This window comes from Limnochorda sp. (assembly GCF_047459355.1).
Lineage (GTDB): Bacteria > Bacillota > Limnochordia > Limnochordales > Limnochordaceae > Limnochorda.
In genome coordinates this window covers 1-56,783 of record NZ_VSCV01000004.1, presented here as the reverse complement: position 1 = coordinate 56,783, position 56,783 = coordinate 1, and the positions used below count along the sequence as shown (strand labels likewise).

59 protein-coding genes and 2 tRNA genes (1 of these 61 running past the window's edge) are annotated in these 56,783 nt (G+C 69.9%); 49 read left to right on the top strand and 12 right to left on the bottom strand.

What is annotated here, in order from left to right; all coding sequences use genetic code 11:
- The 10 genes from FWJ67_RS03040 to FWJ67_RS02995 all read right to left on the bottom strand — a co-directional run.
- On the bottom strand, nt 1–791 hold the 5' portion of the coding sequence (locus tag FWJ67_RS03040) for a complex I subunit 4 family protein (protein WP_304173064.1). 700 nt of this gene lie to the left of the window's left edge; the window shows 791 of its 1,491 coding nt (coding positions 1–791); its start codon is at nt 789–791; its stop codon lies off the left edge, out of view.
- Between the two features lie 6 nt (nt 792–797).
- Nucleotides 798–2,723 (bottom strand): NADH-quinone oxidoreductase subunit L, encoded by a 1,926-nt coding sequence (nuoL, locus tag FWJ67_RS03035; protein ID WP_304173067.1) that lies wholly within the window; start codon nt 2,721–2,723, stop codon nt 798–800.
- A gap of 9 nt (nt 2,724–2,732) precedes the next feature.
- A complete protein-coding gene (gene nuoK / locus FWJ67_RS03030) occupies nt 2,733–3,044 on the bottom strand; it encodes an NADH-quinone oxidoreductase subunit NuoK (protein ID WP_414481889.1) in 312 nt (103 codons plus the stop codon).
- Nucleotides 3,041–3,628: an NADH-quinone oxidoreductase subunit J gene (locus FWJ67_RS03025; RefSeq protein WP_304173071.1), complete on the bottom strand. Its 588-nt coding sequence runs from the start codon at nt 3,626–3,628 to the stop codon at nt 3,041–3,043. Before FWJ67_RS03025 ends, nuoK begins: the two co-directional genes overlap by 4 nt.
- Nucleotides 3,625–4,206 carry a NuoI/complex I 23 kDa subunit family protein gene (locus FWJ67_RS03020; RefSeq protein WP_304173073.1) on the bottom strand — a complete coding sequence of 194 codons (582 nt, stop codon included), beginning with the start codon at nt 4,204–4,206 and terminating at the stop codon, nt 3,625–3,627. Before FWJ67_RS03020 ends, FWJ67_RS03025 begins: the two co-directional genes overlap by 4 nt.
- Before the next feature lie 57 nt (nt 4,207–4,263).
- A complete protein-coding gene (gene nuoH, locus FWJ67_RS03015; protein ID WP_414482572.1) occupies nt 4,264–5,205 on the bottom strand; it encodes an NADH-quinone oxidoreductase subunit NuoH in 942 nt (313 codons plus the stop codon).
- Nucleotides 5,206–5,342: 137 nt separating this feature from the next.
- Nucleotides 5,343–6,500 carry an NADH-quinone oxidoreductase subunit D gene (locus FWJ67_RS03010; RefSeq protein ID WP_304173077.1) on the bottom strand — a complete coding sequence of 386 codons (1,158 nt, stop codon included), beginning with the start codon at nt 6,498–6,500 and terminating at the stop codon, nt 5,343–5,345.
- A gap of 38 nt (nt 6,501–6,538) precedes the next feature.
- Nucleotides 6,539–7,183, bottom strand: a complete 645-nt coding sequence (locus tag FWJ67_RS03005) for an NADH-quinone oxidoreductase subunit C (RefSeq protein ID WP_304173079.1) — start codon at nt 7,181–7,183, stop codon at nt 6,539–6,541.
- A gap of 68 nt (nt 7,184–7,251) precedes the next feature.
- Nucleotides 7,252–7,764, bottom strand: a complete 513-nt coding sequence (locus FWJ67_RS03000) for an NADH-quinone oxidoreductase subunit B (RefSeq protein ID WP_304173081.1) — start codon at nt 7,762–7,764, stop codon at nt 7,252–7,254.
- Nucleotides 7,755–8,111 carry an NADH-quinone oxidoreductase subunit A gene (locus FWJ67_RS02995; RefSeq protein ID WP_304173083.1) on the bottom strand — a complete coding sequence of 119 codons (357 nt, stop codon included), beginning with the start codon at nt 8,109–8,111 and terminating at the stop codon, nt 7,755–7,757. Before FWJ67_RS02995 ends, FWJ67_RS03000 begins: the two co-directional genes overlap by 10 nt.
- 416 nt (nt 8,112–8,527) lie before the next feature.
- On the opposite strand from FWJ67_RS02995, the gene FWJ67_RS02990 reads away from it, so the two are divergent.
- The 3 genes from FWJ67_RS02990 to FWJ67_RS02980 are packed head-to-tail and all read left to right on the top strand — an operon-like array spanning nt 8,528 to nt 11,342.
- The gene (locus FWJ67_RS02990; protein ID WP_304173085.1) at nt 8,528–9,082 is read left to right on the top strand and encodes a hypothetical protein; all 555 of its coding nucleotides are present in this window, start codon (nt 8,528–8,530) and stop codon (nt 9,080–9,082) included.
- Nucleotides 9,079–10,581, top strand: coding sequence for an AAA family ATPase (locus FWJ67_RS02985; protein ID WP_414481835.1), 1,503 nt, complete (start codon nt 9,079–9,081; stop codon nt 10,579–10,581). Before FWJ67_RS02990 ends, FWJ67_RS02985 begins: the two co-directional genes overlap by 4 nt.
- Nucleotides 10,578–11,342, top strand: coding sequence for a class I SAM-dependent DNA methyltransferase (locus FWJ67_RS02980; protein ID WP_414481834.1), 765 nt, complete (start codon nt 10,578–10,580; stop codon nt 11,340–11,342). The genes FWJ67_RS02985 and FWJ67_RS02980 overlap by 4 nt, the downstream gene beginning before the upstream one ends.
- Before the next feature lie 75 nt (nt 11,343–11,417).
- Here the strand turns inward: FWJ67_RS02980 and FWJ67_RS02975 are convergent, their stop codons facing one another.
- Nucleotides 11,418–11,942, bottom strand: coding sequence for a stage V sporulation T C-terminal domain-containing protein (locus FWJ67_RS02975; RefSeq protein ID WP_414481833.1), 525 nt, complete (start codon nt 11,940–11,942; stop codon nt 11,418–11,420).
- A gap of 130 nt (nt 11,943–12,072) precedes the next feature.
- On the opposite strand from FWJ67_RS02975, the gene FWJ67_RS02970 reads away from it, so the two are divergent.
- The 40 genes from FWJ67_RS02970 (at nt 12,073) to FWJ67_RS02775 (ending at nt 50,179) form a co-directional block, all read left to right on the top strand.
- On the top strand, nt 12,073–13,353 hold the full coding sequence (locus tag FWJ67_RS02970; RefSeq protein WP_304173092.1) for a competence/damage-inducible protein A: 1,281 nt from the start codon (nt 12,073–12,075) through the stop codon (nt 13,351–13,353).
- A complete protein-coding gene (gene thpR, locus FWJ67_RS02965) occupies nt 13,325–13,957 on the top strand; it encodes an RNA 2',3'-cyclic phosphodiesterase (protein WP_304173094.1) in 633 nt (210 codons plus the stop codon). The genes FWJ67_RS02970 and thpR overlap by 29 nt, the downstream gene beginning before the upstream one ends.
- A 27-nt stretch (nt 13,958–13,984) precedes the next feature.
- A complete protein-coding gene (gene recA / locus FWJ67_RS02960; protein WP_304173096.1) occupies nt 13,985–15,028 on the top strand; it encodes a recombinase RecA in 1,044 nt (347 codons plus the stop codon).
- 27 nt (nt 15,029–15,055) lie between these two features.
- Nucleotides 15,056–15,733 (top strand): regulatory protein RecX, encoded by a 678-nt coding sequence (locus FWJ67_RS02955; protein ID WP_304173098.1) that lies wholly within the window; start codon nt 15,056–15,058, stop codon nt 15,731–15,733.
- A 243-nt stretch (nt 15,734–15,976) separates the two neighbouring features.
- Nucleotides 15,977–16,237, top strand: coding sequence for a stage V sporulation protein S (locus FWJ67_RS02950; protein WP_304173100.1), 261 nt, complete (start codon nt 15,977–15,979; stop codon nt 16,235–16,237).
- 8 nt (nt 16,238–16,245) lie between these two features.
- Nucleotides 16,246–17,274 (top strand): dipeptidase, encoded by a 1,029-nt coding sequence (locus FWJ67_RS02945; protein WP_304173102.1) that lies wholly within the window; start codon nt 16,246–16,248, stop codon nt 17,272–17,274.
- Nucleotides 17,275–17,349: 75 nt separating this feature from the next.
- Nucleotides 17,350–17,562 carry a dodecin family protein gene (locus FWJ67_RS02940; RefSeq protein WP_304173104.1) on the top strand — a complete coding sequence of 71 codons (213 nt, stop codon included), beginning with the start codon at nt 17,350–17,352 and terminating at the stop codon, nt 17,560–17,562.
- Between the two features lie 20 nt (nt 17,563–17,582).
- Nucleotides 17,583–18,029: a SpoVA/SpoVAEb family sporulation membrane protein gene (locus tag FWJ67_RS02935; protein ID WP_304173106.1), complete on the top strand. Its 447-nt coding sequence runs from the start codon at nt 17,583–17,585 to the stop codon at nt 18,027–18,029.
- 4 nt (nt 18,030–18,033) lie between these two features.
- The gene (locus FWJ67_RS02930; protein WP_304173107.1) at nt 18,034–19,074 is read left to right on the top strand and encodes a stage V sporulation protein AD; all 1,041 of its coding nucleotides are present in this window, start codon (nt 18,034–18,036) and stop codon (nt 19,072–19,074) included.
- Nucleotides 19,071–19,421, top strand: a complete 351-nt coding sequence (locus tag FWJ67_RS02925) for a SpoVA/SpoVAEb family sporulation membrane protein (RefSeq protein WP_304173109.1) — start codon at nt 19,071–19,073, stop codon at nt 19,419–19,421. The genes FWJ67_RS02930 and FWJ67_RS02925 overlap by 4 nt, the downstream gene beginning before the upstream one ends.
- A 65-nt stretch (nt 19,422–19,486) precedes the next feature.
- Complete coding sequence (locus FWJ67_RS02920; RefSeq protein ID WP_369686562.1) at nt 19,487–19,819, top strand: phage holin family protein; 333 nt, start codon at nt 19,487–19,489, stop codon at nt 19,817–19,819.
- Nucleotides 19,820–19,830: 11 nt separating this feature from the next.
- Nucleotides 19,831–21,303: a spore germination protein gene (locus FWJ67_RS02915; protein ID WP_414482097.1), complete on the top strand. Its 1,473-nt coding sequence runs from the start codon at nt 19,831–19,833 to the stop codon at nt 21,301–21,303.
- Nucleotides 21,304–21,381: 78 nt separating this feature from the next.
- The gene (gene lysA / locus FWJ67_RS02910; protein ID WP_304173115.1) at nt 21,382–22,737 is read left to right on the top strand and encodes a diaminopimelate decarboxylase; all 1,356 of its coding nucleotides are present in this window, start codon (nt 21,382–21,384) and stop codon (nt 22,735–22,737) included.
- The gene (locus FWJ67_RS02905; RefSeq protein WP_414482099.1) at nt 22,734–23,498 is read left to right on the top strand and encodes a segregation and condensation protein A; all 765 of its coding nucleotides are present in this window, start codon (nt 22,734–22,736) and stop codon (nt 23,496–23,498) included. Before lysA ends, FWJ67_RS02905 begins: the two co-directional genes overlap by 4 nt.
- Complete coding sequence (gene scpB, locus FWJ67_RS02900; protein WP_414482100.1) at nt 23,495–24,124, top strand: SMC-Scp complex subunit ScpB; 630 nt, start codon at nt 23,495–23,497, stop codon at nt 24,122–24,124. Before FWJ67_RS02905 ends, scpB begins: the two co-directional genes overlap by 4 nt.
- 295 nt (nt 24,125–24,419) lie before the next feature.
- On the top strand, nt 24,420–24,806 hold the full coding sequence (locus tag FWJ67_RS02895; protein ID WP_414482117.1) for a DUF2953 domain-containing protein: 387 nt from the start codon (nt 24,420–24,422) through the stop codon (nt 24,804–24,806).
- Nucleotides 24,697–25,176: a GerW family sporulation protein gene (gene ytfJ / locus FWJ67_RS02890; protein WP_304173121.1), complete on the top strand. Its 480-nt coding sequence runs from the start codon at nt 24,697–24,699 to the stop codon at nt 25,174–25,176. Before FWJ67_RS02895 ends, ytfJ begins: the two co-directional genes overlap by 110 nt.
- Nucleotides 25,177–25,268: 92 nt before the next feature.
- Nucleotides 25,269–26,123, top strand: coding sequence for a pseudouridine synthase (locus tag FWJ67_RS02885; protein WP_414482566.1), 855 nt, complete (start codon nt 25,269–25,271; stop codon nt 26,121–26,123).
- 113 nt (nt 26,124–26,236) lie between these two features.
- On the top strand, nt 26,237–27,754 hold the full coding sequence (hisC, locus tag FWJ67_RS02880) for a histidinol-phosphate transaminase (protein WP_414482102.1): 1,518 nt from the start codon (nt 26,237–26,239) through the stop codon (nt 27,752–27,754).
- Nucleotides 27,751–28,815: a 3-deoxy-7-phosphoheptulonate synthase gene (gene aroF, locus FWJ67_RS02875; RefSeq protein WP_304173127.1), complete on the top strand. Its 1,065-nt coding sequence runs from the start codon at nt 27,751–27,753 to the stop codon at nt 28,813–28,815. Before hisC ends, aroF begins: the two co-directional genes overlap by 4 nt.
- 4 nt (nt 28,816–28,819) lie before the next feature.
- On the top strand, nt 28,820–29,911 hold the full coding sequence (locus FWJ67_RS02870; protein ID WP_304173130.1) for a prephenate dehydrogenase: 1,092 nt from the start codon (nt 28,820–28,822) through the stop codon (nt 29,909–29,911).
- A gap of 80 nt (nt 29,912–29,991) precedes the next feature.
- Nucleotides 29,992–30,750, top strand: a complete 759-nt coding sequence (gene cmk, locus FWJ67_RS02865; RefSeq protein ID WP_304173132.1) for a (d)CMP kinase — start codon at nt 29,992–29,994, stop codon at nt 30,748–30,750.
- Complete coding sequence (locus tag FWJ67_RS02860; RefSeq protein WP_414482103.1) at nt 30,674–31,279, top strand: lysophospholipid acyltransferase family protein; 606 nt, start codon at nt 30,674–30,676, stop codon at nt 31,277–31,279. The genes cmk and FWJ67_RS02860 overlap by 77 nt, the downstream gene beginning before the upstream one ends.
- Nucleotides 31,280–31,538: 259 nt before the next feature.
- Entirely contained in the window at nt 31,539–33,062 is a 1,524-nt protein-coding gene (gene rpsA / locus FWJ67_RS02855) for a 30S ribosomal protein S1 (RefSeq protein WP_414482565.1), read from the top strand.
- 186 nt (nt 33,063–33,248) lie between these two features.
- Complete coding sequence (locus FWJ67_RS02850; protein WP_304173138.1) at nt 33,249–33,992, top strand: DUF1614 domain-containing protein; 744 nt, start codon at nt 33,249–33,251, stop codon at nt 33,990–33,992.
- Nucleotides 33,989–35,194, top strand: coding sequence for a stage II sporulation protein P (spoIIP, locus tag FWJ67_RS02845; RefSeq protein WP_414482105.1), 1,206 nt, complete (start codon nt 33,989–33,991; stop codon nt 35,192–35,194). Before FWJ67_RS02850 ends, spoIIP begins: the two co-directional genes overlap by 4 nt.
- A gap of 3 nt (nt 35,195–35,197) precedes the next feature.
- Nucleotides 35,198–36,136 (top strand): YIEGIA domain-containing protein, encoded by a 939-nt coding sequence (locus FWJ67_RS02840; protein WP_414482106.1) that lies wholly within the window; start codon nt 35,198–35,200, stop codon nt 36,134–36,136.
- On the top strand, nt 36,133–36,330 hold the full coding sequence (locus FWJ67_RS02835) for a capping complex subunit for YIEGIA (protein ID WP_304173143.1): 198 nt from the start codon (nt 36,133–36,135) through the stop codon (nt 36,328–36,330). Before FWJ67_RS02840 ends, FWJ67_RS02835 begins: the two co-directional genes overlap by 4 nt.
- A complete protein-coding gene (locus FWJ67_RS02830; RefSeq protein WP_304173145.1) occupies nt 36,317–36,874 on the top strand; it encodes a DUF3189 family protein in 558 nt (185 codons plus the stop codon). Before FWJ67_RS02835 ends, FWJ67_RS02830 begins: the two co-directional genes overlap by 14 nt.
- A gap of 14 nt (nt 36,875–36,888) precedes the next feature.
- Nucleotides 36,889–38,265: a ribosome biogenesis GTPase Der gene (gene der, locus FWJ67_RS02825; protein ID WP_304173147.1), complete on the top strand. Its 1,377-nt coding sequence runs from the start codon at nt 36,889–36,891 to the stop codon at nt 38,263–38,265.
- Nucleotides 38,266–38,283: 18 nt separating this feature from the next.
- Nucleotides 38,284–39,324 carry an NAD(P)H-dependent glycerol-3-phosphate dehydrogenase gene (locus FWJ67_RS02820; RefSeq protein WP_414482107.1) on the top strand — a complete coding sequence of 347 codons (1,041 nt, stop codon included), beginning with the start codon at nt 38,284–38,286 and terminating at the stop codon, nt 39,322–39,324.
- A 170-nt stretch (nt 39,325–39,494) separates the two neighbouring features.
- Nucleotides 39,495–40,973: a stage IV sporulation protein A gene (spoIVA, locus tag FWJ67_RS02815; protein WP_414482108.1), complete on the top strand. Its 1,479-nt coding sequence runs from the start codon at nt 39,495–39,497 to the stop codon at nt 40,971–40,973.
- Nucleotides 40,974–41,056: 83 nt separating this feature from the next.
- Nucleotides 41,057–41,335 (top strand): HU family DNA-binding protein, encoded by a 279-nt coding sequence (locus tag FWJ67_RS02810; RefSeq protein ID WP_304173153.1) that lies wholly within the window; start codon nt 41,057–41,059, stop codon nt 41,333–41,335.
- 87 nt (nt 41,336–41,422) lie between these two features.
- A complete protein-coding gene (locus FWJ67_RS02805) occupies nt 41,423–42,712 on the top strand; it encodes a homoserine dehydrogenase (protein WP_304173155.1) in 1,290 nt (429 codons plus the stop codon).
- Complete coding sequence (gene thrC / locus FWJ67_RS02800) at nt 42,705–43,781, top strand: threonine synthase (protein ID WP_304173157.1); 1,077 nt, start codon at nt 42,705–42,707, stop codon at nt 43,779–43,781. Before FWJ67_RS02805 ends, thrC begins: the two co-directional genes overlap by 8 nt.
- Nucleotides 43,778–44,704: a homoserine kinase gene (gene thrB / locus FWJ67_RS02795; protein WP_414482109.1), complete on the top strand. Its 927-nt coding sequence runs from the start codon at nt 43,778–43,780 to the stop codon at nt 44,702–44,704. Before thrC ends, thrB begins: the two co-directional genes overlap by 4 nt.
- A gap of 7 nt (nt 44,705–44,711) precedes the next feature.
- A complete protein-coding gene (locus FWJ67_RS02790) occupies nt 44,712–45,971 on the top strand; it encodes an aspartate kinase (protein WP_414482110.1) in 1,260 nt (419 codons plus the stop codon).
- Between the two features lie 120 nt (nt 45,972–46,091).
- Nucleotides 46,092–46,676, top strand: coding sequence for a hypothetical protein (locus FWJ67_RS02785; RefSeq protein WP_304173163.1), 585 nt, complete (start codon nt 46,092–46,094; stop codon nt 46,674–46,676).
- Nucleotides 46,677–46,678: 2 nt separating this feature from the next.
- The gene (locus tag FWJ67_RS02780; protein WP_414482111.1) at nt 46,679–47,626 is read left to right on the top strand and encodes a quinate 5-dehydrogenase; all 948 of its coding nucleotides are present in this window, start codon (nt 46,679–46,681) and stop codon (nt 47,624–47,626) included.
- Nucleotides 47,627–47,656: 30 nt separating this feature from the next.
- Nucleotides 47,657–50,179, top strand: a complete 2,523-nt coding sequence (locus tag FWJ67_RS02775) for an aminotransferase class III-fold pyridoxal phosphate-dependent enzyme (protein ID WP_414482112.1) — start codon at nt 47,657–47,659, stop codon at nt 50,177–50,179.
- A gap of 214 nt (nt 50,180–50,393) precedes the next feature.
- Here FWJ67_RS02775 and FWJ67_RS02770 read toward each other — a convergent pair.
- A tRNA-Pro gene (locus FWJ67_RS02770) sits at nt 50,394–50,471 on the bottom strand.
- A 119-nt stretch (nt 50,472–50,590) separates the two neighbouring features.
- Here FWJ67_RS02770 and FWJ67_RS02765 point away from each other — a divergent pair.
- The 6 genes from FWJ67_RS02765 to FWJ67_RS02740 all read left to right on the top strand — a co-directional run bounded on the left by FWJ67_RS02765 (nt 50,591) and on the right by FWJ67_RS02740 (nt 56,455).
- Nucleotides 50,591–52,009: an aspartate aminotransferase family protein gene (locus tag FWJ67_RS02765; RefSeq protein ID WP_414482113.1), complete on the top strand. Its 1,419-nt coding sequence runs from the start codon at nt 50,591–50,593 to the stop codon at nt 52,007–52,009.
- Between the two features lie 124 nt (nt 52,010–52,133).
- Nucleotides 52,134–52,421, top strand: coding sequence for an acylphosphatase (locus FWJ67_RS02760; protein WP_304173171.1), 288 nt, complete (start codon nt 52,134–52,136; stop codon nt 52,419–52,421).
- Between the two features lie 69 nt (nt 52,422–52,490).
- Nucleotides 52,491–53,279 carry a uracil-DNA glycosylase gene (locus tag FWJ67_RS02755; protein ID WP_414482114.1) on the top strand — a complete coding sequence of 263 codons (789 nt, stop codon included), beginning with the start codon at nt 52,491–52,493 and terminating at the stop codon, nt 53,277–53,279.
- A 188-nt stretch (nt 53,280–53,467) separates the two neighbouring features.
- The gene (fusA, locus tag FWJ67_RS02750; RefSeq protein WP_414482115.1) at nt 53,468–55,522 is read left to right on the top strand and encodes an elongation factor G; all 2,055 of its coding nucleotides are present in this window, start codon (nt 53,468–53,470) and stop codon (nt 55,520–55,522) included.
- 190 nt (nt 55,523–55,712) lie between these two features.
- Nucleotides 55,713–56,105, top strand: a complete 393-nt coding sequence (locus FWJ67_RS02745) for a TIGR04086 family membrane protein (protein WP_414482564.1) — start codon at nt 55,713–55,715, stop codon at nt 56,103–56,105.
- Nucleotides 56,106–56,379: 274 nt separating this feature from the next.
- Nucleotides 56,380–56,455 (top strand) — tRNA-Trp (locus FWJ67_RS02740).
- Nucleotides 56,456–56,783: the final 328 nt, after the last annotated feature.

The window sequence follows — 56,783 nt, the reverse complement described above, 5'->3', positions numbered from 1 at the left end:
GTGGGGACGGCGATGCGGAAGAAGCCGTAGGTTCCCATCTTCAGGAGCACACCGGCCAGGACCATGGAGCCGCCGGTGGGCGCCTCCACGTGGGCGTCAGGCAGCCAGGTGTGGAAGGGGAAGATGGGCACCTTGACCGCGAAGCCGAAGAAGAGGGCCAGGAAGACCCAGACCTGGAAGGTGGGGTCGAACCGGCCGAGCCTGCCGTGCTCCGCGATGGCCAGCATGTCGAAGGTTCCCAGGCCGCTCGCGAAGTAGAGGGCCAGGATCCCGACCAGCATCACCACGCTGCCCGCCAGGGTGTAGATGAAGAACTTGATGGAGGCGTACTGGCGCCGGGGCCCACCCCAGATGCCGATCAGGAAGTACATGGGGACCAGGACCACTTCCCAGAAGATGTAGAAGAGGAAGTAGTCCAGCGCCACGAAGACCCCCAGCATCCCCGTCTCCAGGAGGAGGAAGAGGGCGAAGAACTCCTTCACCCGGTGGGTGATGGAGAAGGAGGCCAGGATGGCCAGGGGCGTCACCAGCGCGGTCACCACGAGCATGGGGAAGCTGATCCCGTCGGTGCCAAGGTAGTAGCTCACCCCGATGCTCGGGATCCACTCATACCGCTCCACAAACTGCATCCCCGCCCCAGGCTCGAACTGGAAGGCCATGAGCAGGACGATGAGGAGCGGGATCAGGGAGAAGGCCAGCGCGGTCCGGCGGATCTGCTGCTCCTTCTCCTTGTTCATGAAGAGGATGACCAAGGCCCCCACCAGGGGCGTGAAGACTAGGGCCGTCAGCATCGCCGCTTATCCCCCTATGACAAAGATCGCCAGCCCCAGGACCACGGTCACAGCCATGGCCAGGATGTAGGACTGAACAAGACCACTCTGCAGGCGCCGGAACGCCTGGGAGCCAACGGAGACCCCATCGGCCACGCCGTTGACGGCGCCGTCCACCACCTCGCGGTCAAAGAGCCCGGTGGCGTCGGCAAACCAGCGGGTGATGGCCGCCACCCCGTTGACGATCCCGTCCACCACGACCCGGTCGAGCCAGCCCACCACGTAGGCGAGCCCGATGCTCCCCTTGACGAAGAGGTAGTCGTAGGCGTCGTCGATGTAGTACCGGTTCTTGAGCAGGGTGTAGACCGGGCGGAGCCCGCTGATGATCCGCTGCCGGGAGATCCAGCCGCCCGCGTAGATGGCGAGCGCCACCAGGACCCCCAGGACCCACGCCGCGGTCACGCCCCAGGTGACCACGCTGGTCATCTCCAGGTGATGGACCTCACCGAAGTGGACCAGCTGGGCAAAGGGGGCGCCCAAGGGCGGAGCCCCCAGGAAGCCGACGGTGGCTGCCAGGACCGCCAGGATCACCAAGGGGACCGTCATTACCCGGGGCGACTCCTGGACCTGGGCGTACCGCTCAGCATCGCGCGGCGCGCCAAAGAAGGTGAGCCAGGTGGCCCGGGTGATGTAGAAGGCCGTCATGGCCGCCGCCACCACCCCGATCCAGAAGAGGGTGGGGTTGGCGTAGTAGGCCGTCAGCAGGATCTCATCCTTGCTCCAGAAGCCGGCCAGGGGCGGAATGCCCGCCAAAGCCGCCGAGCCGATGATCCAGGTCCAGCCGGTGATGGGCATCTTCCGGATCAGCCCACCCATCTGGTGCATATCCTGGGTGCCGGTGGCATGGATGACCGAGCCCGACCCCAGGAAGAGAAGGGCCTTGAAGAAGGCGTGGGTGATCAGGTGGAAGAGCCCCGCGGTGTACCCACCCAGGCCCAGGCCCAGCATCATGTAGCCCAGCTGGCTGACCGTCGAGTAGGCCAGCACCTTCTTGATGTCGGCCTGGACCAGGGCCATGGTCGCGGCAAAGATGGCGGTGATGCCGCCGATCCAGGCGACCACCTGCATCGCCTCAGGCGAGGCGGCAAAGACCGGATAGGCCCGCCCGACCAGGTAGACGCCCGCGGCGACCATGGTGGCCGCGTGGATGAGCGCGCTCACCGGCGTGGGGCCGGCCATGGCGTCGGGCAGCCAGACGTGGAGCGGGAACTGGGCCGACTTGCCCACGGCGCCGGCGAAGAGAAGGATCGCCCCCAGAGCCAGGGCCTGGGCGGAGATGGCGCCCGCCTGGGCCAGCTCGCCCAGCTCGCCGAAGGCGAAGGTGCCCGTCTGGCTGAAGAGGATCATGATGCCGATAAACATGGCCACGTCCCCGGCCCGGGTGGTGAGGAAGGCCTTGTTGGCCGCCCGGACGTTGGCCGGATCCTCAAACCAGTGGCCGATGAGGAGGTAGGACGAGAGCCCCACCAGCTCCCAGAAGATGTAGAGGAGGAGCAGGTTGTCGGCCAGGACCAGGCCCAGCATGGCGAAGGTGAACAGGGAGAGGACCGCATAGTACCGCTTGTAGCGGCGGTCGCCATGCATGTAGCCGAGCGAGTAGACCTGCACCATCAGGCTGACCAAGGTGACGACCACCAGCATCACCGCGGTGAGACCGTCCACCTGGTAGCCGATCGTGATGGCCGTGGACCCGTGCACGGCCCAGGTGAACGAGGCTGCCGCGCTGCCGCCCCGGATCACGTCCCAGAGGACCCCCAGGCTCAGCAGGAACGCGATCCCCACGGCCCCGATCCCGACCCGGTCGTAGCGGGTGGAGGCGCGGTGGCTCGGCAAGCCGATGTAAAGCCAGCTCGCCAGGGGCAGGAGCGGGATGAGCCACGCCAGACCAGCCATCTTCGTCACCTACCACTTGAGAAGGTTGATCTTGTCGATATCCACGTCGTCCCGCCGGTGGGCGATCACCAGGATGATCGCCAGCGCTACGGCGACCTCCGCCGCCGCCACCGTCATGACGAAGATGGCGAAGAGCTGGCCGCCGGGACGGTCGGGTTCCAAATACCGAGCGAAGCCGACCAGGTTCAGGTTGACCGAGTTGAGCATCAGCTCAATGGCCATGAGGATCCGGACCGCGTTCCGCTGGGTGAGGACCCCGTACAGGCCCAGGGAGAAGAGCAGGGCCGCCAAGCCCAAGACATAGGGCAGGGGAACCATCAGCGACCCTCCTTCCGCTCGGCGGCCGGGGCGGCCTGGCCGGTGCTCCCGGCGGGCGGCTGATCATCCCGGCGGGAGAGGGCCACCGCGCCCAAGACGGCCGCCAGCAAGATCACCGAGGCGATCTCGAAGGGGACCACATACTCGGTGAAGAGGAGCCTCCCAACAGTCGCCAGGTTGGACCCAGAGGCAGGCGGGGCCTCCGCCGGCCAGAGGCTCTGGCGGTAGATGACCAGCATCAAGATGGCGAAGCCCGCGGCCGCCACCAGGGGGACCAGCCCCCGGCGGAAAGAGGCCAAATTCCGCACCACCCTGGCCCACACGCCCCGACCCCCGGCCTTCAGATCCTGGAGGTTGGAGACCATGATCCCGAACACGATCAGCGTGGTGATGGCCCCCACATAGATCAGGATCTGGGCCGCGGCCAGGAACTCAGCGCCCAAGACCAGGTAGATGCCCGCCACGCCCACAAAGCTCAAGCCCAGGAAAAGGGCGGCGTGCATCAGGTTGGCGCTGGCCACCACCAGGTAGCCCGAGACGAGGGTGATGATGCCGAGAACGATGAAGCTGATCAGGTCCAGGCTCACTGGGAGACCGCCGTCCTTTCCGAACCGGGCTGCCCAACGGCCGGGCGGGTGACCACGCTGTCCAGCGGTACCGTCTTGCCGCTGGCCTCGGTCCCGACGTAGGTGGTCTTCACCCCGTAGTTGGTGATGGGCGTGGTCTGCTTCCGCCCCAGCTCAGCCAGCCGCTTGATGTCGTAGACGAAGGTGGTGGGATCGTCCGTCGTCAGCTCGTACACGTCCGACATGGCGATGGCCTCGAAGGGGCAGACCTCCGCGCAGAGGCCGCAGAACATGCACCGGCTGGCATCCAGGTTGAAGCCGTCCAGGATCTTCTTGCCCTTGCCGTCCTCGCCCCGATGCCAGATGATCTCGATGATCTGCGGCGGGCAGATCTTGGCGCAGAGCTCGCAGGCCACGCACTTCAGGTTGCCTTCCTCGTCGGAGAGGAGAACGGGGATACCCCGGGCGCCATCGGGGAGTTCCGGCCGGGTGTAGGGGTAGAACTCGGTGATGGTGGGGCGGACCATCTCCCGGAACGTGACCCCCATCCCCTTCAAGATGCTCCAGACCGCGTCGAAGAAGGTCGCGATCCTCGCCATGCTCTCACACTCCTATCCAGACCCGGCGCCGGGCCGGGTCAAGTTGCCGGTTCCCCGTCAGGTGAGGATGACAAAGACCCCCGTCAGCGCGATGTTGGCCAGGCCCACCGGGATCAGGAACTTCCAGCCCAGCTCCATGAGCTGGTCCACCCGGATCCGGGGGAGGGTCCACCCCACCCACATGATCAGGAAGACGAACAGGTACGTCTTCAGCAGCCACCAGAGGAAGGGGGGGAGGAACGCGGGACCCGACCAGCCGCCCAGGAAGAGGGTGGCCGCCATCCCCGCCATGAAGAGCAGGTTGGCGTACTCCGCCACGAAGAAGACACCCCACCGGAAGCCGCTGTACTCGGTGTTGAAGCCGGCGACCAGCTCCGACTCGGCCTCAGGCAGGTTGAAGGGGGCCCGGTTGATCTCGGCCGTGGCGGCCACGATGAAGACCAGGAAACCCAGGGGTTGGAGGAGGAGGAACCAGGTCCGTTCCTGCTGGGCCTCGACGATCCCCTCCAGGCTGAGGGTGCCGGCCAGCATCCCCACCGCCACCAGGGCCAGGCCCAGGGGGATCTCGTAGCTGATCATCTGGGCCGCCGACCGCATAGCCCCCAGGGTGGACCACTTGTTGTTGGAGGACCATCCGGCCATGATCAGGGCGAGGATGCTGAAGCTGCTCACCGCGCTTACGTAGAGGAGGCCGACGTTCAGATCCCGGGCGATGAGATCAGGCCCGAAGGGCATCACCACCCAGATCATCAAGGCGGGCGCGATCATCACCAGCGGTGCGGTGATGAAGACCCACTTGTCCGCCTGGGAGGGGATGATGTCCTCCTTGATCACCAGCTTCAGGGCGTCAAAGAGGGTCTGGAAGATGCCTTGGGGCCCATGGTGCATCGGCCCCGGCCGGCGCTGGATGCGCCCGGCCACCTTCCGCTCCAGCCAGATCAGGAAGAGGACGTTGAGAAGCAGGAAGGTGAGGACCGCGACCCCCTTGAGGACCGCCATCAAGGCCACCCAGACCCACTCGGGGATGCCCAGGCTGGTCCACCAGGACAGGCCGGCCGCGTACAGGTTGCCTACCCATTGAACCAACGACTGCTCAAGCTGCACGGGTCTCCCTCTTTCCGCCGGATTTGCCCGCCTTAGCGGTCGACCTCGCCGAAGACCGGGTCAAGGCTCCCGATGACGGCCACCAGGTCCGCAATCAGGAGGCCCTTGCTGATCACGGGGATCAGCTGCAAGTGGACGAAGGAAGGCGCCCGCCAGTGGAGGCGGTAGGGCTTGTCGCTCCCGTCGCCGACCAGGTAGCAGCCCACCTCGCCCTTGGGGCCTTCGGTGCGCACATAGGTCTCACCCTCCACCTTCCAGCGGCGGGGGAGGGTGGCCATGACGTCACCCGCCTCGATCCCCTCCAGGGCCTGCTTGATGATCTTGGCGCTCTCCTCCATCTCCAGCATCCGGACCATGTACCGGTCGAAGACATCGCCGTTCTCGCCCACGGGCACGTTGAAGTCGTACTTTTCGATGCCGCAGTAGGGCTCCACCTTGCGCAGGTCCCGGGCCACGCCGGAGCCGCGCAAAACGGGTCCCGCGGCGCCCCAGGCGATGGCATCCTCCGGGGTCAGGACGGCGATGCCCTTGGTCCGCCGAACAAAGAGGCGGTTGCCGGTGATCAGCCGGTGGTACTGGGGCAGCTTGTCGCTGATGAAGTCGTCCACGAAGGCCCGCACCCGGCGGAGCCAGTCGTCGGTGACATCGTTGCGCACGCCGCCGATCCGCACGTAGTGGAAGAGCATGCGGGCCCCGGAGATCTCCTCCAGGAGGTTGATGATGCTCTCCCGCTCCCGCCAGCAGTAGAGGAAGGCGGTGGTGGCGCCCAAATCCATGGCAAAGGTGCCGAAGGCGATGAGGTGGCTGGCGATCCGCTGCAGCTCCATGGTGATGACCCGGAGGTACTGGGCCCGGGGCGGCACCTCAAGCCCCAGCAGCTTCTCGACGGCCAGGGCAAAGGTGAGCTCGTTGTTGATGGCCGCCAGGTAGTCGCAGCGGTCGGTGTAGGGAACGATCTGGGGGTAGGTGAGCTGCTCAGAGTGCTTCTCGAAGCAGCGGTGGAGGTACCCGATGTCCGGGTCGACGTCGACGATCCGCTCGCCGTCGATCCGGGCCTTCAGCCGGAGCACGCCGTGGGTGCTGGGGTGCTGGGGCCCCATGCTGACGTAGAGGTGCGAGCTCGAGCGGTCTTGCTCATCGGGCACCACACGGACATCGGGTGCCTGCGCCGGTGGGCTGGTGGTCGCCACGACCCATTCCCTCCCAAAAAGGTGCTCGCGCAGGAGCGTTACGCCCTGCGCTCCCAATCGGCCTTCACCTGGATCTTCCGGGGCGGCCGCCGGTCGATGTAGTCCTTCCGGAGCGGGTGCCCCACCCAGTCCTCCTTGAGCAGAATCCGCCGCAGGTCGGGGTGGCCCTCAAAGCGGATGCCCAGCAGGTCATAGGCCTCCCGCTCGTGCCAGTTGGCCCCGGGCCAGACACCCGTCAGGGTGGGGCAGACCGGCTCCTCCCGGGGCACCTGAGTGCGCAGGATCAGCCGGAGGTTGCTCGTCAGCGCGTTGAGGTGGACCACCACCTCAAAACCGTCGTCCAGCCGGTCGATCCCCGTCAGGAGGGCCAGGTAGTCGAAACGGAGCTCCGGATCGTCCCGGAGGAAGGTGGCCACCTCGACCCAGCGGCTGGGCTCGGTCCGGATCTCCAACCAATGGTCCCGCCGGCCCCGGACCTCCACACCGGGCAGTCCGGCGCGGATCCGCTCCACCGCCCGGGCCAGCTCTCCAGGCAGGTCCTCCAGGGTGTCGTGGGGGCCGGGGGCCTCCTCCTTCTTCGGAGTCCGGGTCCGCCGGGCCGGCCGCTGCTTCTCGCCGTGCTCCCCTCGGGAGCCCTCCGCCGGTGCCTCCTGCGACTGAAGTTCCTTCTCTTCGTCGGCCACGTCGTCTCCGCCCCTTACCTTGCAAAATCGTTGTCCCGCGCCGGGTGGCGTGGGCTTGAAGGCCCGGCCTAGGCGCGGACGGGAAGGCCCTCGTTCAGGATCTTCTCATGGAGCTGCAGCACGCCGTGGAGCAGGGCCTCGGGCCGGGGAGGGCACCCCGGAACGTACACGTCGACGGGGATGATCTCATGCACCCCGTTGACCACGTTGTAGAGCCCATGATAGGGCCCACCGTTGGTGGCGCAGGCCCCCATGGCGATGACGTACCGCGGCTCGGCCATCTGGTCGTACAGGTTGACGATCCGCTCGGCCAGCTTCTCGTTGACCGTCCCCGAGACGATCATCAGGTCCGACTGGCGCGGCGAAGCACGGAAGATCATGCCGAACCGGTCGAAATCGTACCGGGAGGCCCCGGTGGCCATCATCTCGATGGCGCAGCAGGCGATGCCGAAGGTCATGTACCAGAGGGACGCCTTCCGGCTCCAGTTGAGGACCTTCCGGAGGCTGGTGGTCAGCACCCCAGGATGGCCGGCGGCGTTGATCTCCGGATCGCCGGAGTGGACCACGGGATTCACACCCATCGGAGCACCTTCTTTCGCCAGGCGTAGACCAGGCCTACCACCAAGAGGCCCAAGAAGATCAGCATCTCCACCAGCCCGAAGAGCCCCAGCTGCTCCAGAACCACGGCCCACGGGTACAGGAAGATGATCTCGACATCAAAGACCAAGAAGACGAGGGCGAAGATGTAGTACCGGATGTGGAAGCGGACTTGCCCATCGCCCACGGGGATCTCCCCGCACTCGTAAGGCGCCAGCTTGTTGGCGTAGGGGTTCTTGGGACGCAGGAGGGATCCGATGGCCAGGGTGATGGCGACGAAGGCCACAGCGACCAGGGCGAAGATGCCGACCTCCAGGTAGTTGATCACCATCGTCGTGCGACCGCCTCCCCCGGGGTCGTGACGAAAACGCAAATAAAAGTGAAGATCGTAACGACCCGCCTCATTATAGAACCCGTTCCTAGGGATGTCAACCCGCGCTATGGGCTCAAAAGCCCATTTGATGCGGGTTTCCGTGGAGAAGGCCCCCGGCCCGCGGTCTGCTGGCGAGGACCCCTGCCCTGGGTGTCCTGGCCCGATGGGCCAGGACGATGCTCCTTTAGCGGCAGGTACATTCGACCCAAAGGGAACGTTCTCCTGCCCTGGGCCCTTCCCGGGACCTGGCAGCTCCTGCCGGTCCTGGGCCGCCTCCACCTTTGGGAGCTTCGAAGTCCTCATGATATCATCGTTTTGAGCCAGTCCCCGTCTCGGGCGGCGCCTGTCGTTCCATGCTGCGAGGAGAGGGTCGTGTGAAACTTTTCGGATGGCGAATCGATGTGGTCCTGCTCGCTTTCGGGCTGGGCCTGCTCTTGGCCTTGGGCGGGCAGGCGCTCTACCTCCGCTGGCAGGTGGAGGCCCCCCTCGTCGAGGAGCTGGCCGCCTGGGACGGGGTGGACGAGGTTCACCTGGAGACGGGACCAGGCGGCGCTCGGCGGGTTCGGGTGACCTTGGGTCCGGAGGCCCGCCTCATCGACGTCTACGCTCCCCTGACCCGGGTGGTGGAGGAGCGGCTGGGCGGGGAGGCGGCGGTGGTCCTGGCCGATGGCCGGTCGCCGGAGCTGCAAGCCGCGTGGGATCGCCTAGGCTTCACCGTCCAAGAGGGGGCGGCCACAGGCGAGCTGGAGACCATGCGCCGCCGGGTGGAAGCCTGGGCAGCGAGCCGGGGGCTGGCCAGCCAGCTCTTCGTTGATGATCAGCACATCTATGTGACCTTACGGGATCAGGAGCACTACCTGCACGAGGTGATCCGCCGCCAGGACGGAGCCGGCGGCCTGCCGGGCAGGGGGAAGGGGGAAGGGGGATGAGACGGGAGGTGACGGCCGGCCTGGGCTTGGCCGCGCTGGTCTTTCTCGGGCTGCAGGGCCTCCACCAACTCCTGCCTGTCCTCGTCCTGGCGGCCATCCTGGGGATGGTCTTCCTCATGGCCCAGGGGCGCTTGGCTGGCGGGCGCCCCTTCGCCCTCCAGGCCTCCGGCGGCCAGGGCGGAATGCCCCCCATCGGGTTCGAGGCCATTGGCGGGCAGGAGGTGGCCAAGCGGGAGCTCATGGAAGCCCTCGACTTCCTGCGCCGCAGCGACGAGGCGGCCGCGTTGGGCATCCGGCCGCTCAAGGGGATCCTCCTGGCCGGCCCGCCGGGAACGGGCAAGACCCTCATGGCCCGGGCCGCGGCGAGCTACACCCAGTCGGTCTTCCTGGCCGCCTCGGGCAGCCAGTTCGTCGAGATGTACGCCGGGGTGGGCGCCCAGCGGATCCGCCAGCTCTTCTCCCAGGCCAAGAAGCAGGCCAAGAAGGAGGGGCGGGCCAGCGCCATCATCTTCATTGACGAGCTGGAGGTCCTGGGCGGCAAGCGGGGGCGACACACGAGCCACCTGGAGTACGACCAGACCTTGAACGAACTCCTGGTCCAAATGGACGGCATCACCCCCTCGGAAGAGGTCCAAGTGCTGGTCATCGGGGCGACCAACCGGCCCGACCTCCTGGACCCGGCCCTCTTGCGGCCAGGCCGCTTCGACCGGACCGTCCGGGTGGACCTCCCCGACAAGGAGGGTCGCCGCCACATCCTGGCCATCCACGCCCAGGGGAAGCCCCTGGCCGCGGACGTGGACCTGGATGAGCTGGCCCGGGAGACCTACGGCTTCTCGGGCGCCCATCTGGAGAGCCTCCTCAATGAGGGGGCGATCCTGGCCATGCGCCAGGGGGCCCGGGAGATCAGCGCCCGGCACCTGCGGGAAGCGGTGGACAAGGTGCTCCTGGGGGAGAAGCTGGACCGGCGGCCCCGGGAGACGGAGCGGCGCCGGGTGGCCTATCATGAGATGGGCCATGCGTTGGTGAGCGAGCTGGGCCGGCCGGGGTCGGTGAGCGTGGTCACCCTCTCGCCCCGGGGCCGGGCTCTGGGGTACATGCGCCAGACGCCCGAAGACGATCCTTACCTTTATACGAAGGAGGAGCTGGAGCACCAGATCGACGTCTGCCTGGGCGGCGCGGCGGCCGAGGAGCTGGTCTTCGCCAGCCGGAGCACCGGGGCTGTGGGCGACTTTGAGCAGGCGGTGGACCTCGCGCTCCGGATGATCCTGGCGGGCATGTCCTCTTTGGGCATCGTCAGCCGGGAGCTGGTGCCCGACGAGCTCCTCCACCAGGAAAGCCATCGGATTCTCAAGAGGAGGGAGGCGCGGGTACGGGCCCTTCTGGCGGAGCATCGGGAGGCCCTCGAGGCGGCAGCCCAGGAGCTTCTGCAGGAGGAGAAGCTCTCCGGGGACCGGATCCGCCAGCTGCTCCAGGCGGCCCCGCAGCCCGCGAGCCGATGACAGGTTTAGAGCAAGCGGATGTCTACCGGGAGTTTGCCTCGATCTACGATGAAGCGGGCTTCTCCACCTTCAGCCAGGAGATGGTCCCCTACACCCTGGCCCTTCTGGAGCACCTGGGGTGGACGCCGCCCGCCCGCACGGTCCTGGATCTGGCCTGTGGCACGGGCACGGCCGCCCTGGAGTTCTTCCAGCGGGGTTGGCAGGTGGCGGGTCTGGATCGCTCGGAGGCGATGCTGGCCGTGGCCCGCCAGAAGGCGGCGGCCCAGGGGGTGGAGATCGACTGGCGCCAGGGCGACATGCGCACCTTCACGGTGGCCCAACCCTTCGGCCTGGTCACCTGCTTCTTCGACGCCCTCAACTACCTCTTGGCGCCCGAAGAGCTTGCCCAGACCTTCCGGCAAGTTCATGAGGCGCTCTTGCCGGGGGGCCTCTTCGTTTGTGATGTGAACACCCCCCAGGGTTTGGAGGCGGGAGCGGCCGGGGAGGCGGTGGAGATCTTCCCCCGGCTGGTGACCTTCATGCGGGAGCGGTACGATGCGGAGAACCGGCTGGCCCGGGTGCGGCTCTCCTTCTACGTGGCCGACGCCGGCGGCTACCGGCGCCTGGAGGAGATCCATGTGGAGCGGGGCTACACCTTCGACGAGGTGGGCCAGCTCCTGCACGGGGCGGGCTTCACCGAGGTCCGCCTCTTCGACTGCTTCACCTTTGATCCCCCGGTGGGCACCAGCCACCGGGTGGCTGCCGTGGCCCGACGCGGGTAGGCGGACCGCCAGCTCCCCCCAACCGTGAGCAGGTTGGGCAGGGAGCCGGGAGCGGCACGCGGAGCACCCAAGGACTCAACCCAGTTGTTTGGCCAGAAAGTCAGCGGCCGTCTTGCAGAGCTTCACCTCCAGCTCGCCCATGGGCTGTTCTTTGGAGAGCAGGAAGACGGCGCCCACCACATCCCCCTCGTGGATGATGGGGACCATGACCTGGTGGGCGGCCTCAAAGCCCTCAACGGGGAGCGGCTGGGCGTCCGCGGAGCGGAAGGGCTGCCGCTCCTCCATCCGCTGGATCACCTCGTCGGGCAGGGAGCGGCCCACCAGCTGCCGCTTGGAAGCTCCGGAAACGGCGATGTAGACGTCTCGGTCGGCGATGACCGCCACATGCCCCGTCGATTCGAAGAGCGAGTCGGTGTACTCCTGGGCGAAGTCTTCCAGGTCGGCGATGGGCGAGTACTTCTTCAGGATCACCTCGCCGTCCCGGTCGGTGAAGATCTCCAGGGCGTCCTTCTCGCGGATGCGGAGGGTGCGGCGGATCTCCTTTGGAATGACGATGCGTCCCAGATCGTCGATGCGGCGAACCATTCCCGTGGCCTTCAAGCAGTTTCCACCTCCCGCGCAAAAGTCTTCGCCTGGGCCGAAGCTTTGATGAGTGGGAGTCAAAGGCAACGACCACAGGAGTTGGCCTGGGGAAGGGCGAAAAGCTTGCCGAACCGGAGGCGATGGACGGGTGCGGGCAGAACTGGTGACCATCGGGACGGAACTGCTTCTGGGTCAGATCGTCAACACCAACGCGGCCGCCCTGGCCGCCCGCCTGACCCAGGTGGGGTTGGATTGTTACTATGTGACCACGGTGGGGGACAACTGGACCCGTCTGGCCGAGGTCCTGGCCCAAGCCCTGGGCCGGTCGGACGTGGTCATCACCTCCGGGGGGCTGGGCCCCACCCAGGATGATCTGACCCGGGAGGTGGCGGCCGCGGTCCTCGGCGTGCCCCTGGAGGAGCGGCCCGAGCTTTGGGAGGCGATCCAGGCCTATTTCCGCGCCACCGGCCGGGAGGCCCCCGAGGCCAACCGGAAGCAGGCCTTCCTGCCCCAGGGGGCCGAGCCCATTCCCAACCCGGTGGGGACCGCGCCGGGTTTTTGGGTGGAGCGGAACGGCAAGATCCTCATCGCGGTGCCCGGTGTCCCCCGGGAGATGGAGTGGATGGTGGACCACGTCATCCTCCCCCGGCTGGCCCGGCTGGCGCCCGAACCGCTCCATTCCCGGGTCCTCCGCTTCACGGGTCTGGGCGAGTCGCACCTGGAGCAGGCGTTGGAGGACCTGATCCGCCACCAGGGCCGGGTGACCGTCGCCCCCTACGCCTCGCCAGGCGAGGTGCGGATCCGGCTCAGCGTGCGGGCCGCCACGGAGGCTGAGGCCCAAAGCCTCCTCGCGCCGGTGGAGGAGGCGATCCTGGAGCGGGTGGGCCGGTACTGCTTCAGCCGGGAGAACGAGCCCCTCGAAGTGGTGGTTGGGCGCATGCTCCGGGAGCGCCAGCTCACCCTGGGGGTGGCTGAATCGTGTACGGGCGGCCTCATCGGCCACCGCCTCACCTCCGTGCCGGGCAGCTCCGCCTACTTCTTGGGCAGTCTGGTCACCTACGCCAACTCAGCCAAAGAGCAGATCCTGGGGGTGCCGGCAGCCATCCTGGAGACCCACGGGGCCGTGAGCCGGGAGACCGCCCTGGCCATGGCCCAGGGGGCCCGGGACCGGCTGGGGGCCGCGTGCGGCCTCGCGGTCACGGGCATCGCCGGCCCGGGCGGCGCCACACCCACCAAGCCCGTCGGCCTGGTCTACGTCAGCGCGACGGTGGGGGAGAGGGCGTGGGTGGAAGAGCACCGGTTCCAGGGCGACCGGGGCTCCATCCAGGCCCGGAGCGCTCAAGCCGCCCTCGACCTGCTCCGGCGGGCGCTCCTGGAGGGCGAAGGGTTTCCAGGAAGGGGTGTCGAACGAACCGGTGGCCAGGTCTGACCGTACCGGGCGTCCCTCGCCCGCCAAGGAGAGGGCCCGTCGGCTCTTCATCGCCGTGCCCCTGACGGCCGCCCTGCAGGAGGCGGTGGTCCGGGTGCGGGCGCCCCTCCCCGACGGGCGGGCCATCCGCTGGGTGGCGCCCGAGAACTTGCACATCACCCTCCGCTTCCTGGGGTCGGTGCCGGAAAGGCGTCTCGCGGACGTGGCCGGCGCCCTGGCTGAGGCCTCACGCCTGGTGGGGCCCTTTCTTCTGGAGCTCGGGTCGTGCGGGTATTTCCCGCCCCGGGGCACGCCCCGGGTCCTCTGGGTCGGCGTGGCGGCGGGCGGGGACCAGCTGAGCTCCCTGGCTGCGGCCGTGGAGGAGGCCCTTGCCCGACGGGGGTTCCCCCGGGAGACCAGGGCCTTCCGGCCCCACGTGACCGTCGCCCGCATCCGGGAGGGAGCGTCCCTGCCGGGCGTGGAGCAGTGGCTGGCCGCGTGGGAGGGCGAGTCCTTCGGCCAGATGCCCGTGGAGACGGTCCACCTCATGGAGAGCCAGCTGCGGCCCCAAGGTCCTTTGTACCGAACCTTGAGCCAAGTTCCCCTAGGCGGCGGGGGGTCCTAGGGTCGGGGGAGAAGGGAGGCGACTCCAGTGGACAAGGAGAAGGCGTTGGAGGTGGCGCTCAGCCAGATCGAGCGTCAGTTCGGCAAGGGGTCGATCATGCGGCTGGGGGAGGCGGCGACCAAGCAGGTCCCGGTCATCCCCACGGGCTCCCTCGCCCTCGACATGGCCTTGGGGGTGGGGGGTATTCCCCGGGGGCGGGTGGTGGAGATCTACGGGCCTGAGTCCTCGGGCAAGACCACCCTCACCCTCCACGTGGTGGCCCAGGCCCAGCGTATGGGCGGGATCGCGGCCTTCATCGACGTGGAGCACGCCCAGGACCCGCTCTACGCCCAAGCCCTCGGCGTGGACATCGAGAACCTGCTCATCTCCCAGCCGGACAATGCGGAGCAGGCCTTGGAGATCGCGGAGGCCCTGGTCCGGAGTAACGCGGTGGACGTCATCGTCATCGACTCGGTGGCCGCCTTGGTGCCCAAGGCGGAGATCGAGGGGGAGATGGGTGACTCCCACGTGGGGCTGCAGGCCCGCCTCATGAGCCAAGCCCTCCGGAAGCTGACGGGCGCCATCTCCAAGTCCATGACCACCGTCCTCTTCACCAACCAGATCCGGGAGAAGGTCGGGGTCATGTTCGGGAACCCCGAGACCACCCCGGGCGGCCGGGCCCTTAAGTTCTACGCCTCCATCCGGATGGACATCCGCCGGATCGAGACCCTGAAGAAGGGGGCGGAGGCCATCGGCAACCGGACCCGGGTGAAGGTGGTCAAGAACAAGCTGGCGCCACCCTTCCGCGAGGCTGAGTTCGACATCCTCTACGGGGAGGGCATCTCCCGGGAGGGGGACGTGCTCGACGTGGGGGTGGCCATGGGTCTGGTGGAGAAGACGGGCGCCTGGTACGCGGTGGGCGATGTGCGGCTCGGGCAAGGCAAGGAGAACGCCCGTCAGTACCTGAAGGAGCACCCTGAGCTGACGGACGAGCTGGAACGGAAGATCCGCGAGGCCATGGGCTGGACGGTGGAGCCCTTGGGCGAGGGTGCGGAGGCCGACGCCCCGGCCAAGGATGGGGCCAAGGAGTAAGCTCCGCTCCCGAAGGGCGCGTCTCCCATGAAACCCCAATCCGAGCGGACCATCGCGAGCATGGAGCCCGCCGGCCGGGGGCCTGCGGGCTCCCGGGTTCGGATCGGCTTCGATGACGGCTCCAGCCTGGAGCTGCCCCACGAGCTGGCCATCGGCCTGGGCTGGCATCCGGGCGACCGGGTGAGCGACCGGGAGGTGGAACGGGCCCGGCGCCGGGGGGAAGCGGTGGAGGCCCGGGAACACGCGCTCCGTCTCCTGGAGTACCAGGCCAGGACCCGGAGCGAGCTCCGCCACCGTCTGGAACGGGCCGGTTACCGCCCGCCGGCCGTCCGCTTCGCCCTCCACTGGTGCGCGGCGCGCGGCTTCCTGGATGACCGGCGCTTCGCGGAAGCCTGGCTCGCCTCCCGCTTGACCCGGCCCGAGTACGGCTCCTACCGGCTCCGCCACGAGCTGATCCAGCGGGGCATCAACCCAGCCCTGGCCCAGGAGCTGGTGGAGGCGGCCCTGCCGCCCGAGACGGAGCTGGAGCGGGCGGTGGAGGCCGCCCGCCGGTATTGGCGCCGCAAGGGAAAGGCCGAGACCCTCTCGCCCCAGGAGGCCCTCAAGCTCAGCCGGTACCTGGCCGGGCGGGGCTTTCCCTACGCCACCGTCCGTGAGGCGGTCCGGCAGTTGGGCGGCGAGCTCCTTCCCGAGGAGACCCCCTGAGCGCCGGCCGCGGGGAAAGGGCGGGTGCCCTCTTGACAGGCCGCCTAGCTCGGCTCACCATGGTTGCACACCCCAAGGAGCAGGGGCCTCTCCCGCCTTGCACCGCCATGATCCAGGCCGGGGGACGGTGCCCGCAAAAAAGTCCACCCATCCCCTGAAATGAAAGAGGATTCCGATACCAGGAGCCACAATCATACGGGTATCGGCAGGCTCCAACGGTTCCGGCACGGAGGAGGCGATCCAGTGGAAGTTCTCAAGGTTTCAGCCAAGTCGAACCCCAACTCGGTGGCCGGTGCGCTGGCCGGGGTGATTCGGGAGCGGGGCGGCGCGGAGATGCAGGCGATCGGCGCCGGCGCCCTGAACCAAGCGGTGAAGGCGGTCGCCATCGCCCGGGGCTTCGTCGCCCCCAGCGGGGTGGATCTGGTCTGCATCCCCGCCTTTACCGACATTGAGATCGACGGGCAGGAACGGACCGCCATCAAGCTCATCGTCCAACCGAGGTGACCCGAGATTTGACCGGAACCGGCATGTCGGCCGCGGCGGCGGAAGCCCTCGCGCGCCGGCTCCACGGGGAAGCGTTCATCGTCGATGCCCATACCGACGCGCTCTTGCACGCGCTCCGGGGCCGGGACCTCCTGGCCCGGACAAGCCAAGGCCACGTGGATCTCCCCCGGCTCCTGGAGGCGGGCGTCACCCTCCAGGTCTTCGCCCTCTGGGCCCCCCGGGAGGCTGGTCCTGCCGGATACCTGGCCCACGCGCTCCGCCAGGTGGCCTCGTTCTGGCAGGCGGTGGACCGCTCCGCCGGGAGGCTCCGGCCCATCCGCTCCCGCCAGGAGTTGGACGGGCTGGTACCGGGAGCGGGGGTGGTGGGGGGGCTCCTCTCCATCGAAGGGGGGGAGATCCTCCAGGGCAGCCTGGAGATGGTGGAGATCTTCCACCGGCTGGGCGTTCGGGCCCTGGGCCTCACCTGGAACCACCGGAACGAGCTGGCCGACGGCTGCCTGGACCCGGAGGCGGGGGGCGGGCTGACCCGGTTCGGCCGGGAGGTGGTCCGGGCATGCGAAGCCCGCGGCTGGGTGCTCGACGTCTCCCATCTGTCCGAGCGGGGCTTCTGGGATCTGATGGAAACGGCCCAGGGGCCCGTCATCGCCTCCCACTCCAACGCCCACGCGGTCCATCCCCACCCCCGCAACCTGCGGGACGAGCAGCTGGTGGCCCTGGCCCAAAAGGGCGGGGTGGTGGGACTGAACTTCTACCCCGGCTTCCTCACCCACGAGGCCCGGGGAACCCTTCAGGACCTGGTCCGGCATGCGGTCCACATCGCCCAGGTGATCGGCCCGGAACACCTGGGGCTGGGCTCGGATTTTGACGGCATCAGCCAAACGCCCGAGGACCTGCCCGATGTGACCGCCCTCCCCCGGCTGACGGCCGCCCTCTTGGAAGCCGGCTTCAGCGAGGAAGAGACCCGGGGCATCCTGGGGGGCAACTTCCGCCGGCTCTTCCAATCGGTCCTCCCGGTGGCTGAAGAACCCTCCCTCTGAGGGGACCCGGCCCCGCAGAAGGCCGCCCCCGGCCGCGCAGACTACCCTCGACACTGCATGGTGGAGGGTGAGTGCGTGGCCGTCGTCAAGGTGATCGAACTGGTAGGCGACTCCCCCAACAGCTGGGAGGAGGCGGTGAAGAACGCGTGCCGGGAGGCCGCCAAGACCGTGCGGAACATCACCGGCGTGGAAGTGCTCAACTGGACGGGCAACCTGGGGCCCGACGGTGAGATCCAAGAGTACAAAGCCAACATCCAGATCGCCTTCCGGGTGGAAGGCGACCGGTAACGGCTCGGGGAGGGAGCGGGGTGGGGGATCTCCAGGGGGCCCAGTTCCAGGCGACGGTGGAGGCGGTGCGGCCCAAGCCGGACTACATCGGGAACGCCCTGCGCGCCTTTCTCGTGGGCGGCCTCATCGCCCTCTTGGGCCAGGGGGTCACCGAGTACTTCCTCGCCGCGGGGTACACCACGCCTCAGGCCGGCGCCCGGGCGGCGGTGGTGATGGTCTTCCTCGGGGCCATCCTGACGGGCCTGGGTTGGTACGACCGGATCGCCCAGTTCGGCGGCGCGGGCGCGGCCATCCCTGTCACGGGCTTTGCCAACGCGGTGGTCGCCCCCGCCATGGAGACCCACCCCGAAGGGACGGTGATGGGGACGGGATCCCAGCTCTTCACCGTCGCCGGCCCCGTCATCACCTACGCGGTGGTGGCCGGGGTGCTCTCCGCGCTGGCCCGCTGGCTGGTCCTGGGAGGCTGAGGGGGTGGCCACCCGACTGGGCCGGCGGAGCGTCACCTTCGACCGGGCGCCGGCCATCATCGAGACCGCCAACCTGGCCGGGGCCATGGAGTTCGACGGCCCCTTGGGCGAGTACCTCCAGGTCCGCATCGACGACCCCTACCTGGGGGAGGCCTCCTGGGAGAAGGCGGAGAGCCGGATGCAGGAAGAGGCCCTCCGGGCCGTGCTCCGGCGGGCGGGTCGCCAGGAGACGGAGGTGGACCTCTGCATCACCAGCGACATGCTCAACCAGTGCACCTCCTGCAGCATGGCCCTCCGCCACCTGGACGTGCCCCATCTGGGCATCTTCTCGGCCTGCGCCAGCCTGACCGAGGCTCTCTACCTCGCGGCCACCGCCATTGAGGCGGGCACCGCGGGACTGGTCATGGTCGATGTCTGCAGCCACCACGAGTCGGCGGAGCGGACCTACCGGTTCCCCACCGAGCTGGGGATCCAGCGGCCCCCGACGGCCCAATGGACGGCGACGGGCGCGGTCGCCTTCCTCATCCAGGCAGGCGCGGCGGGGCCACGGATCACCGGGGCCACCGTGGGCCGGGTGATCGACGCGGGCATCACCGACCCCTACGACATGGGGAGCGCCATGGCGCCCGCGGCGGTGGACACCCTGGTCACCCACTTCCGGGAGTTCGGCCGCGCCCCTGACGCGTACGATCTGATCCTCACCGGCGACCTGGCCCGGGTGGGAAGCGCCGTCGCCCGCCAGCTCCTCCGGGAGCAGGGCTACGAGCTGGGCGACCGCTACAGCGACTGCGGGGTGCTCCTCTACGATGCCGAGCGGCAGGACGTCCACTCGGGCGGGAGCGGCATGGCCTGCTCCGCCTTGGTCCTGAGCGGTTTCCTCATGCACCAGCTCCGGACGGGCCGCTACCGGCGGATCCTCCTGGCGGCCACCGGGGCCCTTCACAGCCCCACCACCTACAAGCAGGGGGAGAGCATCCCCGCCATTTGCCACGCGGTCGTCCTCGAGGCGGAGCCCGGCGGCGCAGGGGAGGGGGAGGGGGCGTGAGCTACCTGCTCGCCTTCTTGGTCGGGGGTGGACTGACGGCGCTGGGGCAACTCCTCATCGACGGGACCAAGCTGACCAACGCCCACATGATGGTGGTCTTTGTGGTGAGCGGCGCCGTTCTCACCGGCTTGGGGCTCTACGAACCCCTCCTGGAGGTGGCCGGGGCGGGGGCGGCCATCCCCGTCTCCAACTTCGGCTACGTGGTCACCCAAGGGGTCCTCCAGAAGCTTCAGGCTGAGGGGCTCTTCGGCCTCTTCAGCGGCATCTTCTCCGTGGCCGGCGGTGTCATCGGCGCCGCCATCCTTTTCGGGTACGGCATCGCCCTCCTCTTCAAACCCCGGGGGTAGCATGTATCATCGGCCGTCCAAGGGAGAGACTAGCCTCGTAACGCTATGGGAGGAGTGTGGTGCGCGTGGATTGGGTGGGTGCAGCGGTCCGCTTTGTCGTCTCCGCCTTGGTCTTGATGTTCGTGGCGGCCATCTTGCCGGGCTTTTCGCCCATCAGCTTCGGCACCGCGTTGCTCGCGGCGGCGGTCATCGCCGGGATCGGCTGGGTGATCGAGGCGACCCTGGGCCGGCGGGTCTCGCCCTACAGCCGGGGGATCGTCGGGTTTCTGGTTTCGGCCATCGTCATCTGGGCCTCCCAGTTCCTGGTCCCTGACCTGAACGTTACCTTCCTGGGCGCCCTCCTGGCCGCGTTCGTCATCGGCATCATCGACCTCTTCGTGCCCGTCAACCTGCGCTAGGGGCGAGGCCCATGGCCCGGCAACCGGCCAAGGTGGCCCGCTCCCTCCAGACCAACCTGGAAGAGCTGGGCCGGAGGCTCGGAGTGGAGACCAACTTTGACGTGGTCGTCCGGGAGATCGAGATCGGCGGGCGGAAAGCCGCCCTCGTCTTCGTGGACGGCCTCTGCAAAGACATCCTCACCCGGGTGCTCCAACAACTTCAGGAGATGACGCCCCGAGAGCTGGCCCCGGACCCGCTCCGGGCCATCATGCACCGGGGGCTCAACTACTTCGAGGTGGAGACCACCGACCTTTTGGACCAGGTGGTCGACTCGGTCCTGGCCGGTCCGGCCGCGCTCCTGATCGACGGCGTGACCACCGCCGTCATCATCGACAGCCGGACCTACCCGGCCCGGTCGGTGGATGAGCCCGCCTTGGAACGGGTCACCCGGGGGCCGAAGGATGGCTTCACCGAGACCCTGGTCGTCAACACCGCCCTGATCCGGCGGCGGGTGCGGGACCCCCAGCTCCGCTTCGAGGTGCTCCGGGCGGGGACCCGTTCCCAGACCGACATCGTCGTCGGCTACCTGGCCGACGTGGCCTCCCCCGCCCTGGTCGCAGAGATCAAGCGGCGGGTCCAGGCCATCGAGACGGACAGCGTGGTGAGTGGGGCCCGCACCGTGGAGGAGGCGATCCTGGGCCGGAGCCTCAACCCCCTTCCCCGGGCCCGGTACACCGAGCGGCCCGATGTGGCCGCCGCCCACCTGTGGGAGGGCCACGTCCTGCTCCTGATCGACACCAGCCCCGTCGCCCTCATTCTTCCGGCCAACCTGTGGCACTTCACCCAGCATGCGGAGGAGTACTTTCAAAGCCCCCTGGTGGGGACCTACCTCCGCTGGGTGCGGCTCTTGGGGATCGCCGCCTCTTTGTGGCTGACGCCTCTGTGGCTGGTCCTGGCCCAGTGGCCGGGGCCTCTGCCCGGCTTCCTGGGCACCATCGGCCCCAAAGAGCCGGCCGCCTTGCCCCTGCTGGTCCAGTTTCTGGTCCTGGAGGTGGGGATCGATCTCATCCGCATGGCCCTCATCCACGTGCCTGGCGCCTTGGCCACCTCCCTGGGTATTGTCGGCGCCATCCTCCTGGGCCAGTTGGCGGTGGATGTGGGCCTCTTCGTCCCGGAGACGTTGCTGTACACCGCCCTCACCTTCCTGGGCTTTTTCGCCACGCCGAGCCAGGAGCTCGCCCTCAGCTTCCGCCTCTTCCGGTACGGGCTGCTGGTGGCCGCGGGGCTCCTCGGCTGGCCCGGGCTGGTGGCCGGGACGTTGCTGATGGGGCTCTTCATGGCGGCCACCGAATCCCTGGGGATGCCCTATCTGTGGCCCCTGATCCCCTTCGACTGGGAGGCCCTGCGGGGGCTGCTGGTCCGCACCCCCATCCCCAGCGTGCGGCGGCGGGCCCCTGGCGCGGCCTCGCCCGACCGGCCCCGGCCCGAGCCCTCGCCCGCCTAAGACCTCGCCAGCCCCATCGTTGACCGGCTTGACCCCTCTGGGATACCATGGGCAGAGATGATGACCAGGGGGGCGACCATGCGACTGCGGGGCACCATGCGGGTGAATGAGGCCGGGCGGCTGGAGATCGGCGGCTGCGATACCGTCGAGCTGGCCGAGCGGTTCGGCACGCCACTCTATCTCCTGGACGAGGCGGCCTTCACCGCCCGGGTGGCCGAGCTGGCCGCCGCCTTTCAAGCCGCGTATCCGGGCGAGGTGGCCCTGGTCTACGCGGGCAAAGCCTTTCTCACCGTGGGCTTCGCCCGGCTCCTGGCCTCCCTGGGGTTGTGGCTGGACGTCGCCTCCGGCGGCGAGCTGTACACCGCCAAGGCGGCGGGCTTTCCGCCCGAGCGGCTCCTGGTCCACGGGAACAACAAGTCTGATGAGGAGCTCCGCATGAGCCTGGAGGGGGGCGCGGGGCGGCTGGTGGTGGACAACCTCCCCGAGCTCCGCCGGCTGATCCGCCTCGCTCAAGGCAAGGCAGTCCAGACCCGGCTCCTCCTCCGGATCCGCCCAGGGATCCCCGTCCACACCCACAACCACATGCAGACGGGCCAGGAAGACTCCAAGTTCGGCCTGGGACCCGACGAGATCACCCAGGCGGTGAGCCTCTTGCGGGACGCGCCCCACCTGCGGCTGGTGGGGCTCCACGCCCACCTGGGCTCCCAGCTCCACGACCCCGAGCCCTACCGCCGCCTGGCCGAAGGGATGGTGGCGTGGCTGGAGCGGGTGGGGGAGCTCTACGGCCAGCCCCTGACCGAGCTGGACGTGGGGGGCGGGTGGGCCGTCGCCTACCGGGAGGGGGATCGGGAGCCGCCCATCGGCCTGTGGGCGGAGGCCGTGGGAACGGGCGTTCAGGAGGCGGCCGCCGCCCGGGAGATGCCCTTGCCGAGGCTTCTGGTGGAGCCGGGCCGGATCGCCATCGCCCCCGCCGGCACCACCCTCTACCGGGTGGGGGCGGTGAAGACGATCCCCGGGGTGCGGCGCTACGTGGTGACCGATGGGGGCCTCTACGAGAACGTGCGGGCTGCCCTGTACGGGGCCAACTATGAGGCGGCCGCGGCCAACAAGATGACGGCTCCCCCGGACCGGTCCCTCCCCACCCGGGTGGTGGGGAAGAACTGCGAGTCGGGGGATGTGATCGCCGACAACGTCGCCTTGCCCCCGCTGGAGCCGGGGGATCTGGTGGCGGTGCCCGTGACCGGAGCCTACCATTACTCTATGGCGAGCAACTACAACCGGCTGCCCCGCCCGGCGGTGGTGGTGGTCCACGAGGGGGAGGCGGAGCTCTTGGTGGAGCGGGAGAGCTACGCCGACCTGATCCGCCACGACCGGATCCCCGCCCGGTGGGTCCAGGCCGGCGCCCTGCCAGAGAGCGTGAGCCGCAGGCCGTGAGCAGCGAGCGGGTGGAGCTGCGGGGAAGCGACTACCAGGTCCGCCTCGCGTTGTATGAGGGCTCCCTCCGGGGCCTTCTGGACCTCATGCGCCGGGGCGAGATCGCGCCGGAAGAGGTGCCCCTGGCCCAGATCGGCCGGGAGTACCTGGCCTACCTGCAGGGGCTGGCCGCCCCCGAGCCTGACCGGGAAGGGGAGGCGGTCCTCACCTACGCGCTCCTCATGTGGACCAAGCTCCAGAGCCTCCTTCCGGGCGAGCCGGAGCCCCCGGACGAGGAGCTGGACGAGGAAGAGATCCGGGAGCTTCTGGAGCGCCATCAGAGCCGCTACCGCCAGGTCCAGCAGGCCAGCGAGTGGCTGGCCGCCCGGGCCGAGGCAGCCAAGCGCTCCCTCCCCCGGCCGGCCGGCAGCCCGGCGGAGGTGCCGCCGGAACCGCCGCCCGAGGTGCTCCCCCAGGAGCCCCTGGATCCCCAGCTCTTGATCGAAGGGCTCCGCCGGGTGCTGGCCCGGCTCCCCCGGGAGGTGGAGCCGCCCACCCGGCCCATCGACTGGCCGGCCATCGTCCGCCGGGTCCGGCAACGGCTGGCCGCGGGGCGGCAGGTCCTCTTCGAGGAGCTGGTGGCCGGCGCCAGCCGGCGGGAGGTGATCGCCTCCTTCCTGGCCCTCTTGGAGCTGGTCCGGCTGGGTGAAGCCCGGGTCTGGCAGGAGGAGCTCTTCGGGCCCATCTATGTCACGCCCTGCGAAGTGGTGGTGCGTCCGTGACCCCTGAGAAAGAAGCGATCCTCGAGGCCTTGCTCTTTGCCTCGGCCGAGCCCCTTTCCCTGGCCCGTCTCGCGGAGCTGATGGGCTCGCCCCCGGCGGTGGTCCGGGGCCTCTTGGAGGCCTACGGGAACCGGCTGGCCAGCGATCCCCGGCGGGGGGTCCGCCTGGTGGAGGTGGCCGGCGGCTACCGGCTGGAGACCCGGCCTGACCTGGCCCTCTGGATTCACCAGCTGGACCGGCCCGACCGGGAGCTCCGGCTGAGCCGGGCCGCCCTCGAGTGCCTGGCCATCGTGGCGTACCGCCAGCCCGTCACCCGGGCGGAGATCGAGGCGGTGCGGGGGGTTCAGTCGGAAAGTGTGCTCCGCTGGCTGGAGGAGCATGGGCTGGTGGAGGAGGCGGGCCGGAAGGAGGCGCCTGGGCGGCCCATCCTCTACCGCACCACGGCTCGCTTCCTGGATCTGTTTGGCCTCAAGAGCCTGGACGAACTGCCCCGGCCCGACCTGCCCGAAGAGGAGGGGCAGGGCTCCCGACGGGAGGGGGAGGCCCCGAACCACGACGGGCGCCCCGACGGGCGCCCCGCCCCGGCCCCGTCCGAGGGTGACGGCATCGCCTCGGTGGCAGAGTAAGGCGGGGAAAGGATGGTTCACCAGGCTGGGAGGGGGCTGAGGCGTGAGCTGGGACGGGCTCTGGCCGCTTCTGGCCCTGATCGCTTGGATCACCCTCCTGTTCAGCCCCATCCTCCTGGAGCTGGACGTCCGCTGGCCCGCGCCGGTCGGCGAGCCCAGCGTGGCCGTCCAGTGGCTGGTGGGACCCTTCCGCATCGGCCTCCCATCCCGCTTCTCCGGCTCCGCCGGAGACCAGCCACGGCCCTCGTGGCAGCAGGCCCGCTCGACCGCCCTGGTGGTCCGGGACCTGGACCGGATGGTGGAGTCGGTCCGGAGGCTGGAAGGGCAGGTCGCCGTGGGGACGGGGGATCCGGCCTCCACTGCGTTCTTGAGCGGCGTCGCCTGGGCCGCCTGGGGGGCGCTCCTCGCCTCGGTGCAGAGCCGGATCCGGATCCAGACCCCGCCCCGGGTGGAGATCACGCCCCGGTACGGCCAGGGAGGAGTTGCCGTCCGCCTCCACTGCATACTCCAGACGCGGCTCGTGCACGTTATCGGTGCGATGCCAAACCTGAAGGTCCTTGGAGGCGGGCGTCATGGCCGAAAGCGTGCACCCTATGGACAGCGTCATGCGGCACACCATGGAGAACCTGAAAGAGATGGTGGCGGTCAACACCATCCTGGGCGAGCCGGTGGAGACGCCTGACGGCAGCGTCATCCTGCCCGTCTCCCGGGTCTCCTTCGGCTTCGCGGCCGGCGGGACCGAGTTCCAAGGCGCCCCCACCGGCCGGCGGGAGGAGCGGGAGAGCGCCCCCTTCGGCGGCGGGAGCGGGGCGGGCATGTCCGTCAGCCCCGTGGCCTTCCTGGTGGTGGGGCAGAACGAGGTCCGGCTCCTGCCCGTGGATGCCAACCCGCTCTACGACCGGCTCATCGACCTGGCCCCCAAGGTGCTCCACCAGCTCTTGGGCCTCTGGCAGCCCGAGGGGACGGTGGAGGAGGCGCCGGCCGGAAACGGCTACCCGTCCCAAGCCGACGGCTACCGGGGCCCGGAACGGAGCCAGGCGACCCGGCTCTAAGGCGCCTCCTCCGTCTTTACCCGCCCGGCCCCCGAAGGTATACTCGGGGTGAGTGGAGGCCCCAGGAGCCTCCCAGGGTGGTGGCCATCCCCTTGCCTCGTCGGCGCCCGCCGCGGAACCAGGCGAGCCAGAATCGAGCCCCTTCGTCCCATCGATCCATGCCTTCCCAGGGCCATGGGCGCCGCCCGCCCCAGGAGGGCCCGCCTGCCGGTGCCTCCGCGGCCGGCGGCGAGCGGCTCCAGAAGGTCCTGGCGCGCGCCGGTCTCGGCTCCCGCCGGGCCTGCGAGGAGCTGATCCGGCAGGGCCGGGTCTGGGTGGACGGCCGGCCGGCCAGCCTGGGCCAGCGGGTCGACCCGGCCCGATCCCGGATCGAGGTGGATGGCCAGCCCCTGCGTCCCCCGGAACCCCTGGTCTACCTGATGCTCCACAAACCCCGGGGCGTCGTCTCCACGGTCGCTGATCCCCACGCGACCCAGACCGTCCTTGACCTGGTGCCCCACAGGACCACCCGGCTCTACCCCGTGGGCCGCCTGGACCGGGAGAGCGAGGGCCTGCTCCTCCTCACCAACGATGGGCGCCTGGCGGAGCGGCTCCTCCACCCCCGGTACCAGATCCCCAAAATCTACCGGGTCTGGGTGGCAGGCCGCATCGGTGAGAACGCCCTGGACCAGCTCCGCCGGGGCGTCCCCTTGGAGGATGGCGTGACCGCTCCCGCCCACGTCCGCGTCGTCGATGCGACGGAGGAGGGGAGCCAGCTGGAGGTGGTCCTCCGGGAGGGCCGGAAGCGCCAAATCCGCCGGATGGCCGAGTTCGTGGGCCATCCCGTCACCCGCCTGCTCCGGGTGGGCTTCGGGCCCCTCCGGCTGGGCCCTCTGCCGCCGGGCCAGGTGCGGCCCCTCACCCAAGAAGAGCTGGCCCAACTCCGCCGGACCGCCCGGCTGCCCTGACGGGGGCCCCAGCTTTCCCCTTCAGCCCTTGTAGCCGGTCCGCCTTTGTGCTACAGTCATACCAAATTTGGACGGCCGAAGCCGGTCCCGAGGGCATGGAGGAGGGGGTTCAGGTGCGGCTCCGGGGCATCCGAGGAGCCATTACGGTAGCGGAAAACTCCGAAGAGGCCATTCTTGATGGGAGCGAGCAACTTCTGGCCGAGATCCTCCGGCGCAACCGCGTCCACCCCGAGGACGTGGCCGCCATCTTCTTCACCGCGACCGAGGATCTGACCGCGGCCTTTCCCGCGGCGGCGGCCCGAAGATTGGGGCTGGACGCGGTCCCCACCATCTGCAGCCGGGAGATCCCCGTGCCGGGTTCCTTGCCCCGGTGCATCCGGGTGCTGGTCCAGGTCCACAGCGAGCGCGCCCTGGATCAGATCCAGCATGTCTACCTGGGGGAGGCGGTCTCCCTCCGGCCCGACCGGGCTGGGGTGGAGCCTGAGAGCACCCCGGCCGGTCCGCAACTCCGGCCCGAGGCGGAGCGGATCCGGCCGTACGTCCCCGGGCGCAGCCTGGAGGAGGTCCGCCGGGAGCTGCGCCTGGAGCATGTGGTGAAGCTTGCCTCCAACGAAAACCCCCTGGGCCCGTCGCCCAAGGCCCTCGAAGCCTTGAGCCGGCCCGGCTTTTTGGAGAACCTCCACCGCTACCCCGATGCCTCCTTCCGGGCGCTGCGGGAGGCCCTGGCCCAGAGGCACGGCCTGGCACCCGACCAGGTGGTGGTGGGCAACGGCTCCGATGAGCTCTTGAAACTCTTGGGCGAGGCCTATCTCCGGCCGGGCGATGAGGTGGTGCTGGGCTCGCCCTCCTTCAGCGAGTACAGTTACGTCGCCCGCCTCATGGGCGCCCAGGAGGTGCTCGTCCCCCTGGAGGGCGGGCAGGTGACGGCGGAGGCGGTGCTGGACGCCATCACCCCCCGGACCCGCCTCCTCTTCCTCTGCACCCCCAACAACCCGACGGGAACCGCCCTCGACCCCGAGGAGTTCCGCCGGCTGGTGGACGAAGTGCCGTCCCATGTGGTGGTCGCCCTGGATGAAGCCTATCGTGAGTACGTCCGGCCCGAGCGGCGCATCGACAGCCTTCTGCCCATCCGCCAGGGGAAGCCCTGGATCTCCCTCAGAACCTTCTCCAAGATCTACGGCCTGGCGGGGCTCCGGGTGGGGTACGGTCTGGCGTCGGCCCCGGTGGCGGCGGCCATCATGCGGGTGAAGGAGCCGTTCAACGTCAACCAGGCCGCCCAGGTGGCCGCCCTGGCGGCCCTGGAGGATGAGGAGCACCTCCGCCGGAGCCAGGAGCTGGTCTGGCATGAGCGACGCCGCCTGGAGAAGGCCCTCGCCGCCCGGGGGCTCCGGTGCGAGCCCAGCGAGGCCAACTTCCTCCTGATCTGGCTGGGCCAGCCCGACGGGCCGGTGACCGAGGGCCTCCTCCACCAGGGGGTCATTGTGCGGGGGGGCTCCCAGCTGGGCGCGCCCGGCGCCATCCGGGTGACCGTGGGCCTGCCCCGGGAGAACACCCTCTTCCTGGAGGCCCTGGACCGGGTCCTCCACCGGGAGGCGGTCGGGGCCCGAGTGTCAGGAGGCGATGCCGTGTGATCGTGGTGATGAAGGCCGACGCAGGGGAGGCGGAACTTCAGGCCGTCGTCGCTCGGATCGAGGAGCTGGGGCTCCGGACCCACCTCTCCCAGGGCGAGCACCGGACCTTGGTGGGCGTCATCGGGCAGAAGCCCCAGGGCCTGGCCGAGCGGCTGATGGCCATGGACGGTGTGGAACGGGTGGTGCCCATCCTCCAACCCTACAAGTTGGCCAGCCGAGAGTTCCAGCCCACGCCCAGCCGGGTCCGGGTGGGCCCGGTGGAGTTCGGCCCCGAGGCCATCGTGGTCGCCGCGGGGCCCTGCTCCGTCGAGTCCCCGGAGCAGCTCATGGAGACGGCCCAAGCGGTCCGTCAGGCGGGGGCGGTGCTCCTCCGGGGCGGCGCCTTCAAGCCTCGCACCTCGCCCTACGCCTTCCAAGGCCTGGCCGAGGACGGCCTGAAGCTGCTGGCCCAAGCCCGGGCGGCCACGGGCCTGCCGGTGGTGACCGAGGTGGTGGCCCCGGGCGATGTGGAACTGGTCGCCTCCTACGCCGACATGCTCCAGATCGGCGCCCGCAACATGCAGAACTTCGCCCTCTTGCGGGAGGTGGGCCGGAGCGGCATGCCCGTCCTCCTGAAACGGGGGCTTTCGGCCACCATTGAGGAGTGGTTGATGGCCGCGGAGTACATCATGTCCGAAGGGAACCACCAGGTCGTCCTCTGCGAGCGGGGGATCCGCACCTTCGAGACGGCCACCCGGAACACCCTCGACCTGAGCGCGGTCCCTGTGGTGAAGGAACGCTCCCACCTGCCCATTGTGGTCGATCCCAGCCACGGCACCGGGGCCTGGCACCTGGTCCTGCCCATGGCCCTGGCCGCGGTGGCGGCCGGCGCCGACGGCCTCTTGATCGAAGTCCACCCCAGGCCGGCGGAAGCCCTCTCCGACGGGCCCCAATCCCTCAAACCGGACCGCTTCGCCCAGCTGATGGCCGGCGCCCAGGCGGTGGCCCAGGCCGTTGGCCGGTCCCTGGCCACCCTGCCGGTTCTGGACCGGCAGCCGGCAACAGGAGCCCGGGGAGGCTAAGCCTGTGCGGGTGGGGATCGTGGGGGTGGGGCTCATCGGCGGCTCCCTGGGGCTGGCTCTTCGGCGGTTCGGGGGGGCGGACGCGGTGGTGGGGGTGGTCCCCACCCCCGAGGAAGGCCAGCAGGCCCAAAAGCTGGGCGCGGTGGACGCCTGGTCCGTCACCCCGGAGATCCTGGCAGGCTGCGAGCTGGTGGTCCTGGCCACCCCTGTGGAGGTGATCCTGCCCGCCCTGGAGCGGGCCCTCCCCCACCTGGACCCGGAGGCCACCGTCACCGACGTGGGGAGCATCAAGGCGACCATCTGCCGGGAGGCCCAACGGCTGCTCGCCCCCACGGGGCAGCCGTTCGTGGGTGGCCACCCCATGGCCGGGTCGGAGAAGGGCGGGGTGGAGGAGGCCGATCCCTACCTGTTCCAGCACGCGGTCTACGTCCTCTGCCCGCCGGCGGACCATCCTCGGCGGGCGGAAGGGGTCGCCCGGGTGCGGCAGCTGGTGGCCGCGGTGGGAGCGGAGGCCGTCGAGCTGGATCCGGAGGAGCACGATGGGCTGGTCGCGGCGGTGAGCCACCTGCCCCACCTGGTGGCCGCCGCCCTGGTCCTCTCCCTGGAGAACCGGCCGTCTCCCTGGACCGACCGCCTGGCCGCCGGGGGGTTTCGGGACACCACCCGGATCGCCTCGGGCAACCCCCGCCTCTGGCGGGAGATCCTCTTGGGCAACCGGGCGGCGGTTCTGGAGCAGGTGGCCAGCTTCCGGCGAGCCCTGGCCAGGCTGGCCCAAGCCCTGGAGCAGACCGACGGTGAAGGGTTGGAAGGGCTGCTGGCCGTCGCGGCCCGGCGCCGGGCCCAGGTGACGGCCAACGCGCGGGGGCTCCTCGCCCCCCACCCGGAGGTGATCGTGCGGGTGCCCGACCAGGTGGGGGCCATCCACCGGGTAACGGGGATCCTGGCCGATGCGGGGATCAATCTGGCTGATATCGAGATCCTGCGGGTGCGGGAGGGCGAGGGGGGCAGCCTCCGCCTCGCCCTGGAATCGGAGGCCGATCGGGACCGAGCCTGCCGCCTCCTGGAGGCGGCGGGCTACTGGGCCCGGAGCCGCTGAGGCCCGGGCGGGGGTCGGGACGCCCGCGGCAGGTCTTGGCAGCCCGCCCTCGAATGAAGTGGGACGGGAGGCGTTCCTGTGTGAACCATCGCTTCCGGATAGCCATCGACGGTCCGGCCGGGGCGGGGAAGAGCACCGTCGCCCGCCGCCTGGCCCAGCGGCTCGGCTTCCTCTACATCGACACCGGGGCCATGTACCGGGCCCTCACCCTGAAGGCCTTGGAGGTGGGCGCCCGGTGGGATGATCCCGAGGCCCTCGCCCAGCTGGCGCGGGAGAGCCGGATTGAGCTGGTGCCCGCCCCGGAGACGTCCCGGGGCATCCGGGTCTTTTTGGATGGCCGGGAGGTGACCGAGGCGGTCCGGGCCCCTGAGGTGGGGCGGCATGTCTCCAAGCTCGCGGCCGTTCCCCAGGTGCGGGAGGTCATGGTGGAGCAGCAGCGGGCCCTGGCCGCCCAGGGCGGGGTGGTGATGGATGGTCGGGATGTGGGGAGCGTCATCCTCCCCGATGCGGAGCTGAAGATCTTCCTCACCGCCACCCCCGAGGAGCGGGCCCGGCGCCGGTGGCTCGAGCTGCAGGCGCAAGGGTATGCCGTCACGTGGGACGAGGTGGTCCGCGACGTGACCGAGCGGGACCGGCTCGACGCGACACGGACGACAGCCCCTCTGCGTAAGATGCCGGACGCGATCGAGGTGGAAACGACGGGCAGGGACGTGGAGACGGTAGTGGAAGAGATTCTCCGTCTGGCGAGAGGGGGCGGACGGCATGCTCTACCGGATGCTCAAACCCCTGGTGAAGCGTCTCCTTTGGGCTTTCTTCCGGGTGGACCTGATCGGCGCTGAGCGGATCCCTTCGGAAGGACCCGCCATTCTCGCCGCCAACCACGTCAGCTGGCTGGACGCCATCCTCCTGGCCCTGGTGGCCGACCGGCCCATTCACATGGTGGCCAAGCAGGAACTCTTCCGCATTCCCGTGATCGGCTTCATCCTCCGTCGTGCCTACGTGATGGAAGCCCACCGGGACGGTTCGGACTACGTGCTCCTTCGGCGGGCCCTTCAGCTCCTCCGGGACGGCCACCTGGTGGGCCTGTTTCCCGAGGGGACCCGCAGCCGGACCGGCCAGCTCCAAAAGCCCCGGGGCGGTGTGGCGTTGCTCGCCTTCCACGCCAACGCGCCCGTCATCCCCGTGGCCGTTCGGGGGACGGACCAGGTCTACGAGAAGGGGTGGCTCTGGCGCCCCCGTCCCGTCCGGATGGTGGTGGGCCAACCCCTCACCTTGGGCCAGCGTCGGGGCCGGGTGGGCCGGCAGGAACTGAACGAGGCGAGTGGCCGTATTATGGGTGCCATCTCCTCCCTCTTGGAAGCCATGTGAAGGGGCAGTTGGAGGCGGGTGTCGCCCTTTCGGGAGGAATCGCACGGTTAAGGACGAATACTACCGCGCGCGTGTGCCCATAGGGAAGGTCCCGGAGGGCCGGCCCTGGGCACCGGGACGCCTCGCAGGCCGCGCCCGAGGAGCCCGAACTTTGAGGCGCTTTTGGCTGTGACGAGGGTGGATACGGGAGTTGCTGCGGCAGACGGACCGCCCCCAGGGGTGGCCGTCATTTGTGTCGCGGAGTAGGGGGACGAGTCAGATGGCTGAATCGGACGAGAAGCGCGAGAGGGAGCAGCTGGCCGCTCAGGAAGGGCCGGCCGAAGCTGGGACGGCGCCTGACGGTATGGAGCTGGACGCGGCTCAGGCTGAGGCGGCCGTGGCGGGCGTGGGGGAGCAAAGCACCGGTGATGCCCAGCCCGCGGCCCAGCAGGAGGTGCCCCAGGAGGACCAGGGGGCTGCCGCCGAGACTGAGGCGCGGGAGGCACCAGCGGCCGCGGCCCAGGCTGCTGACGACGCCCGTGAGGAGGCCGCATCCCGGGAGGAGGCCCTCAACGGCACAGCGGTTGCCGAGAACGCCACCCAACCGGAGGGTGAGGCGACGGCGTCGTGGATCGACCATCCCAGCTTTGAGCCCTTGAGTGCGGGGCAGATCGTCCGTGGTCATGTGGCCCAGGTGAACGACGATGAGGTGTTGGTCGATGTGGGCTACAAGACCGAAGGCCGCATCCCCCTGCACGAGCTCAACATCCCGCGGGATAAGAAGCCTTCCGATGTCTTCCAGCCCGGCGACGAGATCGATGTCTTCGTCATCAAAGTGGAGGACGCCGAGGGGACCATCCTGCTCTCCAAGCGGCGGGCCGATTACCGCCTGGTCTGGGAGAAGCTGGAGCGCCATTTCAAGTCCGGCGAACCCTTGGAGGCCAGGGTGACCGAGCGGGTGAAGGGCGGGCTCTTGGTGGATGTAGGGGTCCGGGGCTTCCTGCCCGCCTCCCACGTGGACGTCCGCTATGTGGAGGATCTGGAGAAGTTTGTCGGCCAGACCCTCCGCCTGAAGGTGATCGAGATTGATCGCCAGCGCAACAACGTGGTCCTCTCCCGCCGGGAAGTGGTGGAGAAGGAGCTGGAGGCCATCCGCCAGCAGGCCCTCGAGGCCCTGGAGGCCGGGTCCATCGTCGAGGGCGTGGTCCGGCGGATCACCGACTTCGGCGCCTTCGTCGAGCTGGAGAACCACCTGGAGGGGCTCCTCCATGTCTCGGAGATGGCCTGGAGCCGGGTCCGGCATCCCAAGGACGTGGTCAAGGAAGGCCAGAAGGTGAAGGTAAAGGTCCTCTCCGTCGATGTGGAGCGGGGTCGGATCTCCTTGAGCCTGAAGGCGGCCCAGCCCGATCCGTGGGAGACCATCACCGACCGCTACCAGATCGGCGAGCTGGTGACGGGCGAGGTGACCCGCACCGTCGACTTCGGCGCCTTCGTCAAGCTGGAGGATGGTGTCGAGGGTCTGGTTCACATCTCCCAGCTGGCCCACCGGCACGTGGACGATCCCACAGAGGTGGTCTCACCCGGCGACCAGGTGACGGTCAAGGTGATCAGCCTCGATCCCAAGGCCCGGCGGATCGGCCTCTCCCTCAAGGAGGCCCAGGAGGACGAGGAGCGGCTCCGCACCTCCCAGTTCAACCAGAGCCAGCGGGAGACGCTGAAGCTGGGCGACGTCTTCGGCAACCTCCACGAGCTTCTGGAGGAACAACGGGCAGCAGAGCGGGTGGAGAGCTCGCCGGAGAACTGACCCGGCTCCATCTCCCCCCAAGAGTGAGCGGGCGTGCTGAGGCACGCCCGCTTTTTTTGCCCGCTCCTGGTCCGCGCCCCAGGCATCCCCAGCGGCATAGGCCCGGACGCCCGGGCCAAGCTAACAGGTGCTGGGCTGGCTCCCCCACACGGGGACGGACGGGCCCCTTTGGGAGGCGATGGACCGATGCCGCTGGGCTTGATGGTGCTTCTTGGGGTGGCAGCCCTGATCTTCTTCGGGGCCGCCCACCGGGTGCTGGACCGGCTGTACCTGACGGATTTCCAAGCCCTGCTCCTGGTCGCCCTGGTGGCGGCAGGCAGCTTCATTGACCTTCCCATCCCGGCAGCCCGGGCCCAGCTCACCGTCAACGTCGGGGGGGCGCTCATCCCCTTGGGCCTTGCCATCTACGTCCTGGCCCGGGCCGGCAGCGTGCTGGAACGCTGGCGGGCCCTGATCGCCGCCGCGGTGACGGGGACCACCCTTTGGGCCGTCGGGCGTCTGACGGACTTCGAGCCCGGGTTCGGCGACTGGCTGGATCCCCTCTGGCTGGTGGGGCTGATCGGGGGCGGGGTCGCCTACCTGACGGGCCGCTCCCGGCGGGGGGCCTTCATCGCGGCCACCCTGGGCGTGCTGGCCTTGGACGCCATCCATCTGGCCCAGGCCCTGGGCGCCCCGGGGCCCGCCCGGGTGGCCGTTGGCGGTGCAGGCGCCTTTGACGCGGTGGTGGTCGCGGGCGTGCTGGCCACCGGATTGGCCGAGGTGGTGGGGGAGGGCGTGGAGCGGCTCCAAGGGGGGCCCGATACCGGCCCCGGCCGGCCCCAGGCTCTCTTCACCGAGGGCGGGCCCGTCCGCGACGACACGCCTGGCGGAGCGCCCGGGGGCCAGCGGCGCGGGGGCGATGGGAGCGGGGAAGGGGAGGGAGCCCAGTGAGTGCCGATGGACGGAGGAACCAGTGGGCCTGGCTGCTCCTGCTGAGCCTGGTGCTGGCTGCGCCGGCCTTGTGGGCCGCCACCCGGGGGCCCTTGATCGACCGGGCGGCCCTGCCGCCGCTCCCGGCCGGGGTCCAGGAGGAGCTGGGCGAGCGGATCGACGGCGGGTACTACACCTTAGTCGACACGGCGGGCCAGGAGGTGACCAAGACAGCCTGGATCCTGGCGCCTGGCGACAGCTACATTGACGAGGCGAACCGGCTCTACCGGGTGCTCGCGGTGGAGGGGGATCGGGTCCGGGTGGAGGAGGCGGGGCAGGCCGAGATGCCCGATCCCGCCCAGATCCGGGCCGAGGCCAGCCGCGCCCCTTCGTTCTTGGCCTCCCTGGCCCAGTTCTTGGGCCTGGCCCAGCGGCCCAACCGGGTGATCGGCATCTACCACACCCACAGCGATGAGTCCTACGTCCCCACCAGCGGCACCGAGTCCGAGTGGACGGGGGACATCTACCAGGTGGGGCGGGTCCTGCGGGACGCCCTGGAGGAGGCAGGCTACGAGGTCCACTGGTCGGAGAACAACCACAACCCCCACGACGGCCAGGCCTACCTCCGCTCCCGGCGGACCGCGGCCCAACTCCTCCGGCACCGGCCCGGGACCCTGATCGACATCCACCGGGACGCCATCCCCGACCCAGACATCTACCGCACCGAACACCAGGGCGACTCCCTCGCCCGAGTCCGGCTGGTGGTGGGCCGGCAGAACGCCAACCAGGAAGCCAACCTGGAGTACGCCAAGCGGCTCAAAGCTCTGGCGGACGACGAGTACCCCGGGCTGGTCAAGGGAATCTTCATGGCCCGGGGCAACTACAATCAGGACCTGGGCCCCAACACCATCCTTCTGGAGTTCGGCACCCACACCCTCACCCTGGCTGAGGCGGAGAAGGCGGCCCAGCTCTTCGCCAAGGTGATCCCCGCCGCCGCGGGGCTGGCTCCGGGCACGGGCGGTTCGGCCCAGACCGACCAGGGATCGGCGGGCTGGCGGTGGGTGCTCTGGCTGGTGCTGGCCGTCGCCGGTGGGCTCATCGCTTTCGTCCTGCTGAACAAGGGGGGGCGGATGGGCAAGGCGTTCAGCCGAGCCGGAGCCGGTATGGAGGTTGCCGAGGAGCTGGCCCCCCACCCGGCCGATGACGAGGACGGGAGGCGGTGAGGCGTGGGCCTGCCCCTGCTCATCGGCACCCTCCTGGGGTCCCTGGCACGCTTCTCCGCCCTCCGGGTCGATTACCGCCAGTACCCAAGCTACCCCCAAGGCTACGTCATCCACACGGCCCTGGGGATCCTCGGGGCCTTTCTGGGCACCGCCGGCCCTCTGGCCCTGGCCCTGGGAGACTTCACCGCGGCCTCCTTCCTCGCGGTGGCCGCCTCCCAGTTTCGGGAGATCCGGGATGTGGAGCGCCAAACCCTCCAGGCCCTGGAACAGACCGAGTTGGTCCCCCGGGGAACAGGGTACATCGAGGGGATCGCCCGGGTCTTTGAGGCCCGGAACTACCTGGCCATGGCGGCGGGGCTCCTCTTCAGCCTGGGCTACCTGGCCGGCGAAGCCCTAGCCGCCGGCCCCCTGGCCGCCCTCGGTGAGCGGTGGAGCGGGCTTCTGGTGGGCATCCCCCTCTCCCTCGTCGCCTGGGTGCGGCTGGAGCGGTACACCCGGGGCCCCCGGGTGGCCGACCTGGCCGATGTGGTCCCGGCTCCCATCGAATTCGACGGCCCCATGCTGACCGTGGCCGGAGTGGCGGTGATGAACGTGGGCTGGGGGCCGGCCCGGGAACGGTACCTGAAGGAGGGCCTGGCGGCGGAGATCCGCCCTCGCAGCGCCGCTGCCAAAGCGACCCTGGCCAACCTGGGGCAGCGGCAGGCCATCGCCCACGACGTCATGGCCCTGATCGGCTCCCAGCACGATGTGGACGAGCCCGAGTTTACCCCCCTTATCCGGCGGCGGGCCGACGGAACCCTCGTTCTGGCCATCCTGCCCGCGGAGCGGGATGTGGACGCCTTCCTGGCCGCCATCCGCCAAGTGCCCGTGCTGGAGGGCTCGGTCCGGAAGCCCCTCCAATCCCCGGTGGGCCGGTACCTGAAAGGGGAGCGGCCTGAATGAACCGCTCCCAGAACGGCGTGGACATCGTAGCCGTCATCACCACCAACCCCGACCGGGCCCAGGGGGGCGGGGCGACGGTCCTCATCGCCCGGGACCGGGCGGATATGGAGCAGATCGCCTTCCGCACCGCCAAGCTGGTGAAGGGGATGGTCCACGAGCTGGCGGAGGATCTCTGGATCGTTGCCGTCCACTAGCGGGTGGGTGATCTACAGCTGCTACGGGGGGAACCATACCTCACCCCTGGCCGCCGGCCTCCACCTGGGCCTCATCCCCCGGGGCCGCCCCCTCACCCTGGCCGCGCTCCGGCGGCTGCCCCCCTTTGACCGGCAGACCAACCGGGACCTGGGTCGCCTGGTGCCGTGGGGTCCGGGCCCTTTCGGCCACCAGGTGGCCACGGTGGGCCATGGGGGCCAGCCCGCCCTGGTCCGCACCGCCATCCTCTCGGCCCTGGGGGCAGGGATGCCCGCGCCTCCGGGACCCGTCCTCTGGGTGGACCTCTACGACCTCCTCACACCCCTCTTGCGGGTGGGCGGGCTGCTCTCCCGCCGGCTGGGCTGGGTCGGCCCGGGCCAGGCCTTGATCGTCCGGGCCTTGGAAGGGATCCGGCCGAGGCTGGAGCGGCGGGTGGCCGGGGTGCTGGCGGAGCTGGCCCGCCAGGCGGGATTCGCCCGGGTCCTAAGCCCAGATGGTTCGGCCGGCCAGGTATGGTATACTCGTCCTCAGCCGGATGAGGGGTAGGAGGAGGGAGTACGGTGTCAGGCCTGCCGCGGGTGGTCATCGTGGGACGGCCCAACGTGGGTAAGTCCACCCTGTTCAACCGGATGGTCCGCCGCCGGGTGGCCCTGGTCCACGACGAGCCCGGGGTGACCCGAGATCCGCTGGAGGCGGTGGTGGAGTGGGCGGGGCGGCGGTTCCTCCTGGTGGACACGGGCGGGTACGACCCCCGCAGCCCTGAGCCCGTCGGCCCCCAGGTGGTGGCCAAGGTGCAGGAGATGATGGACCAGGCCGATCTCCTGGTCCTACTGGTTGACGGGAGGCAAGGCCTGACGGCCCTCGATGAGGAAGCGGCCGACCAGGTCCGCCGGCTGGGGAAGCCCATCCTTCTGGGCGTCAACAAGGTGGACGACGCCTCCCACAGGGCGCTCGTCGCCGAGTTCTACGCCCTGGGCCTGGGCGAGCCCATCGCCCTCTCGGCGGAGCACGGGACGGGGGTCTCCCGGCTGATGGACCTGATCGTGGAGGCCCTCCCCCAACAGCCGGCCTCCTCGGACGAGAGCGATCCCATCCGGGTGGCCATCATCGGCCGGCCCAACGTGGGCAAGTCTTCGCTCATCAACCGGCTCCTGGGCTACGAGCGGCTCATCACCAGCCCCCAGGCAGGCACCACCCGGGACGTGATCGACAGCCATCTGGTCCAGGAGGGCCGGGAGTTCGTCCTGCTGGATACCGCGGGCATCCGCCGCCGCAGCCGGATCCTGGCCAGCCCCGATGGGACGTTGGAACGGATCAGCGTCTCCAAAGCCCTCGGGGCGCTCCGGCGGGCCCACGTCGCCTTGCTCCTCATCGACGGGGTGGAGGGCTTTACCGACCAGGACCGCCGCTTGGTCCGCCAGGTGGAGCAGGCAGGCTGCGGCCTGGTCCTGGTGGTGAACAAGTGGGACCTGGTCCAGAAGGAGACCGGTACCCTGGAACGGTACGAGAAGCACCTCCGGGGCCAGTACCCCTTGCTCGAGTGGGTGCCCATGCTCTTCGTCTCCGCGGTGACGGGCCAGCGGGTGCGGCAGGTGCTCACCGCGGCGGCGTACGTCTACGATCAGGCGGGGGCCCGGGTGCCCACCGCGGTGCTGAACGAGACCCTCCGGGCGGCCATCGCCACCCGCCAGCCCCCGGCCCGCAAGGGCCGCCGCCTCAAGATCTTCTATGGGACCCAGGTGGGGACCCGACCGCCCCAGATCGTGCTCTTTGTCAACGACCCCGCGCTGCTCCACGTCTCCTACCAGCGCTTCCTCGAAAACCAGATCCGCATGCGGTTCGGCTTTGCCGGCACGCCTCTGCGCCTCATCCTCCGGGCCCGGCGGGGCGAGGGCAGCTTGGGTGCCGGCTCGGGCCGGTCCCAGGCGGCACCGTAATCCTGGAGGCGTCCCGTCATGGTGTGGCAGACCACCACCGTCGCCGTCCTCGGCGGGGGCAGCTGGGGGACCGCGCTGGCCCAGCACCTGGCCGGCCGGGGGTTGGAACCCCTTCTGTGGGTGCGGCAGCCTGAGCGGGCGGCCGACATCCGTCGGGCCCGGCAGAACAGCCGCTACCTTCCGGGCGTGGCCCTGGCGCCCCAGATCCGCATCACCGCCGATCTGGAGGAAGCCTTCCAGGCCTCCCTCCTCTTCCTGGCCATCCCCACCCAGACCATCCGGGCCTGGGGCCAGGGGGTGAGGGGGCTCCTCCGGCCGGAGCACGTCCTGGTCCACGGCAGCAAGGGCCTGGAGGTGGGAAGCCGCCTCCGGGTGAGCCAGGTGCTGCTGGAGGTCTTGCCCTTGGAGCCTGAGCGCCTCCTCGCCCTCTCGGGACCCAACCACGCGGAGGAGGTGGCCCGGGGGATCCCGTCGGCCACCGTCCTGGCCGGGGGCGACCCTGGCCTCCGGCGGCAGGTGCAGGAGCTCCTCACCGACCAGCGCCTCCGGGTCTACACCAGCGACGACCTGGTGGGGGTGGAGCTGGGCGGCGCCCTCAAAAACGTCATCGCGTTGGGGTGCGGCATCAGCGATGGTCTGGGTTTCGGTGAGAACACCCGGGCCGCGCTCATCACCCGGGGGCTTGCCGAGATGACCCGGCTGGGCTTGCGCCTCGGCGCCCACCCTTTGACCTTCAGCGGCCTCTCAGGCCTGGGCGATTTGGTGGCCACCGCCACCAGCCTCCACTCCCGGAACCTGCGGGCGGGCCGAGCCATCGGCGCCGGCCGGTCCCCGGCGGAAGTCCTCAGGACGAGCCCCATGGTGATCGAAGGGGCCCCCACCGCCCACGCGGCCGTCGAGTTGGGGGAAGCCCTGGGGGTGGAACTCCCCATCGCCACCGCCGTCCACCAGGTCCTGGCGGGGCGGATCACCCCCCGGGAGGCGGTGGCCCAGCTCATGGGCCGCGACCCCCGGGAGGAGCGGGAGATCCTGGGCCTGCCCGCCCCCGGCCCGGCCTGACGGGCCCGGGAAGCCGTCGCCCTTCACCCGTCTTTCTCAAAAGATCCAACGGGAATTCCCACCCGCCCGGTCTAGGAGAGACCCCTTCACCCATAAACTTGTACCGGTGTGCCCGGTGCGGCGGCAGGGGCGCCGGGTGTGGCGCCTTGGGACGCGAAGGAGGGCGACGGATGGATCGCTTCGACATCTTTCAGGATATCTCCCGACGGACCCACGGGAGCGTCTACCTGGGCGTGGTGGGCCCCGTGCGGACGGGCAAGTCCACGTTCATCAAGCGGTTTATGGACCTGATGGTCATGCCGGGGATCACCGATCCCCACGACCGGAACCGCACCCTGGACGCCCTCCCTCAGAGCGGCTCGGGCCGGGCGATCATGACCACCCAGCCCCAGTTCGTCCCCGAGCGGCCCGTGGAGGTGGAGCTGGAGGACGGCCTCCGCTTCCGCATCCGCCTGGTCGACTGCGTGGGGTACGCGGTGGAAGGGGCCCAGGGGTACCTCACGGAGCACGGCCCCCGGATGGTCCGTACCCCCTGGTTCGAGCGGGAGATCACCTTCGAAGAGGCGGCGGAAATCGGGACCCGGAAGGTGATCCAGGACCACTCGACCATCGGCCTGGTGGTGACCACCGATGGCTCGGTGACCGACCTGCCCCGGGAGGCCTACGAACCCGCGGAGGAGCGGGTGATCCGGGAGCTGCAGGAGCTGGGCAAGCCCTTTGTGGTGCTCCTCAACTCGGTCCGGCCCGAGTCGGCGACCTGCCGGCAGCTGGCCCAGCAGCTGACCGAACGGTACGGGGTGCCGGTGGTGCCCACCGACTGCCTCCACCTGACCGAGGCCGAGATCCTGGACCTGATGCGGGCCGTCCTCTACGAGTTCCCCGTGCGGGAGGTGGCCGTCCAGCTCCCGGGCTGGGTGGAGGAGCTGGAGAGCACCCACTGGCTGGCCCAGCAGTTCCGGGAGGCCGTCTGGGCCGCGGTGGAGCCGGTGGAGAAGGTCCGGGACGTGGACCGGGCCGCCCGGACCCTGGCCGCAGCCGAGCCCGTCGCCGATGCCCGGGTCCGCTCGGTGGATCTAGGCGAGGGGCGGGCGCTCATCCGGCTGACGGCCGATGAGTCCCTCTTCTACCAGGTAATGCAGGAGATCACGGGCCTGGAGATCGCCGACGACCGAGCCCTGGTTCGGAACCTGCGGGAACTGGCCCAGGCCAAGCGGGTCTACGACAAGGTGGCCGAGGCCCTGGAGCAGGTCCGCCGGACGGGGTACGGGGTGGTGGCGCCGCTCTTGGAGGAGATCACCTTCGAGGAGCCCGAGATCATCCGCCAGGGTGGCCGCTTCGGCGTCAAGTTGACCGCCTCCGCGCCGTCCATCCACATGGTCCAGGCCAACATCCTCACGGAAGTGACCCCCTTCGTCGGCACCGAGCAGCAGGGGGAGGAGCTGGCCCGCTACTTCACCGAGGAGTTCGAGAAGGAGCCGGCGAGGCTTTGGAACTCCGAGTTCCTGGGTCGCTCCCTGCAGGATCTGATCCGGGACGGCATCGAAAGCAAGCTCCACCGCATCCCCGAACACGCCCAGCACAAGCTGCAGGAGACCTTGACCCGCATCGTCAACGAGGGCTCCGGAGGCTTGATTTGCATCATCCTGTGAGGTGTTGATGCATAGACCCGCAGGCCGGGGGAGACCTTAAGCTCCGCCCCGAGGCCGTTCTCGGGCCCTGAGGAGGAGTGGCTATGACCAAGTCGGATCTGGCGGACCGGGTGGCCCAGCTGACCCGGATCACCAAAGCCGAGGCCCACGCGGCGGTGGACGCCATGCTGGAAGCGATCCAGGAAGCCCTGGCCCAGGGGGAGCGGGTGCAGCTCATCGGCTTCGGAAGCTTCGAGGTCCGGAGCCGGGCGGCCCGGACGGGGCGGAACCCCCGAACGGGCGAGCCCATCACCATCCAGGCTTCGAACCTGCCCGTCTTCCGCCCGGGCCGGGCGCTGAAGGACGCCATCCAGGCGCCGTAAGGGCCCTGGCCGCCTTTCCAACCTCTTCCGGGGTTCCCGCCGCTCTGTTATACTGTCCCCATCGAGTGGCAGAAGGGAGCCCCAAGCATGAGCCAAGCCCTAGGCGTCGCGCTGCTGGGCGCCGGCACCGTGGGGAGCGGGGTGCTCCGCATCCTGGAGCGCCACCGCGAGCGGATTGAGGCCCGCGCCGGCGGCCCGCTGGACGTGCGCTGGATCGCCGTCCGTTCCCTCACCAAGCCCCGGGACCTGCCGACCAACGCCCGCCTGACCGATGATCCTCTGGAAGCCGTCCACGACCCTGGCGTCCACGTGGTGATCGAGGTGATGGGCGGCGAGGAGCCGGCGACCCACCTCATCGAGACGGCCTTGGCGCAGGGGAAGCACGTGGTGACGGCCAACAAGGTGGTCATCGCCCGGTCGGGGCAGCGGCTCCTCGAGGCGTACCCGGACCGCCTCCACTATGAGGCAAGCGTCGCGGGCGGCATCCCCATCATCAAACCCCTGCAGGAGTGCCTCATCGCCAACCGGCTGGACCAGGTGCTGGGGATCGTCAACGGCACCACCAACTACATCCTCTCCCGGATGGACCAGGCGGGGATCTCCTTCGGGGAGGCCCTGGCCGAAGCCCAGGCCGCCGGCTACGCGGAAGCCGATCCCACCTATGACATCAGCGGTCTGGATGCGGCCCACAAGCTGGTCATCCTGGCCATGCTCGCCTTCGAGGCCCCCTTCAGCCTGGCGGACGTCCACGTGGAGGGGATCGGGCAGCTGGAGACCACTGATCTGGCCTACGCCCGGGAGTTTGGCTACACCGTCAAGCTCCTGGCGGTGGCCCGGCGGGAGGAGGCGGTGGAACTCCGGGTCCACCCGGCCCTCCTGCCCCGGGAGCACCCCCTGGCCAAGGTGGATGGGGTGACCAACGCGGTCTTCGTCGAGGGGGATGCCACGGGACCGCTCATGTTCACCGGCGCCGGGGCGGGGAGCCTGCCCACCGCCTCCTCGGTGGTGGCCGATCTGGTGGAGGCCGCCCGGCGCCTGCGATCCCAAGGGCAGGAGCCCAACGGGCCCCTCTTCCGCCAGGGGCGGCCCCGGGTCCGGCCGCCGGAAGAGATGGTCAGCCCCTTCTACCTCCGCTTCCGGGTGGTGGACCGGCCCGGGGTGTTGGCCCAGATCGCCAGCGCCTTCGGCCGGCACCAAGTGAGCATCGAATCGGTCATCCAGCGGGGCAGGGGCCACGAGCCCGTCGACTTGGTCTTCATCACCCACCCGGCCCGGGTCGCCAGCCTCTCCCAAGCCCTGGAGGCGATCCGGGCCCTGCCGGTGGTCCACCAGGTGGCCGCCTGCCTCCGGGTCGAACGGGGGTGGGGGCATGCCTGAGCGGTCCCCGGGTCTCATCGAGCGGTACCGTCCTTACCTCCCCGTCACCCCCTCCACACCGGTAGTCACCCTGGCCGAGGGGTGGACGCCCCTTCTGCCGGCGCCCCGTCTGGCCCGGGCCTTGGAGCTGCCCGTGGAGCTCTACCTGAAGGTGGAGGGGGCCAACCCCACGGGCTCCTTCAAAGACCGGGGGATGACCGTCGCGGTCAGCCTGGCGTTGGAGGCGGGGGCGCGGGCGGTGGTCTGCGCCTCCACCGGGAACACCTCCGCCTCCGCAGCGGCGTACGCGGCCCGGGCGGGGCTCCAGGCCGTCGTCCTCATCCCCCGGGGCGCGGTGGCCCGGGGGAAGCTGGCCCAGGCCGTCCACCTGGGGGCCCGGGTGCTGGAGGTGGAGGGGAACTTCGATGCAGCCCTCCGGCTGGTCCGGGCCCTGGCTGAAAGTGAGCGGCTGCCCATCCGGCTGGTCAACTCGGTCAACCCCCACCGGCTCCAGGGCCAGAAGACGGCCGCCTTCGAGGTGTGCGACCAGCTGGGCGGCCCCCCCGACATGCTGGCCCTGCCCGTGGGCAACGCGGGGAACATCACCGCCTACTGGATGGGCTTCCAAGAGTATGCAAGCCACGGCCTCATCGAGCGGCTGCCCAAGCTCTTGGGCTTTCAGGCGGAAGGGGCCGCGCCGCTGGTGCGGGGGGTGCCCGTCGCCGCCCCTGAGACGGTGGCCACTGCCATCCGCATCGGCCACCCGGCCTCGTGGGAGGGCGCCATCAAGGCCCGGGACCAATCGGGCGGGGTGATCGAGGCGGTGAGCGACGGGGAGATCCTCCAGGCCTACCGGGCCATCGCCGCCCAGGAGGGAGTTTTCTGCGAGCCAGCTTCCGCCATCTCCGTGGCCGGTGTGGCCAAGCTCGCCCGCCAGGGGTACTTCCGGGGGGGCGAGACGGTGGTCTGTGTGCTCACGGGCCACGGCCTGAAAGACCCCGACCAGGCGGTGGCTGGGGTGCCCGAGCCCCAGGTGGTGCCCGATGAGCTGTCGGCGGTGATGGAAGCCCTGGAGGGGATGCTGGCATGACCTCCGGCCGGAGGGTTCTGGTCCAGGCACCGGCGACGGTGGCCAACCTGGGGCCCGGCTTCGACACCCTCGGCCTGGCCCTGGACCTGGCCAACGAGGTGGAGCTGGTCCTCTTGGAGGAGGGGCCGGCCATGGAGGTTCCGCCGGCGCACGTCATCCTGACGGGCGAGGGGGAGGAGGAGCTTCCCCGGGACGGGACGAACCGGGTGGTCCAGGCGGCCAACCGGCTCTGGCAGCGGGTTCGGGGACGCTCGCCCCGCTTGCAGGTCCGCTGCACCAACCGGATCCCGCTCCAAAGCGGCTTGGGGAGCAGTGCCGCCGCGGCGGTGGCCGGCCTGGTGGGGGCCCACCGGCTCTTGGGCGAACCCCTGAACCCCGAGGAGCTCCTCTACCTGGCCTGGGAGTTGGAAGGCCACGGCGACAACGCAGCGCCCGCGCTGGCGGGGGGCCTGACGGTGGTCCTGCCCCAACGGCAGATGGTCCGTCTCGACCCGCCGGACCTGGATGTAGCCGTCGCCTTGCCCCACCAGCGGTGGAGCACCCAGGCCTCCCGGGGGGTGCTGCCCCAGGAGGTCTCCCGGGCCGATGCGGTCTTCAACCTGGCCAGTCTCGCCGGGCTGGTCGCCTGCCTGGCCTCCGGGCAGTGGGCCCACCTCCGGGCCGCCATGGCCGACCGGCTGCACCAGCCCTACCGGCTGCCCCGGATCCCCGGAGCCCAGGAGGCGATGGCCGCCGGGCTGGAGGCGGGGGCATGGGGGACCGCCCTGGCCGGGGCCGGCCCGGCGGTCGTCGCCTTGACCCCGCCCGGCGCGGGGGAGGCGGTGGCCCAGGCCATGGCCCAGGCCTTTGCCGCCGCGGGGCAACCGGCCCAAGCCTTGGCCTGCCGGCCGGCGGCTCAGGGAGCCCTGGGGAGAGAGGGGTGACGCAGGGTTGGAAGGGATTGTGGTGCAAAAGTACGGCGGCAGCTCCGTGGCCGACGCTGAGCGGATCCGCCGGGTGGCCCGGCGGGTGGTGGCCACCCACCAGACCGGGCGGCCGGTGGTGGTGGTCGTCTCGGCCATGGGCGATACCACCGATCACTTGATTGAGCTGGCCCACCAGATCAGCCCCAGCCCGCCCAAGCGGGAGATGGACATGCTGCTCAGCACCGGCGAGCAGGTCTCCATCGCCCTGCTGGCCATGGCCATCCAGGAAGAGGGAGCGGAGGCCATCAGCCTGACGGGCGCCCAGGTGGGGATCCGGACCGACAGCCAGCATATGCGGGCCCGGATCCAAGAGGTGCGCACCGAGCGGATCCTCCATGAGCTGAGCCAGGGCCGGATTGTGATCGTCGCCGGTTTCCAAGGAATTGACGACCTGAACGACATCACCACCTTGGGCCGGGGCGGCTCGGACACCACCGCCGTCGCCTTGGCGGCCGCGCTGAAGGCGGAGCGCTGTGAGATCTACACCGACGTGGACGGTGTGTACACCGCCGATCCCCGGGTGGTGCCGGAGGCCCGGCGGCTGGAGTGGGTGGCGTACGGGGAGATGCTGGAGCTGGCCAGCCTGGGCGCGGTGGTCCTCCAACCCAGGGCCGTGGAGTACGCCGCCCAGCACGGGGTGGTGCTCTGGGTCCGCTCCAGCTTCGTCGAGGGTCCAGGGACAGTGGTGAGGGAGGTATCCCCGATGGAGCATGCGCGCGTGGTGGTGGGGGTGACCCATGACCGAAACGTGGCCAAGGTGGTGGTGGTCGACGTGCCCGACCGGCCGGGGGTGGCCCACCAGCTCTTCAACGCCTTGGCCCAGGAAGAGATCAACGTGGACATGATCGTCCAGACCACCAAGGCCCAGCAGGCCACCGACCTGCTCTTCACCGTCACCCGGGACGACTTGCCCCGGGCCAAGCAGATCGTCGAGGCGGTGGCCCGGGACCTGGGGGCGACCGCGGTCCAGGAGGACCCGTCGGTGGCCAAGGTCTCCATCGTTGGGGCGGGGATGATGAGCCATCCGGGCGTGGCCGCCCGCATGTTCGGGGCCCTGGCCGAGGGCGGCATCAACATCCACGTGATCAGCACCTCGGAGATCAAGATCAGCTGCCTCATCGACGAGGAGCGGGTGGAGGAGGCGGTCCGGCGGGTCCACCAGGCCTTCCGCCTGGACCAGCTGGACAGCGAAGAGGCTCCGGCGCCGCAGGAGGCCACCTCCTAAGCCGCCCGCCTCATACTTCCGGGCCCGGCGGTTCTTCGGCCGCCGGGCCTTTTTTCTTGCCAGACCGCTTGCCTGGGACCGGACGCCCGGAGTAGAATGGGGGGCAAGGAGCACACTTTTGTGCACAACCCGGAGGTGCATCCCGTGACCGACCTGGTCCGCATCGGCGACAAGGTAATCGACCGGGCCCGCCTCCACCGGCTGATCGACCAGGCCCTCGACCTTCGTGCCGGCGGGGCCTCCCAGCAGGAGGTGGCCGACCGCCTGGGCACCGACCGGACCTTTGTCTCCCGCCTGGAGACCCTGGGCGAGCTCCGCCGGGGCCGGCGGATCGGGCTGGTGGGCTTCCCCGTGGCCAACAAAGGGGAGCTGGAGGCCCTGGCCGCCGCGGAGGGGCTCGACTGGGTCCTGCTCATGACCGATGCGGAACGCTGGGCCTACGTCCGGAACCGCTCCGGGATCGACCTGGTCAACGACATCATGGCCCTCATCTCCCAAGCGCAGGAGCTGGACGCGGTGATCGTGCTCGGCTCCGACATGCGGGTTCAGCTCTTGGAGGCCGTGCTGGGGCGGAAGGCGGTGGGTATGGTGATCGGTGCCTCGCCCATCCAGGGCGACCGCCCGGTGGACACCGATCGGCTGCGGGAGCTGATCCGGGCCCTCAAGGCCTCGGAGAACGGGCCAGGGCCGGCGAGGGGGGAGTGACGATGAAGCGGATCGTAAGCGTCAGCCTGGGCTCCTCGGCCCGGAACACCTCGGCCACCGTCCACATCGAGGGCGAGCCGGTGACCATCGAGCGGATCGGCACCGACGGTGACCGCCGCAAGGCCATCGAGCTCATCCAAGAGCTGGACGGGAAGGTGGACGCCTTTGGCATGGGCGGCATTGACCTCTACCTGGTGGCCGGCAACCGCCGCTACGCCATCCGGGAAGCCAAACCCCTCCTGCGGGCGGCCAAGCGCTCGCCCATCGTGGACGGTTCAGGGCTGAAGAACACCCTCGAGCGGCGGGTGGTGGAAGAGCTGGACCGGCGCGGGATTGTGCCGCTCCGCAAGAGGCGAGTGCTCTTGGTCTCGGGGGTGGACCGCTTCGGTATGGCCGAGGCCCTGCACCAAGTGGGCAGCGAGACCATCTATGGCGATGTCATCTTCGCCCTGGGCCTGCCCGTGCCCATCCGTCGCCTGCAGGCCCTTCGGGTGCTGGCCTACACCTTGCTGCCCATCATGACCCAGCTTCCCTTCAAGATGCTCTATCCCACCGGGGAGCAGCAGGATGAGGCCCGTCCCCGCCACGTCCGGTTCTTCCAGTGGGCCGACGTCATCGCCGGCGACTTCCACTTTATCCGCCGGTCCATGCCCGATGACCTGTCAGGCAAGGTGATCCTGACCAACACCGTCACCCCCCAGAACGTGGAGGAGCTCCGGGCCCGGGGCGTGCGGCTGCTGGTGACCACCACGCCCAACATCCAGGGCCGCTCCTTCGGAACCAACGTGATGGAGGCCCTGATCGTCGCCCTGGCGGGGAAGCGTTGGGAGGAGATGACCCCCGAAGACTACCATCACTGGTTGGACCGCCTGGGCTTCACCCCCCGGGTGGAGTACCTGAACGGCACCCCCGAGTCGGAGAGCGGGCAGCCCATCGCCTCGGTCAACTAGTCGCCTCGGTCAACGAGAAGGAGGACCTGCATGGATCGCTTTGGCACGTACGTCAACCCTGTCATTGGCCAGCTCCTCCAGCGCCTGGAGATGGACAAGCGCTTCGTCCGGGGTGAAGGGTGCTTCCTCTGGGACGAAGAGGGCCGGCGCTACGTGGACTTCCTGGCCGCTTACGGCGCCCTGCCCTTCGGCTTCAACCCGCCCGAAGTCTGGGAGGCGATCCGCTCGGTGGAGCGGGCCCAGGCGCCCAGCTTTGCCCAGCCCTCCTCCCTGGACGCGGCGGGCGAGCTGGCCCAGCGGTTGATCGAGCTGGCCCCGCCCGGCTTCCGGACCGTGACCTTCACCAACAGCGGCACCGAGGCCATCCAGGCGGCCATTCGGGCGTGCCGGCTGGCGACGGGCCGTGCCCGGGTGCTCACCTGCCAGGGCGGCTACCACGGCCGGGCCCCCCTGGGGGCACCCCCTGGCTGGAGCCCGGCCGGGTCGGCCCAGGAGACCAATCAGGTGCCCTATGGGGATCTGGAGGCGCTGGAGGCGGCGCTCCGGGCCAACCCCGAGGCCTACGCCTGCTTTGTGGTGGAGCCCATCCAGGGAGAGGGAGGCATCGTCGAGCCGCCGGCGGGCTACCTGGCCGAGGCCCAGCGCCTCTGCCGGGAACATGGGGTCCTCATGGTGGTGGATGAGATCCAGACGGGTCTGGGCCGGACGGGTCGCCTGTTCGCCTGTGAGGAGGCGGGCATCACGCCCGATGTCCTCACCCTGGCCAAGGCCCTGGGTGGGGGTCTCATGCCCATCGGGGCCGTCTTGCTGACAGAGGCGGCCGCCTGCCCCGCCTACTTCGCCACCCAAGCGTCCACCTTCGCCGGGGGCACCTTGGCCTGCCGGGCCGGCCTGGCCACCCTGGACCTCCTCACCCGGAACGATCAGGAGCTGGTCCGGGAGGTGGCCCGGAAAGGGGCCCGCCTGAAGGCGCAGCTGGAGGCGCTCCGGGAGCGCTACCCCCGGGCGCTGGCAGCCGTCCGGGGCCGGGGCTTCATGCTGGGCCTGGAGCTGACCCCCACCCGGGCCAGCCATCCCCAGAGCCTGGTGGGCATCCTGGGCGAGCAGGGGCTTCTCGCCTCCCTGGTGGCCAGCTACCTGTTGAATGTGGAAGGGATCCGGGTGGCCACCACCCTCAATCGGGCCAACGTCCTCCGGGTCGAGCCGCCCCTGACCCTCTCGGAGGAGCTCAGCGATCAGCTGGTGGCCGCCTTGGATCGGGTCCTCAGCCTGGTGGACCGGGGCGATACGGCGGGCCTGGTCGCCCACCTGGCGGGGGTCGAGCTGCCTGAGGGGCCCCGGCCGGTGGTCCAGGCGGTGCCGGCCGCGCCCCGGGTCCAGCCCAGCGGCTCGCCCGAGGAAGGCCGCTTCGCCTTCCTGGTCCACCCGCTCACCCTGATCAACTACCGGGATTACGATCCCAGCTTCGCCGTCTTCGACGAGGAGGCCCTGGGCCGCTTGGCCCGCCGCTGGAGCGACATCATGGAGCCCATGGTAGTAGGGGAGACCCGGATCGAGTCGGCCACAGGGGCGGTCGCCTATGGGGAGTTCGTCGCCGTTCCCCGGACGACCGAGGAGCTCTTGACCATGCCCCGGGAGCAGGCCCAGGCGGAGGTCCGCCGGGCGGTGGAGCTGGCCCGGGACCGGGGGGCCCGGATCGTGGGCCTGGGCGCCTACACCGCGGTGGTCACCATGGGCGGGCTGGGGTTGACCGACCTGGGCGTGGCCATCACCACCGGCAACAGCTACACCGTCATCTCCGCCCAGGAGGCCATCGGGCTGGCGGCCGAACGACTGGGGGTGCCCCTGAACCAGGCCGCGGTGGCGGTGGTGGGGGCGACGGGCTCCATCGGGCGGGCCCTGGCCCTTCTTCTGGCCGCGGAGGCGAAGCAGCTGATTCTCGTGGGCAACCAGGCCCACCCCCAGGCGAGCCTCCGGCGCCTGAAGCGGGTGGCGGAGGCGGCGGTCGAAGCCGGCCACCAGCCCGAGTTCGAGCTGACCGTCGATGTGGACGCGGCCCTCGCCGCCGCCGACGTGGTGGTAACGGCCACCTCCAGCACTCTGGAGCTGGTCCGGCCCGAGAACGTCAAGGCAGGGGCCATCGTCTGCGACATGTCCCGGCCGCCTAACGTGGCCGCCCGGATGCAGGCCGAGCGGCCTGATGTGCTCGTTATCGACGGCGGGGTGGTGGAAGTTCCGGGCCGGCCCTACATGGGCTTCAACTTCGGCTTCGAGCGGGGACTCGCCTATGCGTGCATGTCAGAGACCATGATGCTCGCCCTGGAGCAGCATTACGAGCACACCAGCCTGGGCAGCGAGTTGCCCCTGGCCACCCTGGAGATGATGCGGAACCTGGCCGCGAAGCACGGCTTCCGCCTGGCCTGGCTCCGGAGCTTCGACCGGCCCTTGAGCGAGGCCGACTGGCAGCGGGTCCAGAAAGCCCGGGCCGAAGCCCTGGGCCTTCACCCCCGGGCGGCAGGCGGCGGGGGGCCCCGCCAGGGTGCACGAGGGTAAGCGAGACGGACCCGAGGGACCCAGAGCCCAGGGGCCCACGACGGGGAGGCGGAGCGCCTCTCCGTTGTCGTTCCAAGGCTCAAGCCCCGTGGCGCGGCCCACGCCTCTGGGATGCCACCCCTTCGGGCGCCCGGGCCTGCCTCGGGCCGTCTCGGTCTTTGGTCGAGATCGAGCGAAATAGAAAGAAGGGAGGCCTGCTGAAGCAGGCCTCCCGTGGTCGGGCTGGCCGGATTTGAACCGGCGACCTCCACACCCCCAGTGTGGCGCGCTAACCAAGCTGCGCTACAGCCCGTCGCCTCCCCACTTTACCACTCAAGAGAGCACCCGTCAACCGCCAGTTCGCAGGAGCGGGAATGGAGGTGTCGAAAGGACGGCTCCGAAAGCCCTTTTCCACCCAAAGGGGGCGGAGCCATGGAGCGGATCACCCTTGCCCGCGCGCTGGCCATGGGCCGGGAGGAGGCCCGAGCCCTCGATCGTGACTCCCCCAAGGGCCGCCTCCGGAGCACCCCGCCGGGCAGGGACCGGCTCTTCATCCGGGCCGAGGGCTGCCGCCTCTGGGACGACCAGGGTCAGGTCTACCTCGACTTCGCCGGCCAGGGGGGCACCCTCAGCCTGGGCCACAACCCGGCCCCGGTCCTGGAAGCCGTCCGGCTCGTGGCCGAGCGGCCCAACCTGCTCCAGGTGGGCCTGGATCCGGTGATGTCCGCCCTCATGCAGAACCTCGCCGCCCTCGCGCCGGAGGCGCTGGCCCGCCCCCTCCTGACGGCCAGTGGGCGGGAGGCGATAAGGGCGGCCGTGGGTCTGGCCCGGCGGGCGACAGGCCGGCCCCGGATTCTCGTCTGCGAGGGCGCCTCGTCAGACCTCTCCCTGGACTCGTGGGCCGCCGAGCCACCACCGGCGGAGACTCCCACGGCCGCGGCCCCCGTGGCTGAGACCGCCGCCACCGCAACCTCCGCCCCGCCGGGGACCGGGCTGGCGGCGGTACCCTACGGGGATCTGGCCGCTCTGGAGGAGGCCTTGGCGGGCCGGGAGGTGGCCGCCTTCGTCGTCGAACCCATCCAGGTCGAGGCCGGGGTGCTGCTCCCGCCTCCCGGGTACCTCCAGCGGGCCAGGACCCTCTGCCGCGAACGCGGAACGCTGTTCATCGTGGATGAGCGTCGGACAGGCCTGGGCCGGACCGGCACCCTCTTTGCCTGCCAGGCCGAGGGGATCGAACCGGACATCCTCTGCCTGGGCCCCAGCCTGGGCGGCGGTGTGGAACCTCTGGGGGCCGTGCTCACCACCGAGGCCCTCTGGCGGCAAGCCACCGCTCGCCGGGAGGGACGCTGGATCGAGACCCTCCTGCCCGAGGTGGGTACCAGGGCCGCGGCGGCCGGGTTGGCTACCTTGGAGAGCCTCCTGGACGAGGGCTTGCCCGCCCGGGCGGCGGAGCTGGGCGCCTACCTGCTGGCCCGGCTGGAAAGCCTTCAGGCTGAACACCACACCGTGGTCAAGGCGGTGCGGGGGCGAGGGTTTCTTGTGGGGCTGGAGTTCGAAGACGTCCGGAGCTGGGCGACCCGTCTTCCCTTCGGCGGCCGTGGGGCCTTCGGGCCCGGGGGCCTCGCCACCTGGGTGGCGGGGGAGCTCCTCCAGCGCCACCGGATGCTCACGCACCCTGTCCAGCCCCAGGTGCTCCTCTTGGCACCACCCCTCACCATCGGCCGGAACGAGATTGACCAGGTGGTGGACGCTTTGGGCCAGGTGCTGGCAGGCGCCCGGCCCGGGTGGAGTCTCGCCGTTCGGTCAGCGCTCACCGGGCTCCGGCACCTCCGGGGAGGCTCGCCAAGCTGACGCGCTCGCCATCCGGGGCGCGGGCCGCCATGGCGACCCGCCCGGCAGCGAAGAGGGCAGCCAGAAGGGGCCGCTGGGCACGGAGAGGATTCAGTCGCCAGGTTCTCGAAAGCAGGGTGGAGAAATGATCCCATCGGGTGGCCGTCAACGGCTCGAGGCAACCGTTCGGGGCCGGGTCCAGGGTGTTGGTTTCCGCCACTTTGCCCTCCGTCGGGCCCAGCAGCTGGGGCTCGATGGCTGGGTCCGCAATGCTTTGGACGGGACGGTCCGGGTGGCCGCCGAGGGTCCGGCGGAGGCGTTGCAGGCCTTTCTAGCCATGTTGCGGGAAGGGCCCGCCTGGGCTCACGTGGAGCGGGTCGAGGCCTCCTTCGGCCCTCCTCACGGGGAGCCGCCCGGTTTCCGCATCCGCTGACGGCCCGGTGAGGGCCTCCCAGCCCCGATACCGGCCCGTCCGGGGAGGGGAGGCCCAGGAGGCGAGGCCATGCCCCACAACTTGCGGCAACTCTCCCTCTTTGGCGCCCCGGTCGAGCTGGATGGCGAGGTGGCCGCTGACGAGCCCCTCCCACCTTCGCTCCAGGTCCGGGGGCAGACCAACCTCTTCGGCGCCGAGGAGCCCGTCGGGTCCCCATCACGCGGCGCCGCCAGCGCCAACCAGCCCACCGAGGCCCCACCCTCCGCCCCCCGGCCGGCCACTCGGTCTGCCGCTGAGCGGGCCACGGCCTTAGCCCAGCTGGCCCAAGAGGCCGTGGGGTGCCGCCGCTGCCCCTTGCGGGAGGGGGCCCGCCAGGTGGTCTTCGGCGAGGGGAACCCCGACGCGACGCTGATGCTGGTGGGGGAGGGGCCCGGCGCCCAAGAAGACTTGGAAGGCCGCCCCTTCGTGGGCCGGGCCGGCCAGCTCCTGGATAAGATGCTGGCGGCCATCGGCATCGCCCGGGAGGAAGTCTACATCGCCAACGTGGTCAAGTGCCGGCCGCCGGGCAACCGGGTTCCCACCCCCGCGGAGCAGGACGCTTGCTTCCCCTACCTGCAGCAGCAGATTGAACTGGTGCAGCCGGAGATCATCCTCTGCCTGGGCGCCACCGCAGCCCGGCGGCTGATCGACCCGCGCTTTTCCGTCACCCGGAGCCATGGCGTCTGGTACGAGCGGGAGGGCCGGAGGGTGATCGCCACCTTCCACCCGGCGGCGCTCCTGCGGGACCCTGGCAAGAAGCGGTTGGCCTGGGACGACCTGCAGAAGGTGCAAGCGGTCTATTTCGGCCGGGAAGGTTAGAAGGGTGGGGCGAGGCCCGGTTCAGAAGGAAAGGCGCCCGTCCAGACGAAGGAAGGAAACGTGACCACAGAGCCAGCAGCCGACACAGCGTGGGTGGGCGACCGCACGACTTTTCCTTGCGAGGGCTGGCATTCCGAAGGCTGGCATTCTGATCTGGCATTGTGTGGCTCGGAGGAGGGGAACCGACGTTGTCTCAAGGAACACCGGAGCGCATTCGGAACGTTGCACTCATCTCCCACCAAGGGGCGGGGAAGACCACTCTGGCGGAGGCGCTCCTCTTCAAGGCGGGTGTGATCAAGCGGCAGGGATCGGTCGATGAGGGGAACACGGTCAGCGACTACGATCCCGAGGAGCAGCGCCGGCGGCTAAGCTTGAACGCCACGGTCCTGCCCGTTCCGTGGGAGTCGTACAAGATCAACCTCCTGGATACCCCGGGGTACTTCGACTTCGTCGGTGACGTGCTCAGCGCCCTGCGGGTCGTCGAGGGAGCGGTGGTCCTGGTCGAGGCGGCCGCGGGCGTTGAGGTGGGCACGGAGAAGGTCTGGCAGTACGCGGAAGAGCGGAAGCTCCCCCGGATCTGCTTCGTCAGCAAGATGGACCGGGAGAACGCCGACTTCAGCAAGTGCCTGAGCGAACTCCGAGCTCGTTTTGGGAACCGGGTCGCGCCCATCCAGGTGCCGGTCGGGCAGGCGGAAAGCTTCCGGGGCGTGGTCGACATTCTCGAGGGCAAGGCCTACCTGGACGGCTCCGACACGGCAGCCGACGTGCCCGCGGAGGTGGAGGCGCTGGTCACCGAGGCCCGGGAGGCCCTCGAGGAGGCAGTGGCCGCCACCGATGACGATCTGACGGCCAAGTACCTGGAGGAAGGCTCCCTCAGCGCCGAGGAGCTCCGCCAGGGCCTGGCGGGGGCGGTGAAGAGCGGCGAGGTGGTCCCCGTGCTCTGCGGCTCGGCCGCCAAGGGCATCGGCCTTGCCCAGCTTCTCCAGGCCATTGGGACCCTCTTGCCGTCGCCCTTGGAGGCTGAGCCCCAGCCCACCGTGGCAGAGGGCGGCGAACCCGTCGCGCCCGGTGACGGCCCCCTGGCCGCGTACGTCTTCAAGACCATGGCCGACCCTTACGTGGGCCGGCTCACCCTCTTCCGGGTCTACCGGGGCACCATCAACTCCGACTCCACCGTGCACAACAGCGTGCGGGGCAAGGATGAGCGGATCGGCCAAATCTTTGTCCTGCGGGGCAAGGAGCAGCAGGCGGTCTCGAGCCTGGGCCCCGGCGACATCGGCGCGGTGGCCAAGCTCCAGCACACCCAGACGGGCGACACCCTTTGCGCTGCGAACGCGGTGGTCCAGCTGCAGCCGGTCCAGTACCCGGCGCCCAAGCTCTCCCTCGCCGCCCATGCCGGGGAGCGGGGCGATGAGGACAAGATCTTCTCCGGGCTGGCCCGTCTGGTGGAGGAAGATCCCACGCTGGCCGTGGAGCGGGATCCGGTTACGGGTGAGACCTTGGTCCGGGGCCTGGGCGAGATGCAGCTGGATGTCGTCGTCTCCCGGCTGAAGGAGAAGTTCGGGGTGACCATGGAGCTCAAGACCCCCAAGGTCCCCTACCAGGAGACCATCCGCTCCAAGGTCCAGGCCGAGGGCAAGCACAAGAAGCAGACGGGCGGCCGGGGCCAGTACGGCCACGTCTTCCTGGAGCTGGAGCCCCTGCCGCCCGGGGGCGGCTTCGAGTTCGTCGATAAGATCTTCGGTGGCGCGGTGCCCAAGCAGTACATCCCCGCGGTGGAGAAGGGCATCCGGGAGACCATGGCCGAAGGCGTCCTGGCCGGCTACCCGGTGGTCGACGTGCGGGCCACCCTCTACGACGGCTCCTTCCACCCGGTGGACTCCTCGGAGATGGCCTTCAAGATCGCGGCCTCCATGGCCTTTAAGAAGGCCTTCGAGCAGGCGAACCCGGTCCTCTTGGAGCCGGTCATGCGGGTGAAGGTGACCGTGCCCGAAAGCTACATGGGCGACTGCATCGCCGACCTGAACAAGAAGCGGGGCAAGATCCTGGGGATGAACCCCGACGGGGACCTCCAGGTGATCGAGGCGCTGGTGCCGATGGCGGAGATGTTCCACTACGCCACGGACCTGCGCTCCATGACCCAGGGCCGGGGCGACTTCGAGATGACCTTCGACCACTACGAGGAAGTCCCGGCAGAGCTGGCCCAGAAAGTGATCGAGGAGGCGAGCAACCAAGCCTCCTAGGGCGTTACTCGGTCAGTTCTGAGCCAGGCCTCGGGCCCGCGGGCCCGAGGCCTCTGCATGCCTGCCCCGAGCGGGGCATACACCTTTCGTGGATGGGTGGCGTGGGGGCCCGGGGGTGGACGGGGATGATGCGGGCGGGCCCCCATGGATCGAGGGAGCCCCATGGTCCCAGGCAAGGGGGTGGACCCAGTTGCGCCGGTCACCGGGGAGCAGCACTGTCCGTTTCCGGCCGCTGGCAGTTCTGGTCGGCGTGGCGTGCTCGCTGGTCGTCTTCGGGGTGGTCACCGCGCTGATGGGGATCGCCTACGGGCTGATTGCCTCCCTGAGCTACCCCCGCTGGGCCTACCTCGCCGTCCACATCCCGGCGCTCCTGGTCGGGGGCGTGTGGGCGGGCCGCTCTGCCCGGTCCCTCGGATGGCTCCACGGCCTGCTGGTCGGACTGGGGTACGCCGCCGCGGCCTTCTGGCTCATGCCCCACAGCGGAAGCCTCCAGCTCGCGGATCTGTTCCGGGCCCTGACCCTCAGCCTCCCCGTCGCCCTCCTGGGAGGGGCCCTGGGGCGGAATCTGGTGAATGCCACCTGAAATGCCACCTAACATGGATCACTGGCCAGGCCGGAAGGGCCAAAAGGCCGGACGGGCGCGAGACGCTCATCACCAACCTGCCCGCCCGACAAGCCCGGCCCGGCCCACGGGCTCTCAGCACCACTGGTCCCGGCCGAGAGGGTCCGGCGATGGGACGCCGGGAAGAAGGGTGGGGGAGGGGTGGGGGAGAGGGCCCCTGGGTCTCCCTGGGACCCGCAGCTCTCCTGAGAACCTTGACCTGAGCCAGGCTGCGATGGTATACTTGCGGCAGCGTAGGGGTGTAGCTCAACTGGCAGAGCACCGGTCTCCAAAACCGGGGGTTGCAGGTTCGAGTCCTGTCACCCCTGCCAATCGGTCACTTCATTTGAAAAGCCGCTCCCCATCGGGGTTGCGGCTTTTTCTTGTGCCGCGAAGTGATCCTCGGTCCTCTCGGTCCTGGCCGGCGCACCTGGTCTGGCGCATCCAGGGGCCCTTGGGCACCGGAGCAGACTCTCATACACGTACGCAACGGCCCAAGTGGGGGACAACTATGATCGCCGCGACGGGCCAGACCACCATGCTGCCTGCCAGACCCGCCTCCGCCAACCTCGGCCAAATGGGCCCCGAGGCCCAGGCCCAAGTTGGTGCCTCCACCATACTCATGGAACGGAATCGGACCCACGCAGGTTCCATCGACGG

Coding starts and splice junctions, on each gene's coding strand:
- FWJ67_RS02980 (WP_414481834.1), top strand. CDS start 10,578: ATGACAGGTTTAGAGCAAGCGGATGTCTACCGGGAGTTTGCCTCGATC.
- FWJ67_RS02775 (WP_414482112.1), top strand. CDS start 47,657: ATGGATCGCTTTGGCACGTACGTCAACCCTGTCATTGGCCAGCTCCTC.
- FWJ67_RS02860 (WP_414482103.1), top strand. CDS start 30,674: ATGCTCTACCGGATGCTCAAACCCCTGGTGAAGCGTCTCCTTTGGGCT.
- FWJ67_RS02765 (WP_414482113.1), top strand. CDS start 50,591: ATGGAGCGGATCACCCTTGCCCGCGCGCTGGCCATGGGCCGGGAGGAG.
- FWJ67_RS02820 (WP_414482107.1), top strand. CDS start 38,284: ATGGTGTGGCAGACCACCACCGTCGCCGTCCTCGGCGGGGGCAGCTGG.
- FWJ67_RS02780 (WP_414482111.1), top strand. CDS start 46,679: ATGAAGCGGATCGTAAGCGTCAGCCTGGGCTCCTCGGCCCGGAACACC.
- FWJ67_RS02985 (WP_414481835.1), top strand. CDS start 9,079: ATGAGACGGGAGGTGACGGCCGGCCTGGGCTTGGCCGCGCTGGTCTTT.
- lysA (WP_304173115.1), top strand. CDS start 21,382: ATGCGACTGCGGGGCACCATGCGGGTGAATGAGGCCGGGCGGCTGGAG.
- FWJ67_RS02915 (WP_414482097.1), top strand. CDS start 19,831: ATGGCCCGGCAACCGGCCAAGGTGGCCCGCTCCCTCCAGACCAACCTG.
- FWJ67_RS02835 (WP_304173143.1), top strand. CDS start 36,133: ATGAACCGCTCCCAGAACGGCGTGGACATCGTAGCCGTCATCACCACC.
- nuoH (WP_414482572.1), bottom strand. CDS start 5,205: ATGGCGGTCCTCAAGGGGGTCGCGGTCCTCACCTTCCTGCTTCTCAAC.
- rpsA (WP_414482565.1), top strand. CDS start 31,539: ATGGCTGAATCGGACGAGAAGCGCGAGAGGGAGCAGCTGGCCGCTCAG.
- spoIVA (WP_414482108.1), top strand. CDS start 39,495: ATGGATCGCTTCGACATCTTTCAGGATATCTCCCGACGGACCCACGGG.
- nuoL (WP_304173067.1), bottom strand. CDS start 2,723: ATGGCTGGTCTGGCGTGGCTCATCCCGCTCCTGCCCCTGGCGAGCTGG.
- FWJ67_RS02760 (WP_304173171.1), top strand. CDS start 52,134: ATGATCCCATCGGGTGGCCGTCAACGGCTCGAGGCAACCGTTCGGGGC.
- FWJ67_RS02955 (WP_304173098.1), top strand. CDS start 15,056: ATGAAACCCCAATCCGAGCGGACCATCGCGAGCATGGAGCCCGCCGGC.
- FWJ67_RS02810 (WP_304173153.1), top strand. CDS start 41,057: ATGACCAAGTCGGATCTGGCGGACCGGGTGGCCCAGCTGACCCGGATC.
- FWJ67_RS03000 (WP_304173081.1), bottom strand. CDS start 7,764: ATGGGTGTGAATCCCGTGGTCCACTCCGGCGATCCGGAGATCAACGCC.
- FWJ67_RS02895 (WP_414482117.1), top strand. CDS start 24,420: ATGGTGGAGTCGGTCCGGAGGCTGGAAGGGCAGGTCGCCGTGGGGACG.
- thrC (WP_304173157.1), top strand. CDS start 42,705: ATGCCTGAGCGGTCCCCGGGTCTCATCGAGCGGTACCGTCCTTACCTC.
- thrB (WP_414482109.1), top strand. CDS start 43,778: ATGACCTCCGGCCGGAGGGTTCTGGTCCAGGCACCGGCGACGGTGGCC.
- ytfJ (WP_304173121.1), top strand. CDS start 24,697: ATGGCCGAAAGCGTGCACCCTATGGACAGCGTCATGCGGCACACCATG.
- FWJ67_RS02755 (WP_414482114.1), top strand. CDS start 52,491: ATGCCCCACAACTTGCGGCAACTCTCCCTCTTTGGCGCCCCGGTCGAG.
- FWJ67_RS03020 (WP_304173073.1), bottom strand. CDS start 4,206: ATGGCGAGGATCGCGACCTTCTTCGACGCGGTCTGGAGCATCTTGAAG.
- FWJ67_RS02805 (WP_304173155.1), top strand. CDS start 41,423: ATGAGCCAAGCCCTAGGCGTCGCGCTGCTGGGCGCCGGCACCGTGGGG.
- FWJ67_RS02995 (WP_304173083.1), bottom strand. CDS start 8,111: ATGGTGATCAACTACCTGGAGGTCGGCATCTTCGCCCTGGTCGCTGTG.
- FWJ67_RS02850 (WP_304173138.1), top strand. CDS start 33,249: ATGCCGCTGGGCTTGATGGTGCTTCTTGGGGTGGCAGCCCTGATCTTC.